Below are 56488 nucleotides of genomic sequence, written 5' to 3'. Positions count from 1 at the left end.
GTCTAGAGTCAACTCAAAGCCTTGCGAGCCGGCGGCTTCCGACTTCGATAATCGGCGGCGCACAGCGCCGACATTTCTTGCAATCCGCTCGGGGTCGGCGTGAAACGCATGCGCAACCGTGCGCAGGACGGTGACGAAAGCCGGCCGGCCATATTGCTCGTTTTTGGGAAAATAGGTTCCGCCCCAAAAGGGCTCGCCCTTTGGCGTCAGGAACATTGTCAGCGGCCAGCCGCCGCGTTCGCCAAAGGCCTGCAAAGCCTGCATATAGATGTGGTCTATATCGGGCCTTTCCTCGCGATCGACCTTGATATTCACGAAAAGTTCGTTCATCACCGCGGCTGTCGCCTCGTCCTCAAAGCTCTCATGCGCCATGACATGACACCAGTGGCAGGCGGCATAACCGACGGACAGCAATATCGGTTTATTCTCCGCCTGCGCCTCTCGCAGCGCCGTTTCAGTCCACATTTTCCAGTGCACGGGGTTTTCGGCATGCTGCAGCAGATAGGGGCTCGCGGCATTCGAGAGTTCGTTTGCTGACATGGCTAGCTGGTTTCTTTCGACAGAAGCGGAATTATGCGACAAAAGGCCTTTTAAAACAGACAAATATGACGCAAGGATCGAGGCCCGACAAATGTCCGCAAAAAGAGCGAAATCTGTGCCGGAATGAGTACGGACACGATTTACGCCGTCAGCTCCGGCACAGGACGCGCGGCGATCGCAGTCGTGCGCCTATCGGGCACGGCGACGCGGGCCATTGTCAAGTCGATCGTTCGCCGGCTGCCGCCGCCCCGTACGGCAATTCTCGCCACGCTAAGGGATCCCGCGACGCAGGCGGAGATCGATTCCGGGCTCGTTCTATTTTTCCCGGCGCCGCGCAGCTTCACCGGGGAAGACTGCGCCGAGTTCCACATTCACGGCGGCCGCGCCGTGGTCGCAGGGCTCCTCGGCGCGCTCGGCGGCATTGACGGAGCCCGCCCAGCGGAGCCCGGAGAATTTACACGCCGCGCTCTGTTAAATAGCAAGCTCGATCTGGCCCAGGTCGAGGCCATCGGCGATCTCATCGAAGCTGAAACCGAATGGCAACGCCGTCAGGCCGTGCGGCAAATGCAGGGGGGTCTCAGCCGCCAGACGGCGCAATGGCGATCCGCCCTGCTCGAAGCCTCCGCTCTCGTCGAAGCTGAAATCGACTTCTCCGACGAAGGAGACGTCCCAGAGGCCTTGAGCCGTCGCGTCAGCGGCGTCGTGGGGCCGGTACACGATGCCCTGCGCGCGGAACTCGCCGCCGCCAAATCAAGCGAACGCATTCGCGAGGGCGTCGTGATCGTGATTTCCGGACCGCCCAACGCCGGCAAGTCGACGCTTCTCAACGCGCTGGCGCGACGCGACGCCGCCATCGTCTCGCATGAGGCGGGCACGACCCGCGACGCTATCGAGGTCCAGCTCGATCTTGCTGGCTATGCCGTGACGTTGATCGACACAGCCGGGCTGCGCGAGAGCGCCGATATGGTTGAGCAGATCGGCGTCGCGAGAGCGCTCGAGAAAGCCCAAAACGCCGATCTCGTCCTTTGGCTCAGCGAAGCCGATCGGCCGGCGGCTCCGGACGAGAGGCTGGGCGCGGCTGAGGTCTGGCGGATCTTCACCAAAGCGGATCTTGTCGTAAACAAAGATGCTGAACGCGGTCTTTTTATCAGCGCCGAGACGGGCGAGAATATTGGTCTATTGCTCGATAGACTGACCAAGCGCGCCGCCCAATTGAGCGGCGAGGGCCATGCGGGGTTGATCACGCGAGAGCGGCACCGCAAAGCGTTCGCCGCCGCCGCGGACGCTTTGGCGCGGATCGACGCCGATCCGCAAGCGCCCGTCGAGTTTCTGGCTGAAGATCTTCGCGCCGCGCTCTTCGCGCTGGAGAGACTTATTGGGCGTGTTGATGTAGAAGATATCCTCGGTGATATATTTTCGCGCTTTTGCGTTGGGAAATAGGCGTCGATATGTTTCACGTGAAACAGTTTTCGGAGAAACGCTCGAATGAGCGATGCATTTGACGTCATCGTCGTCGGCGGCGGCCATGCCGGATGCGAGGCCGCCGCCGCATCAGCGCGCATGGGCGCAAAAACCGCCCTCCTGACACACGCTCAGGCGACCATAGGAACCATGTCCTGCAACCCCGCCATCGGCGGGCTTGGCAAGGGCCATCTGGTGCGCGAAATCGATGCGCTCGACGGACTGATGGGCAAAGTCGCGGACGCCGCCGGCATCCAGTTTCGCATGCTAAACCGCGCCAAGGGTCCCGCTGTGCGAGGCCCCCGCGCCCAAGCCGACCGCCGTCTCTACCGCAAAGCGATGCAGGAAGCGATTGCGGACATCGAGAATCTCTCTGTGGTCGAGGGTGAAGCGGCCGATCTCACCCTGCAAGATGGGCGCATCGCAGGCCTCATCACCAGCAACGGACGCGCCCTCGCCTGCCGGGCCCTTGTCATCACGACAGGAACCTTTCTTCGCGGGATCATTCATCGAGGCGCCACGACGGTTCCGGCTGGACGAATCGGCGAGACGCCAGCGATCCGCCTGGGCGAAACGCTTGAAAGCATGAACTTCCGCATGGGCAGGCTGAAGACGGGCACGCCGCCGCGGCTCGACGGAAATACCATAGATTGGGCAGATCTCGAGCGTCAGAGCGCGGATCCAGAACCGGAGCCCTTTTCGTTCCTCACCCAGACCATCACAAATCCTCAGATTGACTGCTTCATTACCCAAACGACCCGCGAAGGACATGCGGTCATCCTCGGCAATTTGCAACATTCTCCCGTTTATTCCGGCGCCATCAGCGGGCTTGGTCCACGCTATTGCCCCTCGATCGAAGACAAGGTGGTGCGCTTCAGCGAACGCGATTCGCATCAGATCTTTCTGGAGCCGGAAGGCCTCGACGACAGAACGATCTACCCCAACGGAATCTCGACAGCCTTGCCGGAGGACATTCAACGCCTTTTTCTGCGAACAATCCCCGGGCTCGCTCAGGTCGAGATCCTGCAGGCGGGATATGCGATCGAATATGATTTCATCGACCCACGAGGCCTGAAAGCGAGCCTCGAGACAAAAAGAGTTCCGGGCCTTTTCCTCGCGGGCCAAATCAATGGTACGACCGGTTATGAGGAGGCAGCGGCGCAAGGTGTCGTCGCGGGTTTGAACGCCGCCGCTCTGGCTGGCGGTCTGCCCGCGATCACCTTCGAGCGATCAGAGGCCTATATCGGCGTCATGATCGACGATCTCATCAATCGTGGCGTCACTGAGCCCTATCGAATGTTTACCTCCCGCGCCGAATATCGCTTGTCTTTGCGGGCTGATAATGCGGACCAGAGGCTCACGCATCGCGGCGCGGGGTTTGGCTGCATAGGCTTCGATCGGCGCCGCGCCTTCGCGGCAAAAAGCGCGGCCCTATGCGATGCGCGCGACATTTTGCTCAGTTTTACTCTCAGCCCGAATGAGGCAGCGCGGCATGGTCTAAAAATCAACCACGACGGTGTGCGGCGCACCGCATTCGACCTGCTGGCCCTGCCCGATGTTTCGATCGCGACGTTGCGAGGCGTCTGGCCGGAGCTTGGCGAGATCGACGCCAAGACCGCGCAGCAGATCGAGATCGACGCCAAATATGCCGTCTATCTCGATCGGCAGGCCCGCGATATTGAATCCGCGCGGCGCGATGAGGCGCTGCTGATCCCTGAGGATCTTGATTACTCTTTGCTGAAGGGGCTTTCTAACGAGATTCGCGCTCGGCTCGATCTGATCCGGCCCCGCACCATGGCGCAGGCGAGCCGCATCGAAGGCATGACGCCCGCCGCGATGACGCTTTTGGCCTCAAAGGTCCGCCGCGCCGGCGCGGTGGCAAGTTGAGGCAAGCGCAACCGCCAGGCGGCGAGGGCGCGGCAAAGCGGCGGGCCGCTCATTCGCACCCTCTTCTCGCCGGACTTTCGAGCAAGACGCTGGAGCGTCTGGCAATTTATGAGGCCTTGCTCAGAAAATGGCAGCGCGTCATCAACCTGGTCGGGGAGACAACGCTCGACGACATCTGGATCCGGCACTTTGCCGATTCGCTCCAGGTCGCGGCGGCGGCGCCCGACGCGCGGCGCTGGGTGGATCTCGGCTCCGGCGGCGGATTTCCTGGCCTTGTCACGGCCATCCGGCACGCCGACGATCCGCGCGCCAGCGTTCACCTCATCGAGTCGGATCATCGCAAATGCGCTTTCCTTCGCGAAGTTTCACGTGAAACAGGCGCTCCCACGGTCATTCATTGCGGACGGATCGAGGCGGTCGCGCCGCACATCGCGACGGTCGTCGACGCCGTCAGCGCGCGCGCGCTTGCTCCTCTGCCGACGCTCCTGAGCTACGCGGGAAAATTTATCGAAAATGGCGCGATTGGCGTATTTTCCAAGGGACAACAGGCCGAAGCAGAATTGACCGACTCAGGGGCCGCGGATACATATTTAATCACGACCCTGGCAAGCCAGACATCTTCGTCCGCTCGCATCATTATTGTCAAACGACGCCCTGAGCCATTGTCGTCGCCGCGCTAAGGATTTACGCGCAGAGGCGTTTCTTTGCGCAGGGTCATGGCGCGGCCGGAGCAGGCCCCGACTCGGCTGATTCTCTCTATGTGGTTGTTTTAACTCATGATTTTATCAGACAAGTCAGGCAGCTTCCTAAAGTCGCGCGCGCGGGTCGCTTCGCCCTCTGAGCCGCAGCCAGAAAAAACGCCGCTACCGGCGGAAATGAGAGTGCTGGTGATCGCCAATCAAAAGGGCGGCGTGGGCAAAACGACCACGGCGATCAATCTCGGCACGGCGCTCGCCGCCATCGGCGAAAATGTTTTGATCATCGACCTCGATCCGCAAGGAAACGCATCGACGGGCCTCGGCATTGAACGCCGCAACCGGCGGCTTTCCACCTATGACGTGATGCTTGGCGAAGAGTCGCTAAGGGCAGTCCTTCAGCCGACAGCCGTGCCGCGCCTCACTGTCGCGCCGTCGACGCTTGATCTCCTCGGCGTCGAGCTCGAAATCTCCGGGCGGAAAGATCGCGCCTATTATCTGAAAAATGCCGTTCAAACCCTGGCGGAAGACCAAAAACGCGGGCCCGAGGCTGAACGCTTCACCTATGTGCTGATCGATTGTCCGCCCTCTTTGAACCTTTTGACGATGAACGCCATGACAGCCGCGCATAGCGTCGTCGTGCCTCTGCAATGCGAATTTTTTGCGCTCGAGGGCCTCTCGCAGCTTCTCGCCACGGTCGATCAGGTGCGAACGACCCTCAATCCCGCCCTCAGCATCCACGGAATCGTTCTGACCATGTTCGATTCGCGCAATAGTCTTGCAGCGCAGGTCGTGGCGGATGTTCGCAGTTTCATGGGCGATAAGGTTTATGACACGGTCATTCCCCGCAATGTCCGCGTTTCCGAGGCTCCGTCGCATGGCAAGCCCGTGCTGCTCTACGATCTGAAATGCACTGGCAGTCAGGCCTATCTGAAACTTGCGTCAGAAGTCATCCAGCGCGAGCGCCTCTACCGCGCCGCCTGATTTTTAGGAACGAAGATGATGAAATCATCCAAATCGGCTGACGAACTCCGGCCCCGTCTCGGGCGCGGCCTTGCCGCCCTCATCGGCGACAGCGAGGATCAAGCCCACGCCCGCGCCCGCGGACAAAAGAAGGTTCCGATCGAATTTCTTCGCCCCAATCCACGCAATCCACGCAAGTCTTTTGATGAGGCCGAGCTCGACGATCTCGCAGCCTCGGTCAAGGAGAAGGGCATTATCCAGCCAATCCTCGCGCGCCCGGCGCCAGGACTCGTCGACGCCTATGAAATCATAGCCGGGGAGCGGCGCTGGCGAGCGGCGCAACGGGCTGGTCTGCACGAGGCGCCGATCATCGTGGTGGAAGCCGACGACCAGCAGGCGCTCGAACTCGCCATTATCGAAAATGTTCAACGCAGCGATCTGAACGCTCTCGAAGAAGCCTCAGGCTATGATCGCCTCAGCGCCGAATTCAACTATTCGCAAGGCGACCTCGCAAAAGTCATCGGCAAGAGCCGCAGCCATGTCGCCAATACGTTGCGGCTGCTGAAGCTCCCCGAAAAGTGCAAACGCCTGCTTGGAGAAGGTCTGATCACGGCAGGCCATGCGCGCGCCTTGCTTGGCGTCGCCGATCCCGACGCCCTCGCGGAACGGATTGTGGCGCAGGGTCTCTCGGTGCGCGACGTCGAGCGCATCGTGCAGGGGGCGGGCGACGCGGAGCGCCCCGCCCCGCGTAAACCCAAGGAAAAGGACGCCAACACACGATCGCTCGAAACCGCGCTCACGAGCGGACTTGGCCTCAAGGTCACGATCACCGGCAAAGGTGAGAAAGGCGAGCTTCGCATCGCTTATCGAACTCTTGAGCAACTCGATTTCCTCTGCCAGCGAATTCAGCCATCATCATGAGCGGCGACGCCTCACGCCGCAGTAGCCGGGCGCTTTAACCGGCCCGTCCGTGAGCTTTCCGCCAGGCGAAGCCAGGGATCAGTCGCCGACAGACGGCGGCTCGAGTCCCGGCGCGAAAAGCCCCATTCCAACCCTTTCAGCGCAAACTTATCGGGTCCCGGGCGGGGGGTCGGCTCAACGCTAGACCTTGATGCCGACAATTGCAGACATTTCGGATCCACATCATACGTTAAAACAAAGCCTTAAAGAGCGGAATGCGATGCCGCTCAGACCCATTGCCGAGCAAAGCCTTCACAAGCCCTTTAACCATCCCGAAAATAGGACCTGCGAAGGCCGGTTCATCGTTTTTCGGCGGCGGCGACGCTTTTTCGCCTTCAACCCAGCGTCCGCGCTGCATCGCTCCACGCACCCCTTCGCACCGCAGCCTTCCGACGCGTCGCACCGCAGCGTCCGAAGCATCATCGCGATAGCTGCCACGCTGCGCGGTTGACAGGGAGGCAAGGATACGGCTTCGCTCGATCACCACAATATGATGCAGCGGCAGAAATGAGAAAAGCGTAGGCGAGGCGGGACCGGAATGAAAAACGAGCGTCCCCGTCTCCGCTATGCCCCAAAGCGCTCGTCCCACCGCGACAATCGCGTCCGCTCCGATCGTGGGCCGAAGATTGAATGAGCGCCAATCGAGCTGCGCGAGAGCAGGATCCGGCTGCAAGGCGATGTCTGGCGGAAGGCCTTGCGCGTCGAGATAGCGGCGCACCGCCGCTGGGGCGTCCGCCAAATTCGTGATTTCGTCGGCGCTTGCGCCGATCTTGACGGAAGCAAGACGCGCGGCGAAGAGCGCGCCGAGATCGCCCTCCTCGAGCAAGGGTCTGCCCTTCTCCGGTTCGGCCAGCAGAGCTTTCGCGGACGCTGCGATCGAGACGGCGTCGGGCTCGCGGTCAAGAGCGTTTCTGATGCGGCCAAGAATGGCCTCGCGCATCGATCGGCGCGTTGCGCGGGCGCTCATATGTGGCGTCCTCGCTGTCTCGCGCTCAGCTCTTCCATGAAAGTGCGCGCGGCCGGCTTCGGAAAATCGCGATATTGCGTCCAGCCTTTGGCCAGTGGCAGCGACTTGATCCAGCCGTTCCTCGAGAAGCGGCGCATCGCCCGCACCGCGACCGCCGCCCCGATCCGATACAGAAACGGATGACGCGCGCCGAAAGCCCATAGCCCCAAGGCGCTTCGCGTGGTTCGCGGCTCAAGCCCTTCGCGCCAGCTTTTCTCGCGCCAGCCGCGCAGAAGGGTCGGCAGCGGAATGTCGACCGGGCAGACTTCCTGGCAGCTACCGTTCAAAGTGCAGGCATGGGCGAGGTCGCGCGCCTCCTTCAGTCCGTCCAATGCCGGTGTGAGGACGGCCCCCATGGGGCCCGGATAGACGCCGCCATAGGCATGACCGCCGATCTGGCGGAACACGACGCAGTGATTCATGCATGCGCCGCAGCGCAGACAGCGCAGCATGTCGGCGAGGCCGCCGGCCAGCATCTCTGTGCGGCCATTATCAATGAGGACGATGTGGAATTCTTCCGGTCCGTCGGGATCGCCCGGCCGCTTGGGCCCGCGATGGAAGGTCGTATATTGAGTGATGTCGGCGCCGGTGGCCGAGCGCACCAAAAGCCTTAGCAGGACCATCACATGCTGCATCGAAGGCGCAAGCTTCTCGATGCCCGCAGTGACGATGTGAACCCGGGGCAAGGTCGTCGTCAGCTCCGCGTTGCCCTCATTGGTCACGACGCACACGCCGCCCGTGTCCGCGATTAGAAAATTCGCCCCCGAAATCCCAACATCGGCGTCGAGAAACCGCTGCCGCAACTCGCGGCGCGCGCTTGCGACCATGGTCGCGACGTCATCATTGTTTGGCGGCCTTTGATGATGCGTGCGGAAGAGCGCGGAGACTTCCTCGCGCGTGCGATGCAATGCTGGCCAGATGATGTGCGAAGGGCGGTCCCCCGCGAGCTGCACGATATGTTCGGCAAGATCCGTCTCGACTCGCCTGATGCCCGATTCGTCGAGCGCCTGCGGAAGACCTATTTCCTCGCCGAGCATCGACTTCGACCAGGTAACGGATTTCGCCTCGCGCGCGCGGCAGATATCGAGCACGATCCGGCATGCTTCATTGGCGGACGTCGCCCAATGGACCTTCGCGCCCGAAGCCAGCGCGTTTCTTTCAAATTCGGTCAGGTAATAATCGAGGTTCTGGACAACATGATCCTTGATCCGCCGGCCGAGATCGCGCGCTTTGGCGAAATCCGGCCATTCGGCGACGGCCGCGGCGCGCTTCTCCCGCGCCGTCCCGGTGGTGCGTTCGATCGCCGTCTTCAAGGTCGGGTTTGCGAGCGCTTTTTCGACGCGGGCCTCGAAAAGGCCGAGAGCTTCATGGCTCATAGGATCAGGCCTCTTCGCCGATCGCCGGACCGTCCGCCATGCCGGCGATGACTTCAGCCGCGTGAAAAACGCGGGCGGGCGCGCCGCGCCGATGCAGCTTGCCAGCCATGTTCATAAGGCAGCCGAGATCGCCGCCGAGCAGAAGATCGGCCTTGACGCCTTCGACGGCGCGCGCTTAGTCATCGACGATCGCGTTGGAGATCGAAGGATATTTGAGGCAAAACGTCCCGCCGAAACCACAGCAGACGTCAGCCCGGGAAGCGGTATGAGGTTGAGGCCTTCAATTGCTTCGAGCAACAGCCGGGGCTGGGCTTTGACGCCGAGTTCGCGCAGGCCCGAGCAGCTGTCATGATAGGTCGCGCTCGCACGCAAAGATATGTCCCCAGGCCGGAAAGACCGCACGTCGACAAGGAAGCTCAGCAGCTCGAAGGTCCGCGCGGGGAGATCTTCGGCGCGTTTTCTCCACCCGGCGTCCTCGGCGAAAAGCTCCGGATAATGTACCTTGATCGTAGCGGCGCAGGAGCCGGACGGCGCGACGACATAGTCAAATTCTTCAAAAGTCTTGACGACAGTCTTGGCGATCGCGCGCGCATGACCGCGATCGCCCGAATTGAAGGCCGGCTGGCCGCAACAGGTCTGCGCTCTGGGAACGACGACCTTGCAGCCCGCGCGATGCAGCAGCTCGATCGCCGCAAAGCCAATGCGCGGGCGGATCATGTCAACGAGGCAGGTGACAAAGAGTCCAACTCCGGCGCGTCGGGCGCTCCGGAATGCATAGAATTGGACGGCATGGCGCATTGTTCTCTGATTATCGCCGCCTTCCGCAGTTTACGGCGCACAGAAGGAATGAGCACTCGCCGGCCGCCTTCGCGTTGACGAAGGCGAGAGGCTCAGTCCCCGCGACCGTTTTCTTGACGCGGCGCGTTATGCGGTGATCGATCTCGCGGGATCCAAGCCGGAATGGATAAGTTATTTTACCAATAAATACAATGGTACATATTTTGATGGACACCGCGCGCCAAAATGGCAAACTCGAGTGTTTTGAGGCCCAAAGAAACCGTTAACTCGAATGAGCCTTCGACCAAAAACAGGCGCTATTACATTTTATACAATATAATTTCTCACAAAAAGCTCTGCGGATCGATGTCGATCGTCACCCGTATGCCGCCCCGCTCCTTTGGTCCCGCGGCCAGCAGGGCGCGCAAAAAGCCCTGCAAATCGGCTGACCGCGGCGCGCGAACGAGAAGCCGGAATCTATGCCTTCCGCGAATAACCGCGATCGGCGCTTCCGCCGGACCGAGCAGCGAAATCTCGTTCTCGCCCGGCAGCCCACCCGCGGGCGCAAGGGTCCATGTCGGCGAGAGCGGCAGTTCGAATGCGGTGCGCGCGATTGCCCGGGCGAAATTCTCGGTCGATGCGCTGCCATCGCCCGAGATGATCAAAGCAGCGAGACGCCCGAATGGTGGCAGGCCGGCGCGGCGGCGCTGTTCCGTCTCCTCGGCATAGAATCGCTCGCTATCGCCGGAGAGGATCGCGCGCATGACGGGATGCTCCGGCTGAAAACTCTGCACGAGAGCTCTGCCGGCCGTCTCGAAGCGGCCGGCGCGGCCCGTCACTTGCTGCAACAGCTGAAATGTCCTCTCCGCTGCGCGCGGATCGCCCGAAGTCAGGCCAATATCGGCGTCGATCACGCCGACGAGCGACAGCAAGGGGAAATTATGCCCCTTCGCCACCATTTGCGTGCCGATGATGATGTCGCATTCCCCGGCCGCGACGGCTTCGAACTCCTGCCGCAGCCGCTCCGCGCCTCCTGGAAGATCGGAGGACAAAACCATGACGCGGGCGTCGGGCAGAAGCTCGCCGACTTCTTCAGCCAGCCTCTCGATGCCTGGGCCGCAGGCCATGAGTGAATCGGCGGCCTCGCAATTCGGGCAAAGGTCCGGCCTGCGCTCGATGTGGCCGCAATGGTGGCAGGCCAGCGCTTTTCGAAAACGATGTTCGACCAGCCAGGTGGTGCAATTTGGGCACTGGAATCTGTGTCCACAGCTGCGGCAGAGCGTTAAGGGCGCATAGCCGCGCCGGTTCAGGAATAAAAGCGACTGCTCGCGCCACAGCAGAGTTTCAGACAGGGCGGCGGCGAGACGGGGCGAAATCCATTTGCCCCGCGCGGGGGCCTTGAGGCGCATATCGACGGCCTCGATGACCGGCATGGCGCGGCCTTCGAAACGACCGTTCAATTTAACGTGCTGATAGCGCCCCTGCCCGGCGTTGACGCGCGATTCGATCGACGGCGTCGCCGAGGCCAGAATAACCGCCGCCCCCTCGATTCGCCCGCGCACCACCGCCATGTCGCGCGCGTGATAAATGACGCCATCCTCTTGCTTGTAGGCGCTGTCATGCTCTTCATCGACGATAATGAGGCCAAGCGCGTTGAAAGGCAGGAACAACGCGGATCTCGCTCCGATGACGATTTGCGCCTCACCCGCCGCGACAGCGGACCAGATGCGCGCGCGCCTTGCAGCGCTGACGCCTGAATGCCATTCCGCCGGCCGCGCTCCGAATCGCGCCTGAAAGCGATCGATGAATTGCGTCGTCAGCGCGATTTCCGGCATCAGAACGAGGATTTGGCGATCCATGTCCAGGGCGGCGGCGATCGCCTCGAAATAGACCTCGGTCTTGCCGGAACCGGTGACGCCTTCGAGCAGAGTGACTGAAAACGAGCCGCTCCGCACGCTGCTTTCAAGCTGAAGCGCAGCCTCCGATTGATCCGGCGAGAGACTGGGCGCGGCGAAATGGGGATCGCTCCGCGGCGCGACAGGCTCGGGCGGGAGCGTCAGCGTCTCAAGCACGCCTTCGTCAATGAGCCCGTCAATGACGGAAGCGGAACAGCCGGCCGCCTTTGCGAGCGCGGATTTGATGAAAACGCCCCTGCCCTCAGCCACGGCAAGAACCTTTTCGCGCGCAGGCGTCATGCGGCGGGGCGTCGGACCCGCCAGCCGCACCCCTACCCTCACCGGCTCGGGCGCCGCATGGAATGGCGCCCGTACGGCCATGCGCAATACCATGCCTCGCGGACTCATGCTCCAGCGCGCCACCCAATCGATAAGCTGGCGCAATGATTCATTCAACGGTGGAATGTCGAGCCGTGATCTGATGCTTTTAAGATTGCCGGGTGAGCCCGGACCCGGCCGCACCTCCCACACGACGCCGACCGCCAGGCGTGGGCCAAGCGGCGCCTCGACAAAGACCCCCGGCGCCAGCGCGAGGCCAGGCGGGACGGCATAGGAATAGGCAATATCGAGCGCGACGGGCATCAGCACATCGGCGACGAGTCCATGCGCCTTTGCCGGGTTGTCGCCGCTGCTCATCGACGGGCGCTACGGTATTTTGCCGTTTCGCGGCGCCCGGAAATGTATTGGCGCATGGCCTATCCGCACAGTCTGCCGTTGGCGAAACCCATGGCGCTATTTCTGCGCCATCCGCTTGCGCGCCATGATGTTGAGCCCTTCGACAAGGCCTGAAAACGCCATTGCCGTGTAGATGTAGCCTTTTGGAAAGTGGAAGCCCAAGCCTTCGGCGATCAGCGTCGCGCCGATGAGCAGCAAAAATCCCAGCGCCAGCATGACGATCGTCGGATTGCGATGAATGAAATTGGCGAGCGGATCGGCAGCGATCAACATGGCGAGAACGGCCGCGAGAACCGACACAATCATGATCGGTAAATGCTCGGTCATGCCGACCGCGGTGACGATGCTGTCGATGGAAAATATGAGATCCAGCGCCAGAATCTGGCCGATCGCAGTGAGGAATCTCGCCGGACGCTTTTCCTTGCCGTCCGTCTGCTCGAAAGGATCGACGGCGTGGTGGATTTCATTGGTCGCTTTCCAGACGAGGAACAGGCCGCCCCCCATCATGATCAGGTCGCGCCACGAAAATCCCTGCTCCAAAACAAAGAAAATCGGCGTCGTCAGCTTGATGATTGAACTGATCGTGAACAAAAGCGCGACGCGCAGGATCAGGGAAAGGCCGATGCCTATGCGGCGCGCCTTTGAGCGCTGATGCTCGGGCAGCTTGGATGAGACGATGGCGATGAAAACGAGATTGTCGATCCCAAGGACGATTTCCATGGCGATCAGCGTGGCGAGCGCCAGCCATGTTGAGGGTTCAACGGCCAGCGCCAGAAGATCATTCATTGATCAGGTCTTTTCCTCAAATATGGCGCGCCAACCGCGCCAGGATCCGCACCCGCGCGGCCTCTTTCCTGTCGGCGCGGCGCGCCTTTGCTGCGAGCGCGCCCGCTTACCGAGCAGCTAAGGCGCCGTGATGCTCGAGGCGTCAGTTTCGAGCGTATCAGGGCGGTGGTCAACCCGGCTGGCCCGCCAACTCAAGCCTATCCCAGACATGTGTCGGCGTTTTGACCAGGGATCTTCCTTGTAACAGCCCTTCGCCGCTATCCGGGGCGAGGCGCCGCGTTAAAAACCTCAGGTGTTCATCGCCTCGAAGAACATGGCGTTGCCTTTCGGCGTCTCGCGCAATTTGCCGAGCAGGAATTCGATCCCGTCGATCGTCCCCATCGGATTGAGAATACGGCGCAGCACATACATTTTCTTCAAAATGTCGGGCGGAACCAGTAATTCCTCCTTGCGGGTGCCGGAACGGGTGATGTCGATCGCCGGGAAGGTGCGCTTGTCCGCGACCTTGCGGTCGAGAATGATTTCCGAATTGCCGGTGCCTTTGAATTCCTCGAAAATCACCTCGTCCATGCGCGAGCCCGTATCGATCAAAGCCGTCGCGATGATGGTGAGCGAGCCGCCTTCCTCGATATTGCGCGCGGCGCCGAAGAAGCGCTTCGGCCGCTGCAGGGCGTTGGCGTCGACGCCGCCGGTCAGCACCTTGCCGGAAGACGGCACCACGGTGTTATAGGCGCGGCCGAGCCGCGTGATGGAATCGAGCAGGATGACCACGTCGCGGCCATGTTCGACGAGGCGCTTGGCCTTTTCGATGACCATTTCCGCGACCTGAACGTGACGCACCGCCGGCTCGTCAAAAGTCGAGGAAACGACCTCGCCATGCACTGAGCGCTGCATGTCGGTGACTTCTTCGGGACGCTCGTCGATCAGAAGAACGATCAGATAGCATTCCGGGTGATTGGCCGTGACCGATTGCGCGATATTCTGCAGGAGCACGGTCTTGCCGGTGCGCGGCGGGGCCACGATGAGCGCGCGCTGGCCCTTGCCGATCGGCGCGACAATGTCGATGACGCGCGAGGACAGATCCTTTTTGGTTGGATCGTCGACCTCGAGCTTCAGACGCTCGTCCGGATACAGCGGCGTCAGATTGTCGAAATGCACCTTATGCCGGATTTTCTCGGGATCTTCAAAGTTGATCGTATTGACTTTGAGCAGCGCGAAATAACGCTCGCCCTCTTTCGGGCTGCGAATCAGCCCTTCGACCGTATCGCCGGTGCGCAGGCCAAAGCGGCGAATCTGCGACGGCGACACGTAAATATCGTCCGGTCCGGCGAGATAATTCGCGTCCGGCGAGCGCAGGAACCCGAAACCATCCTGCAGCACCTCGATCACGCCTTCGCCGATGATCTCGATGTCGCGGCTGGCCAATTGTTTCAAAATCGCAAACATCAATTCTTGTTTGCGCATGATCGAAGCGTTTTCGACTTCGTGTTCTTCGGCGAAACCAAGCAACTCGGTGGGCGACTTGAGCTTCAAGTCTTGCAGCTTTATTTCCCGCATCGGGATGACGTCCTTGGAAGGTGGCGCGATCAATTTCACGCGAGGCAGGGAGGCTATGACGCAGCCAAGTCCTGAAGGATTAGGCGGGTTGACCCCAAAATTCAGGTGGGAAGCATTCGACGCCGCGCAGGAGCCGCTACTTACAGCCATTGACCTGCAGGAGGGAGCCTATTGGATAAATCACTTTCACCATTTTGACAAGCAATTGCGCGCCGATGAATTTCAGCCCCGCATTCAAACGGGCTTGAGAACGACCAGTATCACGATGCCTATCAGAAGGAGCGTCGGAACCTCGTTCATCACACGAAAATAACGAGCCTTTCGTTCATTTGTTCCGGCGACGAATTTTTTCCGCACGACGCTAAAATATCCATGCAGGGCGCTCATCAGAATAACCAGCGCCAGCTTTCCATGCAACCATCCAGCTTGAAAGAAACCACCCTCAACGGCAAGCGTCAGGCCCGTGATCCAGGTCACGATCATCGCGGGCAGCATGATGAAGCGCATGAGCCGGCGCTCCATGATTTCAAAAGTCATTGCCATTTCAGAGCCTTGCGCGGCGCCGGCATGATAGACGAAAAGCCGCGGCAGATAGAGCATCCCCGCCATCCACGAGATCACCGCGAGAATGTGCGCGGCTTTGATCCAGAGATAGGCTGTCATGACGAGGCTCCGCGCCGCACGAGGTCCATCAGCGCGGCGACATGCTCCACCGGCGTTTGCGGCAAAATGCCATGTCCGAGATTGAAAATATGCGGCCGCCCCTTGAAGGCGGCGAGAATGCGCTTGACGCTCGTCTCTAACGCGGCGCCGCCGGCGATAAGCGCCAGCGGATCGAGATTGCCTTGCAAAACCGCAGTCTTATCGATGCTGCGGGCGGCCCAGAAGGGATCGACCGCCGTGTCAAGGCCCAAGGCGTCAACGCCGGCCTGCGCCGCGAAGGTTTTGAGGCGCGGGCCTATTCCCCTCGGAAAACCTATGATTTTTGCATGGCTGTGGCGGCTTTTGACCTGGGCCGAGATCGCCTTGATCGGGGCAAGACACCAGCGCTCATATTCGCCCGCGGGAAGGACGCCGGCCCAGCTATCGAAAATCTGCACGGCTTCGACGCCGGCCTCGATCTGGCGCGAGAGATAATCGGTCGAGGCGTCAACGAGCCGGTCGATCAGGCGTTGAAACAGGTCGGGATCGCGGTAGGCGAAAAGCCGCGCGGGCGCCTGATCCGGCGTGCCGCGCCCGGCGATCATATAGCTCGCAACGGTCCAGGGCGCGCCGCAAAAGCCGATCAGCGCGGTCTCAGGAGGCAAAGCCGCCTTGATCCGCTGAATGGTCTCAAAAACCGGTTCAAGTCGTTTTTGATCGATTTCCGCGTTCAGCCTGCCGAGATCTTCACCTGTCACGATCGGATCGAGTCTTGGCCCTTCATTGGTTTCAAAACTCACCTTCTGGCCAAGGGCGTCAGGGATGACGAGGATATCACTGAACAGGATGGCGGCGTCGAAGCCAAAGCGGCGAATCGGCTGCAAGGTCGCTTCCGCGGCGATCTTCGGGGAATAGCAGAATTCGAGGAAGCTCGGAACCTTCGAGCGGATTTCGCGATACTCAGGCAGATAGCGCCCAGCCTGACGCATCAGCCAGACGGGCGGCGGATTGAGGACTTCGCCATTCAGAACGCGAAGAAAAGGCTTTGTAGAGGACGAAGCTGTCAAACCGCGAATTCCTTAAAGACTCAAAGACTCTCTAATTAACTTTTTCTTATTCATATTGGGGTACCGATTAGGCTGGCGCAGTGATTTCCACAATCACATTATTGCGGCGCGTGTTATTCCCGGAATTCACCGGGGCGATCAGGCTGTAAAAGCGGTTAAGATTCTCTTAACGATTCAGTCGGGCTAGCGGCCTTTCGCCGTGAAGGCGGACACAGGCTATTGCTGTTCGCCCATCCATCCACAGCTTCGGGACGCCGCCTGTCCAAAGGCCGGCGCCTGTTGAGCGTTTCGGCCGCTTTGCCGAGATTTTGATTGCATTTCGGGCTTGCGCGGCCTTTATCCACTCCTATCCTCAGCAATGCGCCCCGCCGAGAAATGAGGGCCAGGAAAGTTTGGGGAGGCAATGATGGCGCGGCACCATTTCAACCTGCATCTCGTCTCCGACGCGACCGGCGAGACTCTCATCGCGGCGAGCCGGGCCGTCTCGGCGCAATATCAGGGCATATGTTCGCTTGAACACGTCTATCCGATGGTGCGCAGCGTGGCGCAGCTCGACAAGGCGATCGCCGAGATCGAGGCGGCGCCCGGCATGGTCCTGTTCACGCTCGTTGATCCGCAGCACGCCCAGCGTCTCACCGAGGCTTGCGCGCGGATCGGGGCGCCCTGTCTTTCCGTGCTGGCGCCGATCATGACCCTCTTTGAGTCCTATATCGGGCCGGCGGTGAAGCCGCGCCCCGGCGCGCAGCACATGCTGAACGCGGATTATTTCCGGCGTATCGACGCCCTCAACTTCACCATGATGCATGACGATGGTCAGCAGTCCGAAAGTTATGAGGCCGCGGATGTGGTGCTGATGGGAGTCAGCCGTACGTCGAAGACGCCGACGAGCATTTATCTCGCCAATCGCGGCGTCAAAACCGCCAATTTGCCCTTCGTGCCGAATACGCCGTTGCCGAAGTCAATCGAAAAGCTTCGCAATCCGCTCGTTGTCGGGCTTTTGGCTTCGCCCGAGCGAATCGTCCAGATCAGGGCCAATCGGCTTTTGTCTCTCCACGCCGATCCCGAATCGCCCTATGTCGACCGCCGTCTCGTCGCCGAGGAGGTTGCGCAGTCCCGCAAGCTTTTCGAGGAACATGGCTGGCCGACGATCGACGTCACGCGGCGCTCGATCGAGGAGACCGCCGCGGCGATTATCGATCTGCACAAGCTGCACAAGCTGAAATTCATTTCCGCCGCATGAGTGCGCTATGGCGCGGCCCTGCGCCGCTTCTCCTTGCCTCCAGAAGCGCGGCGCGGCGGACGTTGTTGACGGCGACCGGAATTCCGTTCGAGAGCTGCGACGCTTCGATCGATGAGCGCGCCGTCGAGGCGCCGTTGCGCCAGGCGGGCGCCGGCGGCGCCACGATTGCGCTTCATCTTGCACGGAAAAAAGCTCTGTCAGCCGGCGCGCGTGCGCGGGGCCAGATGGTGATCGGCGCGGATCAGACGCTTTCTTGCGAAGGGCGCCTTTTCACCAAGCCGCAAGACCGCGCCGCCGCCAGCGTTCAGCTCGAGGCGCTCGCGGGAAAAACGCATGAGCTTCATTCGGCGATTTGCGTGGTCATGGAAGACAGGATCCTGTTTGAGGCGGTCCCCGTGGCAAGGCTCACGATGCGGCCGCTTTCGCCCGCCTTCATCGCGGCCTATCTCGATGAGGCGCGAGACGCCGTGCTCGGCAGCGTCGGCGCCTATCAGCTGGAAGGCCTGGGGGTTCATCTCTTCGAGAGGATCGAGGGGGATCATTTCGTCATTCTGGGGCTTCCGCTTCTGCCTCTTCTCGATTTTCTGCGCGCGGAGGGCAGCCTTCAGGCATGAGCATTGACCTTAAACCAAAAGCTTTTGTCGTCGGCTGGCCGATCGCGCATTCACGTTCGCCGATCATCCACGGGTTCTGGCTGAAACAGTTCGGGATTCAAGGGAGCTATGAGGCGATCGCGGTGGCGCCGCCGGATTTTTCGGATTTCATGCGCGACCTTCCGGTCAATGGCTTCGTCGGCGGAAACGTGACCTTGCCGCATAAGCAGAAAGCCTTTGAGCGCGTCGATCGCGCGACCGCGACCGCGGCAAAGCTCGAGGCGGTCAATACGCTTTGGCTGCAGGACGGCGCGCTCTATGGCGATAATACCGACGTCGAAGGTTTTCTGGCGGCCTTGGATCAGGACGCGCCCGGCTGGGATGCGGCCAGCGGCGATGCGGTCGTTCTCGGCGCCGGGGGCGCTGCCCGGGCGGTCGTCTATGGTCTTCTGCGGCGCTCCAGGAGGGTTATCCTCGCCAATCGGACAAGGGAGCGGGCGGAAGCTCTTGCGACGCATTTTTCCGCCGGCGTCGAGGTGGTCGACTGGGCGAGACTTCCTTCATCGCTCGAAGGCGCCGGGCTGCTCGTCAACACCACCTCGCTTGGCATGAAAGGGCAGCCGCCCCTCGAGATCGAGCTTGGTGGCCTGCCGGGCGACGCGGTCGTTAACGATATTGTCTATTTCCCGCTGGAGACCGCCCTCATTCGCCGGGCGCAAGCTAGGGGGCTGCGCACGGTCTCTGGAATTGGCATGCTTTTGCACCAGGCCGCGCCCGGCTTTGAGCGATGGTTCGGGACGAGGCCCGGCGTCACGGCGGACTTGCGGCGTCTCGTCGAGGCCGATGTGTTGAAGAGCATCTGATGTTTGTTCTCGGCCTGACCGGCTCGATCGGCATGGGAAAGACGACGACCGCGGCGATCTTTCGTAAGGAGGGAATCCCGGTCCATGATTCGGACGCCGCGGTGCACCGGCTCTATGAAGGAAAGGCCGCGCCGATCATTGAGCGCGCTTTTCCGGGCGTGACGCGCGACGGCGTCGTCGACCGGGCCCTGCTCGGCGCGCGCGTGCGGGATGATCCCGCGGCGATGGCGCGGCTGGAACAGCTCATTCACCCTCTCGTGCGCGAAGACCGCGCCGCTTTCGTGCGCGAGGCTGCGCGCGCCGGGGAAAGGCTCATCGTGCTCGACGTGCCTTTGCTGTTCGAGACCGGGGCCGACAGGGAGGTCGACGCGACCGTCGTCGTTTCGGCGCCGGAAGCTGTGCAAAAGCAGCGTGTCTGCCAGCGCCCGGGCATGACGGCCGAATGGCTTGCCGTCATAATGTCGAAACAGATGCCGGACGCCGAAAAACGGCGCCGGGCGCAATTCGTCATCGACACGTCGAAAGGCACGGCGGCAGCCGAAAATCAGGTGCGCGGCATCCTTCGCGCGCTTGGCGCGGCCGCCGGCGCGGACCGCTCTTGAGGAGTTCCGGTGCGAGAGATTGTTCTTGACACAGAGACGACCGGTCTTGATCCGGCGCAGGGACATCGCGTCGTTGAGATTGGCGGCATCGAGCTTCTGAACGCCATCCCAACGGGCCAGATTTTCCACGTCTATATCCATCCCGAACGCGACATGCCGGATGAAGCCTTCCGCGTGCACGGGATTTCGCTGGAATTTTTGAGCGGAAAGCCTCTTTTTGCCGAAATAAGCGCCGCTTTCCTGGATTTCGTTGGCGACGCCAAGATCGTCGCCCACAACGCCGAATTCGACATGCGCTTCCTCAACGCCGAGCTGGCGCGGCTCGACGTCGCGCCCATCGGCTCGGAGCGCGTCATCGATACTCTGGCTATCGCCCGGCGTAAATTTCCAGGCGCCTCGAACAGCCTCGACGCCCTCTGCGCGCGTTTTGGCGTTGACGCCTCGCGGCGCACCAGGCACGGCGCTTTGCTTGACGCCGAGATTCTGGCCGAAGTCTATGCCGAACTTTGCGGCGGGCGGCAGACGGCGCTGGTTTTCAGCGCGGGGCTGAGGGCGTCGGAGGACTCCGGCTTCGTCCTGCTGACGCAGCGGCCCGAACCTCTGGCGCCGAGGCTGACGCCCGGCGAACTCAGCGCGCATCAGGCTTTCGTCGACGGCCTTGGCGCAAAGGCGCTGTGGCTGGCTTACGCCCCGCCGCCGGCTGCGGCGGCGGAGTGATTTGCCGGCGCTGCGCCGCCGCAAACGGCGCGGCGATGACGGCCGCACCAACCCGATGGTCAATCCGGGAGCGATGGGCGCGACGCTTGCTGATGGCGGCGTCAATCCGCTCACCAAGGAGCGCGTCATCGACGCGGACAGCTGCAAATTCGCGCTCGCCGTGATGACCACGGCCCGACTCTATGAGACTTCGGGGGACTGGCTCTACGCCGGTTTTGCCTGCCGGCTCACCCAAGGGACGCCAGCCCGGCGGGCTTGGGGCCGCCATAGGCATAGTCCAGCAATTCGACGGTGTGCAGCACGGGAAGGCCAAGGCCGCGGCCGATTTGCGTGATGCAGCCGATATTGCCCGTTGCGACGGCGTCCGGCTCCGTTGTCAGGATATTGGCGATTTTTCTGTCGCGAAGCTGCGCCGCGATCTCCGGCTGCAGGATGTTGTAGGTGCCGGCCGATCCGCAGCAAAGATGCCCTTCCGGCACGTCGCGCACCTTGAAGCCGGCGGCGGTCAGAAGCTGCTTCGGCAGTGTCGTAATTTTCTGGCCATGCTGCATGGAGCAGGCCGAATGATAGGCGAGGGTAAGGCCCGGCCGGTTGACGGGCTCCGGCAGCTTCAGCGTTCCAAGAAACTCGGTGACGTCCTTGGTGATGGACGAGACCTTCGCGGCCTTGGCGGCGTAGGCGGGGTCATTGCGCAGGAGGAAGCCATAGTCCTTGATGACGGTGCCGCAGCCTGAGGCCGTGATGATGATGGCGTCAAGGCCGCCGCGCTCGATCTCGGCCGTCCACACGTCGACATTGTGACGCGCCTCGGCGAGGGCGTGCTCTTCCTGGCCGAGATGGTGCACCAGCGCGCCGCAGCACCCTTCGTTTTTCGGCAGCACGACCTCGACGCCGACGCGGGTCAGCAGCCGGATCGTGGCGTCATTGATGCCGGGCCGCAGCACTTTTTGGGCGCAGCCGCCGAGCAGGGCGACGCGGGCGAGCCTGCGGCCTGCGGGTTTGATCTCGCCGGCGTCCGGAAAGGTCGAACGCGGGGGCAGGCGCAGCGGCGCGAGCGCGATCATCGCGCCCATTCGATCGCCAAGCTGGCCAAAGCGGGACAGGATCGGCTTCAGCGGCGCGGCGAGCGCGGCTCCGCGCAGCGCGATGCGGAAGCGGAACGGATAAGGCAGAATAAAGCCGAGCAGGGCGCGAAGCGCGCGGTCGGGCAGGGGACGGGCATAGGTTTTTTCGATGCGGATGCGAGCCTCGTCGACGAGATGCATGTAATTGACGCCGGAGGGGCAGGTCGTCATGCAGGAGAGGCAGGAGAGGCAGCGATCGACATGCGTCACTGTCTCGACGTCGGCCGGCCGGTCATTTTCCAGCATCTGTTTGATGAGATAGATGCGGCCGCGCGGGCTGTCGAGTTCGTCGCCGAGGAGCACGAAGGTCGGACAGGTGGCCGTGCAGAAGCCGCAATGCACGCATTTGCGCAGAATCGTCTCCGATTCAGCGATACCCGGATCGGCCAGCTGGGCCAAAGAAAAATGCGTCTGCATGTCAAACCTCGGCCTGCATCCGTCCCGGCTCCAAGATGCCGAACGGGTCGAATTCTGCTTTCAATCTCTGCGACAAGGCTTTCAGCGCCGGGGGCTGGGGCTGAAACACCCGCGTCGCAGCCCGGACTTCGGCCGGCGCGCGCACGAGAGTCGCGTGGCCGCCGCCGTGAACGGCGATGGCGCCGCGGATCAGCTCCGCGCCCGAGTCGGGCCCGCAATCGGGCGTGAGCGCGAGCCACACGAGACCGCCCGACCAGTCGAACAGAGCCTCGCTTGGATAGACCTTGCCGATCGTCGCGGCGACCGGCGGCCCGGCCGTGGGAGCGACTGAAATCTTCCAGATGATTTTGTCACGCGGCTCGGCGAGCGGTGCGACGTCGCGGATTGCGCGCCACAAAGCGATGGAGGCGGCGCCGTCAAGGCGTTCGGCCTTGGCGAAGGGTTTGAGGCTCAAGCCCAGCCGATGGAAGCGTTCATCGACGGAGGGAGCGAAGCCTTCGAGCCGTAAAAGCGTGACGGGACCCGCAAAGCCAAGCGCGTTGGCGGCGAAAGACGGCAAATGCGCCGCGCCCGAAACGTCGACCGGCGCCCCCATCGCAAGGCAAAGCGCCTCGACCGCGCGTTTCGGGGCGAGGCCCGCCAGCGCCAGCGTAGCCGTGGTTTCCGCGCGGGGCAGCACCTTGAAGGTCAGTTCGGTGACGACCGCGAGCGTGCCGAAAGAGCCGGCAAGACCGCGCGAGAGATCATATCCCGTGACATTCTTGACGACGGTTCCTCCCGCTTTGAAGGCTTCGCCTCGGCCGTTGACCCCCTTGACGCCAAGCACGTGATCGCGCGCGGCGCCGGCCTTGATCCGGCGCGGACCGGACACATTCGCCATCAGGCAGCCGCCGAGGGAGCCTGGCCCCGTCCCATAGAGCGCGCCAAAGGACATCGGCTCGAAGGCGAGCTCCTGACCCTTGGCGGCGAGCATCGCCTCAATGTCCTCGATCGGGGTCGCCGCCAGCGCGGAAACGACAAGTTCCTCCGGCTCATACATGGTGACGCCCTTCAGCGCGGAAAGATCAAGCCGCCGCGCCGCGTTCCAGGGCGCGCCAAGCTGCGCCTTTGAGCCGAGACCGCTGATGGAGAGCGGCGTGCGCAGCTGGGCCGCTTCCGCGACGCTCGCCGCCACCTCGTCGGGAGTAGCCGGAACCAATAAACTCATGAGACGGTAATTCCTGGCGCGAAATCATTATCCCGCCACTTGCAAATGTTGGCAAAAGTCATCCGCAAGGTCGAAGATAAAGGTGGAATGAAGAGCGATGCGAGGCCGCGCCTAATCCTGGCGGCGCCTGCCCGGGGGCAGCGATGCACGCGCAATGATGATCCCTTCGCGGCGAACGGTCAGGGTTATGGCGAACTTTTCTGTGCCGCCGACGAGAGTTCTCATGCCATCCCTATTCCTTACCGCAGTATCCGTCCGGATCATCAACCGGAGGCGTCAGCCGCGTCGGCGTCCTTCGACGCCAGCGGGTGTCCGGCGAGCCGTTCCCGGAGCTTTGGTCTATAGAAATAACCCCGGCTCGCAACCATCGCTAGGGCTTTCAATCATGGTTTGGAAGAACGCCAACGCCTCAGGGCGCTGAAATTGCCCCGAGGCGCTCGCAAAATTCCGCCAGTTGTGGCGGGCGCGCCTATTTGACCTCGTCGGCGATGCCTTTCAAGCCCGCCTCGTAAACGCCGCCTATGGTTTCTTCGGCCTTGGCGTCGTCGGCGCCCTTGGCCTTGAACTCGCCCCACCATGTCACTTTGGAGCCTTCGCCGCTCGGCGTCACCTTGATCGTTGATTCATAGTCCGACACGGGGAGCGGGCTCTCGATGATTTTATACGTGTAGTTCATATTCGGGTCGTTTCGGGACACCTGTTCCTCGACGATCGAGCCGCCGCCCTTGAGGCTCAGCGTGCGGATCTGCGTTTCGCCCCTTGTCGAGAGCTCGCATTTCTCGATAACCGGATGCCAGTCGGCAATGCCGCAGAACTCGCCGATCGTCTCCCATACTTTTTCGGGCGGCGCGGCTATCTCGATAGATTTCGATACTTTGAGCGCCAGCGCGGGCGTGGCTGCGACGGCGGCCATGGCTGTGGCGTAAATCAGTGTCTTGAGCATTTTGCGTTTCCCCGGGGTTCAAGACCTCGTGCGCGGGTCTGTCGAACCGGGCGGACTCTGACGAGAGTTTTGCGAAGGTCAAGACCTTAACGCCGCGCAATCAGCCGCAAGGCGGGGCGGCGCGCCTTCGAACGCGCTCCGTTCAAAGCTTGCGCAGCTCGACTTCCTCGATTCGGTGGCTGGAGCCTTTGGTCAGGACAAGGCTTGCCCGCGCGCGGGTCGGCAGAAGGTTTTCGCGCAGATTGGCGAGGTTGATCCGGGTCCAGATGCCGCGCGCCGCCGCCTCGGCCTCGGCGCCGCTGAGATCGGCGTATTTCCTGAAATAGGATTGCGGATCGCGAAACGAGGTTTCCCGCAGCCGCATGAAGCGCCCCAGGAACCAGCGTTCGAGATCGCTCTCCGCGGCGTGCAGGTAGATCGAAAAATCGAAAAAGTCGGAAACGAAAGGCAGCCCTCTGCCGTCCTTCGCCGGCCGATTGGGCAGCAGGACGTTGAGCCCTTCCACAATGAGAATGTCGGGGCGATCGACGACGATGGTTTCACCCGGAACGACGTCATAGGTGAGATGCGAATAGACGGGCGCTTCGACATGGCGCCTGCCGGCCTTGACGTCCGAGAGAAAGCGCAGGAGCGCGGTGCCGTCATAGCTCTCCGGAAAGCCCTTTTTCTGCATCAGGCCTTCGCTCTCGAGCATGGCGTTCGGATGCAGAAATCCATCCGTGGTGACGAGATCAACCTTCGGCGTATTCGGCCAGCGCGAGAGCAGGGCCTGCATGACGCGGGCGAGGGTCGACTTGCCGACCGAAACGGAGCCTGCGATACCGATGATATAGGGCGTCTTGCCGCCATCGGCGCCGAGGAAGCGCTGCGTCGCCTTATAGAGGCCCTGCGTCGCGGCGACATAGAGCGCGAGCAGGCGCGACAGCGGCAGATAGATCGCGACGACTTCTTCGAGGGAGATCGGATCGTTCAGGGATCTCAGCCGCGTCAGATCGTCGATCGTCAAGGTGAGGGGCGTATCGGCCCGCAGCGCCGCCCATTCGGCGCGGCTGAAGCGATGATAGGGCGATAAAAGAACCTCGGCGGCTCCGGCGGCGGCGCGCTCATCCATCACCAGGCCCTCCGACAGTCCGGCGAACATATGCTCTTCAGATCCCGCCTGGGGCGGAAACTTCAAATCGACGGGAGGCGTCATCGCGAGGCGCTCTGGCGGGAAGCTTTTTCCTGATGTCCGGACTGGCTGGTTCGAAGCTCGAGTTCGCCCAGCACCTCGCTCAGGGAAACATCGCCGAGACGCAGCAAGACCAGGAGATGGTAGAGAACGTCGGCGCTTTCGCTGACGATCGCCTGTTTTTCGCCCTCAATCGCGGCGATGACGAGCTCCACCGCCTCTTCGCCGAATTTCTTGGCGGCGCGGGCTGGACCCGCGTCGAGAAGCGACTTGGTGTAGGACGCAGCCGAAGTGGCGTTTCCGCGCGCGGAAATGATGGCGGCTAGGTCATCAAGGCTGAACGGCTTCATCCATTTGTCCTGATATCGGAAGCGTTTACCCTAGTCCATCCAGCCGCATCCGCAATCCGGATTTCGCCATATAATGCTTTGCCTCGGCGATGGTGAATTCGCCGAAGTGAAAGATCGAGGCGGCGAGCACGGCCGTCGCCCCGCCCTCGCTGATGCCTTCGACCAGATGGCGCAGTTCGCCGACGCCGCCGGACGCTACGACGGGCACGTTGACGGCGTTGGTGACAGCGCGCGTCAGGGCGAGATCAAACCCGCTCTTCGAGCCGTCGCGGTCCATCGACGTCAGAAGAATTTCGCCGGCGCCAAGCGAGACGACTTCCCTCGCGTAGCCAATGGCGTCGAGGCCGGTCGGCTTGCGCCCGCCGTGGGTGAAAATCTCCCATTTTCCGGGCGCCGTCTGTTTGGCGTCGATCGCCACGACAATGCATTGGCTGCCGAATTTTTCCGCCGCCTCGCGCACGAAGCCGCGATTGGCGACCGCCGCCGTCATGATCGAGGCCTTGTCCGCGCCGGCAAGCAGAAGCGCGCGAATGTCGTCGAGGGTTCTGACGCCGCCGCCGACGGTCAGCGGCATGAAGCAGGCCTCAGCCGTGCGCCGCACGACGTCGAGCAGGATCGGGCGATCGTCGGAGCTCGCAGTGATGTCGAGAAAGCACAATTCGTCGGCGCCGGCGGCGTCATAGGCGATTGCGCATTCGACCGGATCGCCGGCGTCGCGCAGATCGACGAAATTAACGCCCTTGACGACGCGGCCGTCCTTGACGTCGAGGCAGGGGATGATACGGGATTTAAGCATCGGCGCCCGCCCGCGCGATCAGCGCCAGAGCCTCGGCCGGATCAAGCCTTCCGTCATAGAGCGCTCGCCCAGTGATTGCGCCGGCAAGTCTGGCGCAATCTGGCTGCAAAAGCCGCTCGACGTCGGCGAGCGAGGCGAGGCCCCCTGAAGCGATGACGGGAATGTCGACGGCGTCCGCCAGCGCCAGCGTCGCCTCCATATTGAGACCCTGCAAAATGCCGTCGCGGGCAATGTCGGTATAAATAATGGCGGAAACGCCCGCGTCCTCGAAGCGCCGGCCGAGTTCGAGCGCGTTCAGCTCCGAGCTCTTGGCCCAGCCTTCGACGGCGACCAATCCGTCGCGCGCGTCAATGCCCACCGCGACCCTGCCCGGATGAAGCCTTGCGGCCTCGCGCACAAGGTCAGGATCGCGCACCGCCGCGGTGCCGATGATGACGCGGGAAATTCCTTTTTGGAGCCAGGCTTCGATGGTCGCGAGATTGCGGATGCCGCCGCCGAGCTGCACCGGCGTCTTGACCCTCGCGAGAATGTCCTCGACGGCCTCGGCGTTCTTCGGCTCGCCGGCGAAGGCGCCGTCGAGATCGACGACATGAAGGTAGACAAAGCCCTGCCGTTCGAAGCTTTCAGCCTGCGCTCCCGGGTCGGCGGAAAATACCGTCGCCTTGGCCATGTCGCCCTGTTCGAGGCGCACGCAGCGTCCGCCCTTAAGATCGATGGCGGGGAAAAGGATCATGGCCGCCACCTCAAAAAATTGGCGATCAGCGCCAGCCCGAGGGCCTGGCTCTTCTCGGGATGAAACTGCGATCCGACGATATTGTCGCGCCCGATCAGGGCGCTGACGGCGCCGCCATAATCGGTCGCGGCGATGACGCTCTCCGGCCGCGCAGGCTTGAACGCATAGGAATGCACGAAATAGGCGTGCAGGCCCTTGGGGCCGGTCGGGATATGGCTCAGCACCGGGTGCTCGCGGGCAAGATCCAGCGTATTCCAGCCCATATGCGGGATGCGCAAGGCCGGGTCGTTCGGCTTGATCGCGTCGACGTCGCCCTCGATCCAGCCAAGGCCGGGCGTCTCGCCATGCTCCAGCCCGCGCGTCGCCAGCAGCTGCATGCCGACGCAAATGCCAAGAAACGGGCGGCCCTTTTTCAGCACGGCCTCGTTCAGCGCCTCGATCATGCCGGGAAGCGCCTCAAGCCCGCGCCGGCAATCGGCAAACGCGCCAACGCCCGGCAGGACAATATGGTCCGCCGCCGCGACCGTGGCCGGATCGGGCGTCACTTCGATGGCGGAGGCAAGCCCGGCCTCGCGTGCGGCGCGCTCGAAGGCTTTTTGGGCGGAATGCAGATTGCCCGAGCCATAATCGACGATCGCAACCTTCACCGGCGCGCCTCTGGCTCGGGCAGACTGCCGAGAACGGGCGAAGCCGGCGCAGAGGCATGGATCTGCGCCGGATGCGCGCTGCTCTGCGCGGGCGGCTCGTTCGCGCCAAACTGACGATAAAAAACCATCTCGGCCTGATCGAGAGCGGGCGCGGCGATGATTTCCGCCAGATTATACCCCTGGCTCCAGAGCCGTCCTTCAATGAGCCGGTTCGCCTCTAGTCCCAAAAGCAGCTGCAGCAGAAAGAGAAGCGTCAGAATGGCCAGGAAGGACAGGATGCCCGCCGCGCCGAGAACCACAAGGATAAGGAAGGCGGCGAACCACAGCCCGGTCCAAAGCCAGAGCCGGCGCCGCAGCAGCCACAACGGGCCAAAGACGAAGGCTTTCGCGCAAAAACCTTCGCGCACGAAGGCGGCCTCGCCAATGCGCGCGACGTCCTCACCCGGCAAATGGACCGAAAAGACGGCCATGTGTTCTTGGCTCCTTTAGTCTAGCGTAATCGCACCCTGAGGAAAGGGCGAAGCCCGCGTCCCGAAGAAGAGCCAACGCGCGTCCAGCGCCCGTCTGCTTCGAGGCGATCGCTTCGCGATCTCCCTGGCCTGAGGGCTTGAGCCGCATGGCTCCAAAAAACCGGCGCCAGCCTATCCCGCGAGCGTTCCCTTGGTGGAGGGAATGGCACCCTTCTGGCGTGGATCCTGTTCTATCGCAAGGCGCAAAGCGCGGGCGAGGCCCTTGAAACATGATTCCGAAATATGGTGCGCGTTCTCGCCATATAAAGTCTCGACGTGAACGGTCATGCCGGCGTTCATGACGAAGGCCTGGAAGAATTCGCGCACCAGCTCCGTGTCGAATTCGCCGATTTTTTCGCGCGGAAAGCTGGTCTTGAACACCAGAAAAGGACGTCCCGAGACGTCGATGGCGACGCGGGTCAGCGTCTCGTCCATCGGCAGAAGGGCGTCGGCGTAGCGGGTGATGCCGACGCGGTCCCCAAGCGCCTTGCGGATCGCCTGCCCCAGCGCGATGCCTGTATCCTCGACGGTGTGATGCTGGTCGATATGCAGATCGCCCTTCGCGGAAATCGCCATATCGATCAGCGAATGGCGCGCGAGCTGCTCCAGCATGTGATCGAAAAAGCCGATTCCCGTCTGAATTTTAGCCGCGCCCGTCCCGTCGAGATCGACGGACGCCTCGATTTCGGTCTCTTTGGTTTTACGTGAGACGGCGGCGGCGCGCATTTTTGGGACCCGGTGCGAAACATGCCGCTGCTCTAGCAAGTCGGGGACGGATTGGCTAGCTTTTGATATCTCTTGTCGAACTTTGGTTTCCGCCACATGCCGGGCGCGCCCGCGAGGATAACCTCCGACACGGCCCCTGGAGGTTTGTGCGGAAACCCTCCGGCTCCTGACCATCATGAGCGATCGGGCGGGAGCGCTTTCGTCGATACGCTGGCGCCCGTTTGCGTGTCGGACACCGCGCGCAGCTTTGGAGCGGTGCGGCCCGCAGTCGCCAAATCCCTCGTGTCGACTTCCTGCTCGTCGGCGGCCGAATTGCGCGCAAGCAAATCCAGAAGCTTCCGGTTTGAGGCTTCAAGGTTTCCAATATGGTCGAGATGGCTTCGCAGATCCTCGCGCAGGCGCTGATTTGTGCGAGTGAGAAAATCCACTTTGGAGTTTAAGGCTGACTGCTTGATCTCGGAATCATAGAATTGTTTTTCCTTTATCGAGAGAGCCTCCGCCGAAACTCTTTCGCGTTCTTCGATTTGTTCAATCTGCGCGGCGCTGTCCTTTCGAAATTGACTGAACTCGGCCTGCAGCGAGTTCAAAGCCGTCTTCGCCCTGCTGGCGCCCTCGAGCTCAACCGCATATTTGTCGGCGACAGACTTCGATTCCCGTTCCGCCCGCTCGAGATCGCTGGCAACGGAAACCGTCTCCGATTTAAGGACCGCGGTTTCGCGCAACAGCGATTGGATTGTGAAATCGTGCTCATTCAGCCTCTGAACCAGCGCAACATTCTCTTCGGCCGCGCGCTGACGCGCCAATTCGGCGGAAGCCATTTTCTGGAAAAGCTCGTTGGCGGCGCCCTGGGTCTTCGCGTAGTCGCTCTCGAGAGCCGCAAACTTTCGTTCCGTTTCCGTGAGATGATTGCGAGCTATGCGAAGGTCATCGTCCAGCTTCATCGCCAGAGGCCGGTAATAGCCAAGGTCACGCTCGGCTTCGGCCAGCTTGTGCCTGTACTCGTCATTTGAAGCCGTGAGGAGCGCAACGGAGGCTTCACTTTTGCCGGCCGCCTCCATCGCCTTGGCGAGAAGCGGTTCGATGGTCGCAAGACGATTCGTCAGCACGTCGAAACTCAACGACAAATTTGAAACGGTTTTTGCGTGCTCGCAACGCAGTTCGACGGCTTGATCCCGTACAGCCGACATGAGCGACTCGATATCTGCGCCATCCTCCATCGCCGCTGCTCCAGTTGTCGATAGCGTATTGTTCTGGCTAAATTCTTCCGCGGACGAACCTGCCGGTTTCGTGTCCCCCGATTGAAGAACCGCGGAACCGGCGGGGCTGGCGCCGGCGTTTTCCCGGGCGCGCTTTTGCAGCGGCCGGATGATCAGCAAATAGATGGCGCCGAGGGCCACGGCGAAAAGAATAAGGAAGATGAGATCCATCTTTCCGCCAATGCCGAGGGCCTGGACGAAAGCCGGCGTGAACACGTCTCTCTTTGCCTCAAGCGCGACAAGCACAAATATCTTAACACACAATTATCGCGTGTGGCGGCGGGAAAACGAAGGAACCTGCGAGCGGGCGGGCGCGGGGCAATCGGCCTCGCCTCGCGCCGTCGCAGCTTCCCCGGGGGCCGCTTGCCGCGTCGGGGCGCCCTTCAGTGCGCATGCCCCAAGAAATGCTCCTTGATGCGCTGGGCCAGCCCGGCGCGCTGGCGTCCGTATTGCAAAACCTTCGCCTTCTCCAGCGTGACGAGTCCGCTTTCCATCATTTCGTCGAGGACGGGAAGGAAGGCGTTGATCTTCTCCTCGGCGTCGACGATTTCGACGACGACCGGATAATCTTGGCGAAGCGGCGACAAATGAGGCTGGTGAAGCTTGGCCGAATGGCCAAAGCCGAGACAGCCTCGCAAGACAGTGGCGCCGGCAAGGTTCATCTCCCGCGCCTTGGTCACGATGGCGTCGTACAAGGGATCGAGGCCGGAACGGTCGGAGACGCTGGTGAAAATGCGCAGCAAAACGGCGTCGTGCGGAAGGTCCATGCAAGCGTCCCTTCTTTGTGTTCCCGCCTGCGCTAGAGTGCTTTCCGATCGGATGGAGTCATTCGGTCGATCAGAAATTGCTCCAGTTTCAAAAGCTTGAGCATAGTCTTGTCTAGCGCCCGGCAAGAGCTCCATCTGGCGAAAAGGAAATCGCCCGGACGATTTCCAGGGTCACGAGGCCGGTCTCGACCATTTCATCCACCTCGGGAAGGAATTGGTCGATTTTCTCCCTCGTATCGACGATCTCGACGATCAATGGCGAGCAGGGGGCCGCGTCGACGTTGATCTCCGAGTGAATGCGGCGCCCGTGACCAAAACCCTCGGGTCCTGGAAGCACGGTCGCGCCGGCCATTTTCCGCTCCAAAGCTTTCATGAAGATCGCATCCGCGAGCGGGCGGCCATGAAAATGGTCGTTCTCCGTAACGAACACTCTGAGCAAAACGGCTTCGACGGGCGAACGCATGCCGGCTCTCCCCCGAAAGGGCTGGTCGGAAACGGGCGCTGCGCCCTTTTTTATAAGTTCGAGGCGACGCATCCCGGCGCTCTTCAAGGATAGACCCGTTTTGGCGCTTCATCAATTGCGTGAATGGCGCTCGCAGCTTCGCCCGCGGCGGTAGTGGGTCAGTTTGAAGCGGGCTAGCGGGCTGTCTCTCGTGACGATATAATGCCTCATGGCTAAATCCATTATCACGCCCGAGGAAGGCGCAGAACTCCAGCGCCTCAATGAAGAGTTTGAGGTCGCAAGCGCACGCGCCGCTAAAGCCCTGCTCGTCGGCAATCGTCAGCTCGCCTCAGAGGAGGATGCGAAAGCAGCGGCGGCGATCCGTCGAATTAAGGAAATTCGAGGGGAGTGATGACCAAAACGCTCAAGTGCCCTCGCGATCCGAGCCAATTAGCAAAGTTCATCGTGGACGTGGCCAGCGGGCAGGTGTCCGAAATTCCAATTGCCGAGAGGCGGCCGTCGAAGAACGCCCACCAAGCAAAGTCCAAGACTATTTCGCGTCTGGCATCGGCAAAGAAAGGGTGAATTGGACCATTCTTCGCCCGTAGTGGCGAGCAACTTTCTCGCGCAATTGCCTCATGTCGGTACAATCTTTTGCCATCCCAACGACCTCGAAGCATCGAGAGACGAGCGCACGGACGCCGAGGTTTTCAGTTAGTTGGCGATGCCAGCGGACGCCGGGCGGCGGTTTGTTGCTTTTAAGATATTCTGCCACGTCGGGGTCCAACGTGTCGTAAATCATCTCAATAACAAGCTTACCCCACCATTTCGGCCGGCTTTTCAGACTGCCCTTCCAGCCCGTAAGCCTTCCAAACTCTGCCCATAACTCGTCAGGGAAAGTCTTTTCCCAAGCTCGCAACTCGTCAGCTATGAATGCGCGAAGCTTCACCTGAAGCGCGTCTTCCGCCCTGACGTATTGGTAGCCCGTTGCTTCATCAATAAGAGCCTCGAGGCCAATTTTAGCGCACGCTGACAAGAAAGCGCTGGCCTTCATTGCCATCTGCATCTGGCGGTCTGTCAGCTTTGGAAGCTTTGAGTTCGGGTCGAATGAGGACTGGAGAGCAGCAACGAACCCTTGGCAGACCTCAATCATCAGATCGGCAGGCAAGCCTTTGACGGCTTTCTCGAGCCCCTCGACCTCAAGTAGCCGAAACGGCACAAACCTCTCGAGCACTAAGTCCTTGTCTATAAATGGCTCTAGCGCTTTTACTGCTATGTATTTCTCGAGGGCGCCGCCCCCTTTAATTCCAGTCAGGAGCTCGGTTGCTGATGTGCGCCCGATGATTTTTTGTCCGTCGTCAAGGACATAGCACGGCACCTCGAGACCAACGATATTCAAGCTTCCGCGCCATCGCGCAATCGGCATCGCGGGAATCGGCTCGAGCAATTCTTCTGGTCCGAAGGCTTCCAATTCGGTGTCGTCGCCGTCGATTGTTGCAGGCAATTCGGGCTTCGCCCAACGCGCAGCGGCTGCCTTTCTTGCGCTCTCGCTCCGCTCTTCGGCGCTAAGTGAGGCGGCGCGCGCGTGGCCGCCCTTGGCCCGGCCTTCCTCGCGTTCTTCATCCGCAGGATCGGTCATATTCTTCTCCATGCGTGCGAAATGCACGCATGGACTATTGCACGCATACGAATTATGTGTCAATATGCGTGCATTGGAGCACGCATAAATGAACAAGCTGGCCGCCGAAGATCGTACCCGCATTCTTCACTTTCTTTGCGAAGGCCAGTCAATCCGCGCTGTGACTCGCCTTACGGGCGCGAGCAAAAACACGGTCACTAAGCGGTCGAAACAATTTCAAACTGACCCACTACCCCGCGGCCGCTCTCTCTTGCATCCGCTCCGGCGAACCCATAGATGGGAGTAGGCTTCCCGGCCAAACCGGCCCCTCCACAGAAAACCCAAAAATGCAGCAATTCCCGTCCGGTTCGGACTCATCTCGCGACTCCTGGCACGCGACGACGATCATCCTGGTCAAGAAAGACGGCCGCACGGTCATCGGCGGCGACGGTCAGGTCTCGATCGGGCAGACCATCGTCAAGGGCAACGCCAAAAAGGTGCGCCGGCTCGCCAAGGGCGAAGTCATCGGCGGTTTCGCAGGCGCGACCGCCGACGCCTTCACCCTGTTCGAGCGGCTTGAGGCCAAGCTGGAGCAGTACCCCGGCCAACTCATGCGCTCCTGCGTCGAACTCGCAAAAGACTGGCGCACCGATCGCTATCTGCGCCGGCTGGAGGCGATGATGCTCGTCGCCGACAAGCAGACGGCGCTGGTGCTCACCGGCAATGGCGACGTTCTGGAGCCGGAAGCGACCGAGCGCGGATCGGTGATGGGCATTGGTTCGGGAGGCAATTACGCGCTCGCCGCCGCGCGGGCCTTGCTCGCGACCGACCTCGAGGCCGAGGCGATCGCGCGGCGCTCGCTGGAGATCGCCTCGGAGATTTGCGTATACACCAACCGCAACCTCGTGATCGAATCGATTGCCTCAAACTGAGGTTCGGGCAGGATCGAGAAGCTTTGCCGATGATTGGGCTGTTATGACCGATTTTTCTCCTCGCGAGATCGTTTCCGAACTCGACCGTTTCATCGTCGGGCAGCACGACGCCAAGCGCGCGGTCGCCATCGCTTTGCGCAATCGCTGGCGCCGCCTGCGCCTCGAAGGTTCTATGCGCGATGAAGTTCTCCCCAAGAATATTTTGATGATCGGCCCCACGGGCTGCGGCAAGACGGAGATTTCGCGCCGCCTCGCCAAGCTCGCAGGGGCGCCCTTTTTAAAGGTCGAGGCGACGAAATTCACCGAAGTCGGCTATGTCGGCCGCGATGTCGAGCAGATCATCCGCGACCTCGTCGAGACGGCGATTGCGATGATCCGGGATGAAAAACGGAAGCTTGTCCGCGCCAAAGCCGAACTCGCGGCGGAAGACCGGCTTCTCGACGCGCTCGTCGGTCCTGGCTCCTCGCCCGCGACGCGCGACAGTTTTCGCAAAAAGCTGCGCGCCGGCGAACTCGACGACAAGGAAATCGAGATCGAACTCGCGCAAGGGGGCGGGTCGTCCCTGCCGATGTTTGAATTGCCCAACATGCCTGGCTCGCAGATCGGCGCCATCTCGATCGGCGATATCTTTGGCAAGGCGCTTGGCAAGGGCGCCAAGCCGCGCCGCACCACCGTGAAGGACGCCACGGCCCCCCTGATCACCGAGGAGAGCGACAAGCTCGTCGATCAGGACGCAGTGGTGCGTGAAGCGATCGAGGAGGTCGAGAACAACGGCATCGTCTTCCTCGACGAGATCGACAAGATCTGCGTGCGGGAGGGGCGTGGCGGCGCCGATGTTTCGCGCGAAGGCGTGCAGCGCGACCTGTTGCCGCTGATCGAGGGCGCGAGCGTTCCGACCAAGCATGGCGTGGTGAAAACCGACCATATCCTGTTCATCGCCTCTGGCGCCTTCCATGTGTCGAAACCTTCGGACCTTTTGCCGGAATTGCAGGGGCGTCTGCCGATCCGGGTCGAGCTTGCGCCGCTGACGGAGGATGATTTCCGCCGCATTCTGACCGAGACGGAGGTCAGCCTCATCAAGCAATATGAGGCGCTGCTGCGCACGGAAGGCGTCGAACTGGTTTTTACGCCGGACGCCGTCAATGCGCTGGCAAAGATCGCGGCGCAGGTCAATTCCTCCGTTGAGAATATCGGCGCGCGGCGGCTGCAGACGGTCATGGAGCGCGTGCTGGATGACGTCAGCTTCACGGCGGCGGACCGCTTCGGCGAGAAAATCATCATCGACGCGGCTTTTGTGGAGAAAAACATCGGCGATCTGGCGAAAAACGCGGATCTCAGCCGGTTTATTCTTTAATCAGCCGTTTCATCAAAGGGCGTCCGGCTCGGATTTGAGCGGCCTTTTTGCCGGGGCGCTTGCCTTGACGGCAAATCCTTGCGATAGCCCGGCGCCTTCGTGGAAAAATGTCAATCGCCGGGAGCCCTCGCACATGGCGCAATTCGCAGAACGGGTTTTTTCCGGCGTCCAGCCGACGGGCAACCTGCACCTTGGCAATTATCTCGGCGCGATCGTCAAATTCGTCGAATTGCAGCGCACGCATGACTGCATCTATTGCGTCGTCGATCTGCACGCCATCACCGTGCCGCAAAACCCTCTCGAGCTGAAGGCGAGCATAAGGGAGGTGACGGCGGCCTTCATCGCGTCCGGCGTCGATCCGAGGCAGCATATCATCTTCAACCAGAGCCAGGTCGCCGAGCACGCGGAGCTCGCCTGGGTGTTCAATTGCGTCGCGCGCATGGGCTGGCTGAACCGCATGACGCAGTTCAAGGAGAAGGCCGGCAAGGACCGCGAGAACGCCTCGGTCGGGCTTTACGCCTATCCGTGCCTGATGGCGGCCGACATCCTGCTCTACCGCGCAACCCATGTGCCGGTCGGCGAGGACCAGAAGCAGCACCTTGAGCTCGCGCGCGATATTGCGCAGAAGTTCAATCTCGACTACGCCGCCTCGATCGCGGCCAATGGTCATGGCGAGGCTTTTTTCCCGCTGCCTGAGCCTCTCATTCAAGGCCCGGCGACGCGTGTGATGAGCCTGCGCGACGGCGCGAAGAAAATGTCGAAATCGGACCCTTCCGACTATTCGCGCATAAATCTTTCGGACGACGCCGACGCCATCGCGCAGAAGGTGCGAAAGGCGAAGACCGATCCGGAGCCGTTGCCGTCGGATGTCGAGGGCCTCGCGAAACGCCCCGAGGCCGACAATCTCGTCGGCATCTATGCCGCCCTGAACGGCGAGACGAAGCCGGAGGTCTTGAAGACATTTGGCGGCGCCAATTTCTCGGCGTTCAAATCGGCGCTGGTCGATCTGGCGGTGGCGAAAATCGGCCCGATCGGCGCGGAGATGAAGCGGCTCAAGGATGACGCCGCCTATATCGACGGCGTGCTCACGGACGGCGCGGCGCGGGCCAAACTGATCGCACGGGAGAATATGGCGGCGGTGAAGGATATTTTGGGCTTCGTGCGGTAAGCGCGCGGCCGCGAGAGCGCGCGCCCGCGCCCTAATCCTTCGGGCAGAACAACCCGTAAAAAGCGTTCAGCACGGACAACACCTTCGGGTCGGCGACGGCGTAATAGATCCGCTTGCCTTCCCGTCGCGTCGTCACCAGTCCCTCCGTCCGCAGCACGCCCAATTGTTGCGACAGCGTCGGCTGGCGGATATCCAGCAGCGTCTCCAGCTCGCCGACTGATTTTTCGCCCTCTGTCATCTGGCACAACAACAAGAGCCGGTCCTCGTTGGCGAGGACGCGCAGCAAGGCCGTCGCGCCGTGGGCGGCGCCCCGCATTTTTGCGACGTCGATCGACGCCTTGCTCTCGTTCATGCCTTCTATCATTATACTATAAAATATTTTATTGCAATATATTATATCACAATATATTATATAAGAGGAAGATGGCGGCGTGGCCATCGTGTGATCCGATCTGAAAAGGCTGCGCCTTTTCGCAACCGCGCCTCAGGAGTTTATGCATCATGAGCCTTTCCGCCGCGACTTACCGGGAGCTGACCCAGGGGGTCTCCAAGAACCTTGCCACCTTGCGCGCCGATCTGCCCGAGGTGATGAAGGGCTTCAGCGATCTGGCGCGCACCGCAACTCAGGACGGCGCCCTTGACAAAAAAACGAAAGAGCTGATCGCGCTGGCTTTAGGGGTCGCGTCCCGCTGCGACGCCTGCATCGGCTTTCACGTCCAGGCTTTGGTGAAACTCGGCGTGACCAAGCTTGAGCTCGAAGAAATGCTGGGGATGGCGGTTTATATGGGCGGCGGCCCATCCTTGATGTACGCCGCCAATGCGATCGCCGCTTTCGAGGAATTTTCCGCCGCGGCGTGACGCATGGCAGGGCCGGACCCGGTTCGTACGTCCCCCGGATGAGCACCGTCTTCTCACTCTTCGAGACGCCGCTGTCGCGGCTTCTCGGGATGAGGGCGCCTGAACGGCAGTTCCAGCGCCGCTCAATACGTCAAGCCTTCCCCTCCAGCGCCTCCAGTTCGGCGATCAGCCCCTCGATCATGCCAAGGCCGATCTGCCAGAAGGCGGGATCGCGCGCGTCCAGGCCAAAAGGCGCCAGAAGCTCGTCATAGGGCTTCGCGCCGCCCGCCGACAGCAAAGCGAAATAGCGTTCGGCGAAACCTTCCTGCGCCTTCTGATAAACGCCATAGAGCGAATTGACGAGACAATCGCCGAACGCATAGGCGTAGACGTAGAAAGGCGAATGGATGAAATGCGGAATATAGGCCCAATAGGCTCTGTAATCCTCGGTGAATTCGATCGAAGGCCCAAGGCTCTCGGTCTGCTCGCTCATCCAGAAGTCGCAGATCTGCTCGGCCGTGAGCTCTCCGTTGCGGCGTTCGATATGCACCTTGCGCTCGAAGGAATAGAAAGCGATCTGCCGCACGACGGTATTCAGCATGTCCTCCACTTTTGAGGCCAGCATGGCGCGGCGCTCGGCGACCGTGTCAGCCCTCGCGAGCAGGGCGCGGAAGGTCAGCATCTCGCCGAAGACCGAGGCGGTTTCGGCCAGCGTCAGCGGCGTCGGCGCCATCAAGGCGCCATTGTGAGCCGCCAGCACCTGATGAACGCCGTGGCCGAGTTCATGGGCGAGCGTCATCACATCGCGCGGCTTGCCCTGATAGTTGAGCAGCACATAAGGGTGCGCCGAGGGCACGGTCGGATGGGCGAAAGCGCCGGGGCTTTTGCCCGGCCGCACGGGCGCGTCGATCCAGCGCTCGTCGAAAAAGCGTTTCGCGATGCCGGCCATCCTCGGAGAAAAATCGCCATAGGCGCCAAGCACAGCTTCACGCGCGGCGTCCCAGGGGTAGGTTTTGGCCGGAACATTGGGGAGCGGCGCGTTGCGGTCCCAGAATTTCAGCGCCGGCTTGCCGAACCACTTGGCCTTCAGCCTGTAATAGCGGTGGGAGAGGCGCGGATAGGCGGCGCGCACCGCGCTGACCAGTGCATCCACGACCTCACGCTCCACCCGGTTGGAGAGATGGCGTGAATCCGCGACGTCCTTGAAGCCGCGCCAACGATCGGAAATCTCCTTATCCTTGGCGAGCGTGTTGGTGATCAGCGTAAATGTGCGCACATTCTCCTTGAGAACGCCGCCAAGCGCCTTGGCGGCCTTTTCGCGCAGCTCTTCTTTTTGATCCTGAAGGAGATTGAGCACCGGCTCGATGCTCAGCGACTGCCCGTCGACATCGAAGCGCAGCGCCGTGATGGTCTCGTCGAACAGCCGGTTCCACGCGCCATAGGCGGTGACGGATTTTTCGTGGAACAATTGTTCGAGCTTGTCTTCGAGCTGATAGGGCTTGCCTTTGCGGATGTCCTCGATCCACGGCCGGTAATGCGCCAGCGGTCCCTCGGATAGAGCCTTGTCCAGCGCGCCTTCGTCGAGCCGGTTCAATTCGAGTTCGAAAAATAAAAGATGCGAGGAGGCGGCGGTCATTCTCTCCTGTGTGTCGCCATAGAATTTGGAGCGGACGGGGTCCGAGGTGTCGCCGGCATAGACGAGACCGGCATAGGACATGATGCGGCCGAGCAATTCTTCCAGCGCCTCATAGCGCTTCACCGCTTCCGCGAGCGCGACGCCGCTCTGATCCTTGGCGAGATCCTCGATCTTTCCGCGATAGGCCTCGCTGAAGGCTTTGCACTCGGCCTCGGCAGAGTTGAGATCGGCGGTGAAGGCGGGGGCGTCGGGAGCGGCGTAAAGATCGGCGAGATTCCATTCCGGCAAGGCGCCAAGGTCAACTGGCTCGCCGCTTTGGCGCGCGGCTTCCGCCGCGGCGCGGACGCTATCGATGGACCGGAAAAAGCGTATGGGGGACATGGGCGGACCTGATCTTTAACGAGGCGGCGGCTTTGCGCGCGGGAAGGATGGCCGCTGTCTTCATATCGGAGCGGACGCGGCAAGATCAACCGTGAGGCGCTCCCGTCCGGCGGCTCGCCAGCGCGGCCTTTGTAATATGCCCGACACAGAGCCAAGCCTAAGTGTCTCGCCCGATCTTGCAGAGCGCCGCAACCGGCGCCGCCGCGATTGCATTTCACAGGATAAATCCGGAGACGCCATGAAAACCCAGCTTAAGTCCCCCGTTCACGCAGCGCCTGGCGTATGGATGCGCCGCGGCGCGGCGGCGATCGCGCTGCTCGCCTTCAGCGCAGGCGGCGCATTTGCTCAATCCGTCGCCTTTGAAGGCGCGACCTTCGTCAACAAGGGACTCGTCGGCGCCGCCCGCGTCCCGTCGAACGCCCTCGACGAATATAATGAGACGCTCGGGGGCTTTGGCTCCGGCATGGCGCTCGACCTTTCGAGCTGGCAAAAGGACAGGGACGGCGGCTATAGCGGCGTGCTTTACATGCTGCCCGATCGCGGCTGGAACACCCAGGGAACGATCGATTTCCGCGGCCGGCTGCATCGGTTCGAGATCAAGCTCAATCCGTTCTACGGCGCCAGCACCGCCAGCCAGAATCAGCTGTCGCTGCGCTATCGCTCCTCGGTCCTGTTCAATGGCGGCGAGACGACCGGCCTCGACCCCGCCGCGGCGAAGCCCGCGACCCGGCGCTTCCCGGACCTGCCGATCGGCTCCGACGGGCACATCAGCGTCGACGATGAAGCCGTGGTTCACCCCGGTGACGGCACCGTCTGGGTCAGCGACGAATATGGCCCCTATGTCTATCACTATACGCTGGGCGGCAAGCTGCTCAACGTCATCCGGCCGCCGGAGGCCTTCATCCCGAAACGCAAGGACGCCTCGGGCAATCTCGTCGAGAGCTTTTCGGCCGACAGCCCGCCCATCGGCGTGACCTACAATCCCGATCCCGGCAAGCCCGTCGCCGGACGGCAGGACAATCAGGGCTTTGAGGGGCTGGCCATGAGCCCCGATCGCAAAAAGCTCTTCGTTCTGCTGCAAAGCGCGCTGACGCAGGATCTCGATCCGGCCAATGTCAAGACGACGCGTCACAATACGCGGTTGCTCGCCTATGATCTGCGGGACGAGAAGCCAAGGCTCGTTGGCGAATATGTCGTGCAGCTGCCGCTCTATCAGGATCAGACGACGACCAAGACGAAGCTTCTCACCGCCGCGCAAAGCGAGCTTCTGGCTTTGAACGATCATCAGTTCCTCGTCCTCGCCCGCGATAGCAGCGCCGGATTCACAGCTGCTTCGCCCGCCTCCGTCTATCGCAGCGTCGACCTCATCGACATCTCAAAGGCGACCAATATCGCCGGCGGCGTCTATGACCAGACAGGCGGATCGGTCGCGCCGCTCGGCGTGCTGAACAGCGCCATCACGCCGGCCGCCTATCAGAAGTTCCTCGACATCAACGACAATGCGCAGCTGAACAAATTCAACCTGCACAATGGCCTGCCGAACAATGCGAACGACCTTTACGAGAAATGGGAAAGTCTCGCCCTCGCGCCGGTCGGCGATCGCAAGGCCCCGAATGATTATTTCCTCTTCGTCGGCAGCGACAATGACTTCATCACGCAGCAGGGCCGCATGGTTGGTCAGCCCTATGCGGATGCGACGGGCGCCAATGTCGATACGCTCGTCCTCGTCTACCGCGTGACCTTGCCGACCTATGTGCAGCCGGAGCTGCGGGGCGGGCGCGAAGGCGGCCATGACGACGACCGCTTCACGCATTTTGGCGGCGGGGGCCGTTAGTCGCAGGCGCGCGCGCCGCGCCGCCGCCGGAGCATATTCCGATCAGATCGGTTCGATCTGATCGACAACGATATGCTCAGGTTTTTGAATCTGGAGCGATTTCTGATCGATCGATTGACTCCACTCGATCGGAACGCGCTCTGGAACCGATGGAAGGCGCAGGGCTTGAAACCGGATGATTGATCGGCCGGCCCCGCGCCTTCGCAGCGATGTTTGCGTAAGTCTTTTTTCGCTTCGTTAACATCGCGTTTACCCTGATCGGCCAGCATGGGCTGCGACGGGGCGTATCGCCTCACTCTTTGATTTGTGGACCGGCTTCTCCCGGCGCTTCTCCCCGAGGCGCCGGGGCCAGCCCGCGCGCGAGGCCTCATGTCCCCGAGAATTCTGATCGTCGACGACGATCCCGTTCAACGCCAGCTCCTTGAGGTTCTGGTTCATCGTTTCGGCTATGGCGCCGAGACGGCGCCGGGCGGCGAGGCGGCGCTCAAACGAATGGCGGCGGCGAACGAACCGCCGATCGACCTTCTGATTCTCGATCTTGTCATGCCGGACCTCGACGGCATGGGCGTTCTCGGGCGCCTGCGCGACAAGAATGCGTTGGTTCCGGTCGTCGTGCAGACGACGAACGGGTCGATCGAAGCGGTCATTTCAGCGATGCGCGCCGGCGCCGTCGATTTCGTCGTGAAGCCGGTCGGCCCCGAGCGTCTCCAGGTCGCGATCAAGAACGCCTTGCGCCTCGGCGCGCTCGAAGACGAAGTCCGCCGCCTCGGCGACAAGGCGCGCGGGGCCTTATCGTTCAGGGACATCGCTGGCGGGAGCGCCGAAATGGAGCGCGTCGTGCGGCTCGGCGAGCGGGCCGCCAAATCGACCCTTCCCGTGCTGCTCGAAGGCGAAACCGGGGTCGGCAAGGAATTGGTCGCGCGGGCGATTCATGGCGCTTCCGACCGGCGCGGACGCCCGTTCGTGATGGCGAAATGCGGCGCGCTTCCCGGCGATTTCATCGAGCCATTTTTGTTTGGGCACGAAAAGGGCGCCTTCGCGGGAGCGCAGGAGAAGCAGCCCGGCAAATTCGTCGAAGCGCATGGCGGCGCGCTGTTTCTCGACGATATCGGCGAACTGCCGCTGAGCGCGCAGGGCGGCCTTTTGCGTGCGCTGCGCGATGGCGAGGTCGATCCCGTCGGGTCAAAGCGCCCGGTCAAGGTCGATGTCCGCGTCATTTCGGCGACGAAGCAAGATCTGATCGAACTCGTCAAGGCGGGCCGTTTCCGCGAGGATCTTTATTATCGGTTGAACGTGCATCCGATCGGCGTTCCCACGCTGCGCCAGCGCCGCGACGACATCGGCGATCTCGCGCGCCGCCTTTGCGCCCGTTTTTCGGCGGAAGAGGGTAAACGGCTGCGCGGGCTCAGCGCGGAGACGCTGAATTTGCTGGCCGCCTATGATTGGCCGGGCAATATCCGGCAATTGGAGAACGCTGTCTTTCGCGCCGTGGTCCTTGCCGACGGCGATGAATTGACCGTCGCGGAATTTCCCCAGATCGCGGCGCAGGTTCAAGGCTTCGACGTGCGCATTCCCCCACTTCCGGAACTGGCGCCTCTTCCGGCGCGGCGCGAGCCCGAATTGGCGCACACCGGAATGCGCGACCAAAATGTTCTGGCGTTGCTCGATGAGGGCGGCGAGATGCGCCGGCTCGATCAGCTCGAGGCCGAGGCCATCCGTTTTGCGCTCGCCCATTACCGCGGCCGCATGACGACCATGGCGCGCAAGCTCGGCATCGGGCGCTCGACGCTCTACCGCAAGATGAAGGAATATGGCTTTGCGCTGACCGCGGAGGAGCCGGGCTCGACGGATGGCGACGCCGCGGCCGAGCCGCGCGATGAAGACGCCGCATGAGCGGGGGTGCGCCGCCGTACGGGAGAGCGTCACCGTATTTTGTAGAGACCTTTCTTGGCGATTGAGATGAAATACGTCAAACATCGCCCACATCCAGGGGAGAGGGCGATCGCCCGGCGCGCCGCTTCCTGCGCGCGGCAGATAATCTGATGAGGTCGTTTGCGACGATGCGCCGGCAAATCGGGACAGCCAGTTTGACAAGCGCATCGGCCTTGGCGCTGATGATCGCTCTTGTGGCTGCGCCAGCGCGCGCGGCGAATGCTGACGCCGCTGGCGGCGTGGCGGCGCCCGTCAATCTGCATGTCCAGGGCCAAAGCTCAGGCGAAGCCCTCTCACAGCCGAGCCGGCGGCGTGTGAAACCCGCTTTTTTGGCCAGGTCCGCCGCATGGCGCATCGCCAAAAAGCCCGCGCCCGAGGCCTTCGCCGCCCTGGCGCAAGTCAAGAGGCTGCCGCTGCCGGCCGTCGACTCGCCGCAGCCACCCGCCGCGCCGGAGTACGATGACCAGCCGGCGCCCGTCATCCCGGCCCTTCCCGAAAGCATGAACCCGGCGCAGGCCGCCCCGACTGAGGGGCTCGGCGACGCGCAAGGCGCGCCAGACGCGACGAAAATGACGGGTCCGCCGCCCGCGGCCGATGCCGCGCCCGTCGCCGCGGACACGCCGGCGCCGGGCGGGCCGGTCGCAGCGCCGCCGCTGGCGCCGCTCAATGCGGCGGTGAAGGCGGCTCTCGAAGCGCAGCTGAAACTTGATCGCGACCATTTCCCCGGCGCGTCGCGCCGCAGGGAGCATGAAGCCGTGGCGGCGTTTTACGCGGCGCGCGATTTCGCGCCGCTCTGGTCGCACGCGGGCGCAGCCGACGCCGAAGTGGCTTCGACGCTGCAGCGGCTCGACCGTGCAAGCGAGGACGCTTTGACGATCAAGAGCCTGCCGGTCCGTTACACGGCCAGCGGCTCCGACGAAGAAGTCGCCAACGCCGACATCGCCTTGAGCGAAGCCGTCGTCGCCTATGGCCGGCAGGCCAGCGGCTCGCGCGTCGATCCCCATGCGATTTCGCCGCTCATCGGGGCGCGGCCGGAGCTCGCCGACCCTTCGCTTATTCTGGCGATTGTTTCCTCCTCCGGCGCCGATGCTGGCGCCGCGCTCAAAAATTTCAATCCGCCACAAAAGGGCTATGCGGCGCTGCGCGCCAAACTGGCGGAACTGCGCGGTCAGCGCGCGCCCGTCGCGCGGCGCGCCATCATTCCGGCCGGGCCGACCCTCAAGGTCGGGATGCGCGATCCACGCGTGCCGCTGATCCGCGCAAGGCTCAGCCTTGACGGCGAGATGGAAGAGCCCGACGAAGAGCTCGTCTATGACACGAGGGTGGCGAGCGCCGTCGCGGATTTTCAGAAGGCCAATGGCCTGCCGGGCTCCGGCCGGTTGACCGCGCGCACCATCGCGCTGCTTTCAGGCGGCGAGCCGGCGCAGCTCGAGGCGGAGATCATCGCCAACATGGAGCGCTGGCGGTGGATGCCGCGCGACATGGGCGACAGCCGGATCGAGGTCAATATTCCTGATTTCGAGGTCACCGTCATCGAAAATGGCGAGGTGGTGTCGCGCAATCGCGTCGTCGTTGGCAAAGAAGCGACGCCGACGCCTGTCTTTTCCAACAAGATGCAGTTTCTGATCGTCAATCCCTATTGGAACGTGCCGCAGTCCATCATCAAAAAGGAGATGATGCCGAAGCTGGCGGCAAACCCCGGCTATCTGCATAGCCTTGGCTACGAGACCATCTGGAAGGGCGGCAGACTGACGGTGCGCCAGCCGCCGGGCGAGCGCAACGCGCTCGGGCGCATCAAATTCATGTTCCCGAATGATTACGCCGTCTATTTGCACGATACGCCTTCGCGGGCGCTCTTCGACACCGCCAAGCGGGCCTACAGCCATGGCTGCGTGCGGGTCGACGATCCGTTCCGCTTCGCCGAGGCGGTGCTCGGCAAGGGCTGGAGCGAGGATCACGTGAAAAAGCTCATCGGCGGCAAGGAGCGCTACGTCAATCTGGCGAAGCCGCTGCCGATTCACATCGAATATTTCACCGCCGAGGTCGACGAGTTCGGCCGGCTGCAATTGCGCGACGACGTTTATGGCTATTCGCATAAGGTCAAGGCGGCGCTGGGCCTTGAGGGATAGTTTTCGAGGCGCGACGCCGATGCGTCCCGCCAGAGGCTCCGTTGGACAAGTGAATGCGGAAGCGCGACACTCTTCGCGGCGGATGCGGCGGGAGAACGCAAATGCGTGAAGATGCGATGGCGGCGAACATCGTGGCGCCCAGAACGCCCGGCGGTCCATGAGCTCCGGGATGGCGGCCGTTCCCGTCATCGACGTCGGCGACGGCGGCCCCGCGCGTCACGCGGCCCTGTCGCCAGCCCGCGCGCGCGCTCTGCGCGATGATTGCCTTGGCTCATTCCCCCGCACGGCGGCGGCGTTAGCGCCCGCACTGGACGGAGCCGCGCGCCGCTGGATGACGCGATCACGCTCGCCCTATGTGGCGGAGATCGCGAAAATCGCGGCGACGCTGGGCTTTTCCGGCGTCTGGTTGCTCAACGGCTCGTATCAATGGGGCTGCACCGCGCTGGCGCGCGAAGAGCATGGAGCGCCCTGGCTCGCACGCACGCTCGATTGGCCTTTCCCCGGACTTGGGCGCTATGCGGATGTGGTCCGCTCCGAGGGGCCCACGGGGGAGTATTTCAACGTCACCTGGGCTGGCTATGCGGGCGTGCTGACGGCGATGGCGCCGCGCCGGTTCGCCGCCTGTATCAACCAGGCGCCCATGTGGCGCCGCACCCGGCATCCGTGGCTGCGCCCCTATGATATGGCGGCAAACGCTGTTCATACCTGGATCAATATCCGCTACATGCCGCCGGATCAGTTGCTGCGCCGGGCGTTCGAGGCGTGTGAAACATATGGGGCGGCGAGGCAGGTGCTGGAAAAAACGCCGGTGGCGCGGCCCGTCATTTACATGCTCATCGGCTGCGCCGAAGGCGAGCGCTGCGTGATCGAGCGAACCGAGACCGGCTTTACGACGCGCGAGGATGAGACGAGCGCGGCCAATGATTGGGCGCCGCCGCATCCGATGTGGGAGGCGCGCATCGCGGCCTCGCATTTTCTGACGTCCACCTTCGCGCAGGCCGCCGAGCGATGCGGCGCCCGCCGCGCCGCGCTCGCTGCCTGGAACGGGCTTTTGTCCGACGCTGGCCTCGATTGGGTGAAGCCGCCTGTGCTCAATCCCTACACAAGGCTCGCCGTGACGATGAGCCCTGCGCGCGGCGCCCTGCGCGTCGCGGGCTATGAGGCGATCGGCGGCGGCTTGCCGGAGCAGGTCACCCAATTGTGCGAGATTTAAGCGCGGCGGCGGGCAACTTCTCGGCGTTATGTTCCAAGCTTTTGACTCTGGAGCGATTTCTGATCGACCGAATGACCCCATTCGATCGGAAAGCGCTCTTTAAGCCTTTGTTTTACCGCATGATGTGGGCCCGAAAAGTCTGCAACTTTTCGGCGTCATGCTCTAGCGGAGCGCTGCGAGGCCGATGAGGCCCCCGGCGAGGATGAACAGCGATGGGTTGACGCGCTTGACGAAGGCGACGCCAAGGAAAACTCCCGCCGCGAGCGCGACCGTCGCCGCGCCGTCGATCGCCGTGCGCCCGATGGATATGACGCCGGCGGTCATCAGCCCGACGACGAGCGGCGCCATGCCGTCCTGAAGCGAGCGGCGCCATGGCGAACCCTCGAAATGATCCCAGATTCGCGACCCCGCAAAGGAAATGAGGCCCGCCGGCAAAAAGAAGCCGAGAAAAGCGAGGAACGCCCCGAAAAATCCGGTGACGTGATAGCCAATCACCATGACCATCAGCATGTTTGGGCCGGGCGCCATCTGGCCGAGGCCGTAGATGTCGCGGAACTGGTCGTCGGTCAGCCAGTGATGGCCATGCACCACCAGCGCCTTCATCTCCGGCAGCACCGCCGAGCCGCCGCCGACCGCCAGCACCGATAGAAGCGAGAAGACGGCAAAGACGCTGAGATTGGGACTTCCCATTGCGCTGTTACTCCGGCGCCGTTTTGCTGTCGTCGGCGCGGCGCGGCCGGTAGATGACGACGGCGAGCGGTCCGACGGTCAAAATGACGATCACAAGAGAAATATGGAACGCGCTCACCATGACCACGGTGAGGATGATGATGGCGAGGTCGATGGGGCGCCCGAGTTGCTTGCGTCCGATCTGCAGCGTCACCGCCGCGAGCATGCCGACGGCGGCGGCGCCGACGCCGATCAGGGCGGCGTTGACATAGGGGTTGCCCGCGTTCGACGCGTAGAGCACGCCGAGCGTCATCACCAGCGCCGCGCCTGGCAGCGTCATGCCGAGGAAGGCGAGAAGGGCGCCGGCGGGGCCGCGAAGCCGGTCGCCGACGATGATGCTCATATTGGTCGCGTTGAGGCCCGGCAGCGCCTGCGCGATCTCGAGCGCCGAAAGGAAGCGCTCCTCGTCGAGCCAGCCGCGCTGCGTCACCAGCGCCGCGCGCAGATAGGCGACGACTCCGCCGCCGAAACTCGTCGCGCCGATGATGAGGAAAGCGAAAAAGATCTCGTGCAGCGGCGCCGGAACCGTTGGGTTCGAGCGGTCGGCCAGCGTCTTTTTCATTCGTGGCCGCCCGGATCTTTCCGGCCGAGACCGTAGACCACGGCGGTCTTGGTCGTCCCGAGCGCCACCCAATCCGGCGCGTGCGTCTGGACGTCCTTGAAAAAATCCTCCGAGCGCGCCTTGGGCTTGGCGTGGAGGATGTCGTAATTGTCGAACTTTACCTGAAAGGCGAATTCTCCGATGAGCGACGTCTCGGTGGCGCGGTTGCGCCATATCGAGATGGTGGCTTTGGCGGTCATCTCATGGCCGAAATCGAAAGCGCCGACATTGACCTGAACCTCCTGCACCGGCAGGTTGTTGACGAGACTGACCCTGGCGTCGCCGGGCGAGCCCGCGAGCTTGCCTATGCAGGGAAACACCCCGGCGATGTGCTTCAGCCCCTGATCGAGTTCGAGCGCGGGCGTCATCAGCACGCAATTATGCGAATAGAGGCTGCGCATGCCGCCGATCTGATCCTTCAGCGGCAGGATCTCCTCCTTGAATTTGATGGCGGCGTTCGCCTCCATATAAGGCGTGACGTCGACCTCGCTTGCGACCTTGACGTCCGGGTGGCGGAACTTGAACGTCAGCTCATGGTCCGGATCCGGCCAGCCATCGGTGTAAAAGGTGCGTTTGCGCAGGATGAAGGCGTTTCGATAAAGGTCGGAGTTTTCCGTGTCGTAGAACAGAACTTCCCGGACGTGGCGATGGAAGGCGTCCTTGTAAGTCTCGACGCCGACCTTGTGCAGCTCGGCGACGGCGCAGATCTTCTTCCAGTAGACTTCGAATTGCGAGGGATTGAAGAAGCGCTCCGGGCGCAGCAGGATCTTGTATTCACGATAGTGGATATCGTCCATTTATCCCTCTCTGAAATCGTGCGGCCGGGGCTCGAATCCTGTGTCGCAGAATGATCCTCGCCAGATCAGCGCGCCTTGAACAGCAATTGCTTTCACTTTCAATGCAGCGTTCCCTACCCCTGAGCCAGCTTTTCAATTCGTCGATCGGGGATGAACCACATGGCGGCCACGGCGACATAAAGGGCAATGGCGATCCAGGGCGAGATGAAAGCCAGCGGAATGGCGAGAATATACAGCGCCAGCGACAGATGGCCTTTGCGATCCTCGCCTATGGCCGCGGCGAGCACCGAGTCGGGGCCGTTGCAGGCGATAACTTCGCGTTGCAGCCAGAAATAGCCGATCGCCGCCATCGCCAGCACGACGCCGTAGGCCGCCGTCGGCAAAGCGGTGAAATCGCTCTCGTCCATCCAGCGGATCACGAAAGGCACGAGCGACAGCCAGAACAGAAGGAACAGATTGGCCCAGAGGGCGCGGCCGTTCACGCGTTCGACCGCCTGCATCAGATGATGATGGTTGTTCCAGTAAAGACCGACATTGATGTAGCTGAGGACATAGGCGAGGAATACCGGCAGGCTCGCCGCGAGCGCCGCGAGATCATGGCCCGCCGGAACCTTCAGTTCCAGCACCATGATGGTGATGATGATGGCGATGACGCCATCGGTAAAGGCTTCCATCCGGCCCTTGGACATGCCGGGCCCCGGCATTTGCGTTTCCGGCATTCCGCCGCCTCCCTTGCTTCCGTTTTGCCGTCTCTGCTTTGCCCGATCAAACCCTATTCGGTCGAGCTCGAAGACCAGCTCGCATAAGAAACCAGCGGCGACTGCTCGAGGGCGCCCGCGACGGCGTCGAGTTCGACCGGATCGACGGCCGTGCTGACCAGCGTCGCGACAATCTCGCTGACCTCGGGCGAGCGCTCGAAAACCTCGATCTGACGCACGGGATAGCTCGCTCTTTCGAGCGCCTCCGCGACAAGGTCGCGGACCTCGCCGACGCCTTCGGGACTTGTCGCGACATGCACTTCATAGGTCGCCTCCGAAGTCAGCTCATCGAGCGGCGCGCGGTTTATAGCGTTGACGAGCGGGCGTAAGGCCGTGTTGCCGGCGAGGACCGCGAGCGTCAGGACGCCAGCCTCCGCCGCGAGCCCGACGCCGCAAAGGGCGCCCACGGCGGCCGAGCACCAGAGCGTCGCGGCGGTGTTCAGGCCGGAAATCTGCGCGCCGTCCTTCATAATGACGCCGGCGCCGAGAAAGCCGATGCCGGAGACGACATAAGCGGCGATCTGCGTCGCGCCGGACTGTCCGTTGATCCGCATGCCGAGCGTGACGAAGGCGGCGGCGCCAACCGCCACGAGCACATTGGTGCGCAGGCCCGCATTGCGCTGACGCCACTGGCGTTCGGCGCCGATCAGGGTCGCCAGCAGGAAGGCGATGACAAGGCTGAGGCAGAGGTCAAGCAGTCTGTCGGCGTCGAAGCCGCGGATGATGGACACGTCACAACCCTTGAAACGAACCGTCGCGGCCGGCGCAGGAAGCCCAAACTATAGCCTCAGTGTTATCAATTGCTAACCGGCGCGACGAATGGCGCGTTTTTTGTGGGTTGACAGACCGCGCCGCAGGCATCATTTCGCACCTATCGCCTGGACGTTGTTCCAGCTGATTCTCCACAACGATCGAAAGAGACATGGGCAGTAGAAGCTCGGGCAGTACGGCCGCGGCGTTGCGCTGTGATCCGTCGCCCAAAGGCATTGCGAACGTCTACGGGCCGGAGTCCCGTGTGAGCGCCAGGCGCCCTTAAGGCTCGGCGCGCTCGCGTGTCCGGTCCTGGATAAAAACCAAGGATTGGAGGCGAGCCATGAAAAAGCTCCCAAGCACAGTTTTGACCTTTGCTCCGCCGGCCGGAGCAGATTTGTCCGGGGCGCGCGGCGCCGCGCTATCCCCTCTGCGCCGCGTCTGGCGCTCCAAAGAGGTTGGGAGCGGCAGCGGCGAAGGCGCGCGATTATCCACCGCAGCATAGGAGTTCGACGTGAAAGACGGCCCCAGTAGGCCCGTCGCGTTCCTTGAGGCGTGCGGCGGGCGCTCCCATCAAAACCCTGACTTCATCGAATATCGCCGAAAGGCGCGCAGGAGCGTCATGGCCGCGTGAGCGGCTCGCCTCCGCGCCGGCCCGGCCAAGGAGGCTCCATGACGATCCACGTCGCCAACAACCCCGCGCGGTCCGCCGTGCTCGATGAGGCCCATGTCGGCCATATTCGCGGCGCGTTCGGAACAATTCTTCACCATGACACCGGCCCGCGGCGCGGTTGGAAGCGTCGACTTCAGACCTTGCTCGCGATCCTCGGTCCTGGCCTCATCGTGATGGTCGGAGACAATGACGCGGGCGCATTCGGCGTCTACACGCAGGCAGGCCAGAATTATGGCGTTTCGCTGCTCTGGACGCTGATTTTTCTGATCCCTGTGCTCTACGTCAATCAGGAGATGGTTCTGCGCCTTGGCGCGGTGACGGGAGTTGGCCACGCCCGTCTGATCTTCGAGCGGTTCGGTAAATTCTGGGGCGCTTTCAGCGTCATCGACCTTTTCATCCTCAACGCCTTGACGATCGTGACGGAATTCATCGGCGTCGCGCTGGGCCTTGGCTATCTCGGACTGCCGAAGGGGCTTGGGGTCGCGCTTTCGGCCGTCGCGGTGATGGGGGCGGTCGGGACCGGAGATTTCCGGCGGTTCGAGCGTTTCGCGCTGACGCTTGTCGCCGGCAGCCTCGTGCTCGTCCCGATTTTTTTCATGGCTCACCCGCCCTTTGGCGAAATCGCCTACGGTCTGTTCGTTCCTCAGCTGCCGGCAGGCGGCAAGCTCAGCGACGTCATGCTGCTGGTCATCGCCATCGTCGGAACGACCGTCGCGCCGTGGCAGCTCTTTTTCCAGCAGAGCTATGTCATCGACAAGCGCATCACGCCCCGCTTCATGCGCTATGAGCGCGTCGATCTTTGGCTCGGCATCGTCCTCGTCGTGATCGGCGCCGCGGCCATGATGGCCTTCACCGCCGCGGCCTTCGCCGGCCGGCCGGAATTTGGCAATTTCACCGACGCAGCCGGCGTGGCGGCGGGACTCAAAGCGCATGCGGGCAAAATCGCCGGTGTGCTCTTCGCCATCGGCCTCATCGATGCGAGCCTTATCGGCGCGGCGGCGGTGTCGCTTTCGACGGCTTACGCCATCGGGGATGTTTTTTCGATCCGCCATTCTCTGCATCGCAAAGTGAAGGATGCGAAAGGATTCTACGCCGTCTATTGCGGGCTGATCGCTATCGCCGCCGCGCTCGTCCTGTCCCCGAATGCGCCGCTTGGTCTCTTGACCAATGCGGTGCAGACGCTCGCCGGCGTGCTTCTGCCAAGCGCGACCGTGTTTCTCCTGCTGCTGTGCAACGACAGGCAGGTCGTTGGTCCGTGGGCCAATTCGCGCGGCCTCAACATCTTCACGGGCGCCGTCATCGTGGCGCTGGTGCTGCTATCGGTGATCCTGACCGCGTCTGTGTTGTTCCCCGAGAGGATCAATGAGACGGCGATCCTCGCCATCTTGGGGGGCGGGTCAGTTCTTGCTCTGATCGGGGCGGTTGCTTCAGGCGTCCTGAAGCGGCCGGCGGCGGCGACCGAAGACCCAAAGGTCTGGAACCGCGAGATGTGGCGGATGCCGCCGCTTTTGCAGCTTGGCCCGGCTCGGATGTCGCGGGCGAGTAAAATCTGGATGATTGTCTTGCGGGGTTATCTCGTCCTGGCGACGGCGCTCGTTCTCATCAGGATCGTCACGCTCGCCATCGCCAACTGAGCCTGATTGGCGCGCGTTCGGGCGCGTGCGGCAGCCTCCGGGAGGCCGCCGCCGCGATCGCTCGCGATCAGGCGGCTTTCTGTTTCAGCTGCACCTCGGCGGAATAATCGTCGATCAGCGTGCGCGAAATCGCCGCCGGGGTGAAGCGGTAAGGTCCAATTTCGGAAACCGGCGTCACTTCCGCGCCGGTGCCGCAGATAAAGCATTCCTGGAAGCCGGCGAGCTCCTCCGGCATGATGCGGCGCTCGATCACTTCGACGCCGCGCCTCCGCGCGAGCTCGATGACGGTCTGTCGCGTGATCCCGTCGAGGAAGCAGTCCGCAATCGGCGTGTGCAGCGCGCCATTCGAAACGAAGAAGATGTTCGCGCCGGTGCATTCGGCGACGCGGCCCTGCCAGTCAAGCATCATCGCGTCGGCATAGCCGCGCCGCTCCGCGCGATGCTTGGAGATCGTGCAGATCATATAAAGTCCGGCCGCTTTGGCGCGGCACGGCGCGGTCATGGGATCGGGGCGCCGATAATCGGCGATGTCGAGCTTGATGCCCTTCATCTTCGTCTCGATGTCGAACATGCTCGGCCAGTCCCAGGCGGCGACGGCGACATGAATCGTCGAATTCTGCGCCGCGACCGCCATCATTTCGCTGCCGCGCCAGGCGACGGGGCGAACATAGCAGCTGCTGAAATTATTTTTGGTGACCACCATCTGCTTGACGGCGTCGAGTTCGGCGACCGAATAGGGAATCTCGAAGTCGAGGGTCTGAGCCGAGGCTCTGAACCGCTCGGAATGTTCGGTCGATTTGAAGATGCGCCCGCCATAGGCGCGCTCGCCTTCGAAAACGGCGGAAGCGTAGTGCAGGCCATGCGAGAGTACGTGCAGCTTGGCGTCCGCCCAGGCGACGAGATTGCCGTCCAGCCAAATAAAGCCGTCGCGCTGATCGAAAGACAAAACCGACATTGATCGCTGTTCCTCTGCTGTGCGTTTCGCGCTCGTGGCCGGGGCCTGCTGGCCTCGCGCGCGCGTTTCCTCTCGGGAGCTTCGTTCATCGTGGCGGGCGATGTAAAGACCACATTATGAGAAAATGCAATTTAATGAAATTTATCGTGATGAGATGCTTTGTCGCGCGCGGCCGCGAAGCGGCGCCCCGGCGCGCCGGACGACAGCGCAGCAGGGGGCCGCGACGATCTGCTCTTTTACATCTATCATATTGACCTATAAGAATTTTGCTGGAATATGGCGAAGCAGATACTGAAGGTGTCAGTGTGGATTCGACGCTCCAGAAGAAGCCAGACTGTGAGAGCGAAGGTTCGCCTTCCGGCGCGTCGGACGCCGCGGCGGGAAACGAAGCTGAATTCGGCCTGATCGAATTGATGTTTTTCGCCTATCGCGATTTTGTCGGCGACGCCGACCATCTGCTCGAGAATTTCGGCCTCGGCCGGGCGCATCACCGCGTCCTGCATTTCGTCAATCGCCGGCCCGGCCTCACAATCGCCGAATTGCTTGACATATTAAAAATCACCAAGCAGAGCCTCAACCGCGTCCTGAAAGATCTGCTCGACCAGAATTATGTCGTTGCTTTCCCTGGCGAAAATGATCGCCGCCAGCGCCGGTTGTTTCCGACGCCGCGCGGCGAATCCCTGGCTTTCGAGGTGGTGCGTTTGCAATCGAAGCGCTTCGCCCGTATTTTCGCACAATTGCCCGAGGCCGCCCGCGCCGGCGCGCGCGAATTTCTTCTCGCCATGGTCGATCCGGACGAGCGGGAAAAAGTCGCGGCGCTCATCGCTTCTGATGGTCCGAAGCGGGTTTTAGGCTAGCGCATGATCCCGGAAAGTCTCGGACTTTTGGATGGAATTCGTGCTTTATGGCGTTAAGATTTGAGCGTGATCGATTCCGTGCCGAATCATCCCTCTCTCATCAATAAATGAGAGCATGATGCCGCCCAAAATCCGGTTTCCACTTTTCGGCATCATGCTCTGGCGTCTGCAAATTGGTCGCGAGATGAAACAGTGACTTCAGAGTCCAGCGCCGGATGCGGCGGCGCCCCTGCCGACGACGCCGCGCATCTGCTTGTCGTGGATGACGACCGCCGAATTCGCGCGCTCCTCTCGCGCTTTTTGACCGATCAGGGCTATCGCGTCACGACCGCGGGAGACGCGGCCGAGGCGATGGCCTGCCTCAAAAGCCTCGCTTTTGATCTGATTGTTCTCGACGTCATGATGCCCGGCGAAAATGGCTTTGATTTCGCAACGCGCCTGCGCCAGAACTCAACGGATCTGGGGCGCGTGCCGATTTTGATGCTGACCGCCCGCACCGAGACGCAAGATCGCGTGCAGGGATTTGAGACCGGCGTCGATGATTATCTCGGCAAGCCCTATGAGCCGCGCGAACTCGCCTTGCGCATCGCCTCGATATTGCGGCGGGCGCAGCCGCGCGCGGCGCCGGGGCCGGTGACGCAGGTTCGTTTCAGCGATTTCTCGTTTGATCTCGACCGCGGCGAATTGCGCCAGCGCGACGAAGTCATAAGACTGACGGACCGGGAGCGCGAGATGCTGCGCCTGCTCGCCGAACATGCCGGCGAGACCGTGCCGCGAGAGGCGCTGGCGGGGTCGGGCGCCGCCGGCAATGAACGCACCGTCGATGTGCAGGTCAACCGGCTGCGCCGCAAGATCGAGCGCGATCCGGCCAATCCGCTGCATCTGCAGACCGCGCGCGGCGCCGGCTACCGCCTGCTGGTCGATCGTTGAGCAGTCTCTCGAAAAAGAGATAGATTTGCGGCGATCGCCTCGTTCCGAGGCGATCCGGACCGCCGATTTTGAGGCCCGCGCTTTTGAGCATTTCCCTTGCCGGCGCCTTTGAGCGGCCCCGCTCCTGGTGGCGCGGGTTCTGGCGCAAGCTCATTCAGATCCTGCCGCAAGGCCTCTACGCCCGCTCCGCGCTGATTGTCATCGCGCCGATGGTGATCCTGCAATGCGTGCTGACCTATGTGTTCATGGAGCGCCACTGGCAGCAGGTCACCAACCGGCTTTCGACCGTGCTGACGCAGGACATTGCGGCGCTGATCGATCTCCATCAGACCTTTCCGGGGACCGACGACAATTTGATGCGGATCGCGCAGGAGCGCCTGCGCATCGACGCTGAATTTTTGCCGAAAGGACCGCTGCCCCCGGCGCTGCCGAAACCGTTTTTCTCGATCGTCGACGCCGCGCTGTCGAATGAAATCCGCCGCCAGATCCGGCGGCCGTTCTGGCTCGATACGGTCGGACGCTCCAATCTCATCGAAATCCGCATCCAGCTCGACGACGCCATTTTGCGCGTCGTCGCCTATCGCAGCGCCGCCTATGCCTCGAACTCCTATATTTTCCTGCTCTGGATGGTCGGCACCTCTTTCGTGCTGATCGTCGTCGCCACCTTGTTCCTGCGCAATCAGATCAAGCCCATTCTTTCGCTCGCCGGGGCCGCGGAGGAATTCGGCAAGGGCCGCGATCCGGAATTCCGCCCGCTCGGCGCGCGCGAGGTGCGGCGCGCGGGATTCGCCTTCATCGAAATGAAGCGACGCATCGAGCGCGCGATCGAGCAGCGCACCACCATGCTGAACGGCGTCAGCCATGATCTGCGCACGGTTCTGACGCGCTTCAAGCTTTCGCTCGCCCTGATGGGCGACGGCGAGGAAGCGCAGGAACTGCAAAAGGACGTCGCCGAAATGCAGCGCATGCTCGAGGCCTATCTCGCCTTCGCGCGCGGCGCCGCCGGCGAAAGCGCGGTGAAGATCGACATGATCGAATTTCTGGAGGAGCTGCGTTTCGACGCCGAGCGCGACGGCTTCGACGTTGCGATCGCCTACAGCGGTGATCCGATGGTGGCGCTGCGGCCCGACGCCTTCAAGCGCTGCCTCGCCAATCTCATCGGCAATGCGGAAAACCACGCCAAGCATGTCGCCGTCGAGGCGGTGCGGGAGAAGCGTTTCCTGACCATCCATGTCGATGACGACGGACCCGGCATCCCGGCGAAGTTTAGAGAGGACGTGTTCCGGCCGTTCTTTCGCATCGACGAGGCGCGCAATCAGG

54 protein-coding genes and 2 pseudogenes (2 of these 56 only partly in view) are annotated in these 56488 nt (G+C 62.2%); 25 read left to right on the top strand and 31 right to left on the bottom strand.

Going from position 1 to position 56488, the window contains the following annotated elements; all coding sequences use genetic code 11:
• On the bottom strand, positions 1-540 hold the beginning of the coding sequence (locus tag SIN04_RS15080; RefSeq protein WP_134490487.1) for a thioredoxin domain-containing protein. 1545 nt of this gene lie to the left of the window's left edge; only the first 540 of its 2085 coding nucleotides appear in the window; it begins with the start codon at positions 538-540; the stop codon falls past the left edge of the window.
• Positions 541-663: 123 nt separating this feature from the next.
• On the opposite strand from SIN04_RS15080, the gene mnmE reads away from it, so the two are divergent.
• From mnmE to SIN04_RS15055, 5 genes are all read left to right on the top strand, one after another.
• Positions 664-1980, top strand: a complete 1317-nt coding sequence (mnmE, locus tag SIN04_RS15075) for a tRNA uridine-5-carboxymethylaminomethyl(34) synthesis GTPase MnmE (RefSeq protein ID WP_134490485.1) — start codon at positions 664-666, stop codon at positions 1978-1980.
• 45 nt (positions 1981-2025) lie between these two features.
• Positions 2026-3888: a tRNA uridine-5-carboxymethylaminomethyl(34) synthesis enzyme MnmG gene (mnmG, locus tag SIN04_RS15070; protein ID WP_134490483.1), complete on the top strand. Its 1863-nt coding sequence runs from the start codon at positions 2026-2028 to the stop codon at positions 3886-3888.
• Complete coding sequence (gene rsmG, locus SIN04_RS15065; protein ID WP_134490481.1) at positions 3885-4568, top strand: 16S rRNA (guanine(527)-N(7))-methyltransferase RsmG; 684 nt, start codon at positions 3885-3887, stop codon at positions 4566-4568. Before mnmG ends, rsmG begins: the two co-directional genes overlap by 4 nt.
• Positions 4569-4763: 195 nt before the next feature.
• Entirely contained in the window at positions 4764-5567 is an 804-nt protein-coding gene (locus SIN04_RS15060) for a ParA family protein (protein ID WP_134490479.1), read from the top strand.
• Between the two features lie 15 nt (positions 5568-5582).
• Positions 5583-6467, top strand: a complete 885-nt coding sequence (locus SIN04_RS15055; protein ID WP_134490477.1) for a ParB/RepB/Spo0J family partition protein — start codon at positions 5583-5585, stop codon at positions 6465-6467.
• 229 nt (positions 6468-6696) lie between these two features.
• Here SIN04_RS15055 and SIN04_RS15050 read toward each other — a convergent pair whose 3' ends face one another.
• The 8 genes and pseudogenes from SIN04_RS15050 to hemE all read right to left on the bottom strand — a co-directional run bounded on the left by SIN04_RS15050 (position 6697) and on the right by hemE (position 16347).
• Positions 6697-7473, bottom strand: a complete 777-nt coding sequence (locus SIN04_RS15050) for a LutC/YkgG family protein (RefSeq protein WP_134490475.1) — start codon at positions 7471-7473, stop codon at positions 6697-6699.
• On the bottom strand, positions 7470-8888 hold the full coding sequence (locus SIN04_RS15045; RefSeq protein WP_341264021.1) for a LutB/LldF family L-lactate oxidation iron-sulfur protein: 1419 nt from the start codon (positions 8886-8888) through the stop codon (positions 7470-7472). Before SIN04_RS15045 ends, SIN04_RS15050 begins: the two co-directional genes overlap by 4 nt.
• 4 nt (positions 8889-8892) lie before the next feature.
• Positions 8893-9686, bottom strand: a pseudogene (locus SIN04_RS15040) ((Fe-S)-binding protein).
• Between the two features lie 323 nt (positions 9687-10009).
• On the bottom strand, positions 10010-12256 hold the full coding sequence (locus SIN04_RS15035; RefSeq protein ID WP_134490473.1) for a primosomal protein N': 2247 nt from the start codon (positions 12254-12256) through the stop codon (positions 10010-10012).
• A gap of 96 nt (positions 12257-12352) precedes the next feature.
• Positions 12353-13081 carry a TerC family protein gene (locus SIN04_RS15030; protein ID WP_134490471.1) on the bottom strand — a complete coding sequence of 243 codons (729 nt, stop codon included), beginning with the start codon at positions 13079-13081 and terminating at the stop codon, positions 12353-12355.
• A gap of 288 nt (positions 13082-13369) precedes the next feature.
• Positions 13370-14638 carry a transcription termination factor Rho gene (gene rho / locus SIN04_RS15025; protein ID WP_134490469.1) on the bottom strand — a complete coding sequence of 423 codons (1269 nt, stop codon included), beginning with the start codon at positions 14636-14638 and terminating at the stop codon, positions 13370-13372.
• Positions 14639-14872: 234 nt separating this feature from the next.
• On the bottom strand, positions 14873-15301 hold the full coding sequence (gene hemJ, locus SIN04_RS15020; protein WP_134490467.1) for a protoporphyrinogen oxidase HemJ: 429 nt from the start codon (positions 15299-15301) through the stop codon (positions 14873-14875).
• A complete protein-coding gene (gene hemE / locus SIN04_RS15015) occupies positions 15298-16347 on the bottom strand; it encodes a uroporphyrinogen decarboxylase (protein ID WP_134490465.1) in 1050 nt (349 codons plus the stop codon). Before hemE ends, hemJ begins: the two co-directional genes overlap by 4 nt.
• Before the next feature lie 406 nt (positions 16348-16753).
• Between hemE and SIN04_RS15010 the strand changes: the two genes are divergently transcribed.
• The 6 genes from SIN04_RS15010 to SIN04_RS14985 are packed head-to-tail and all read left to right on the top strand — an operon-like array spanning position 16754 to position 20696.
• Positions 16754-17587 carry a pyruvate, water dikinase regulatory protein gene (locus tag SIN04_RS15010; protein WP_134490463.1) on the top strand — a complete coding sequence of 278 codons (834 nt, stop codon included), beginning with the start codon at positions 16754-16756 and terminating at the stop codon, positions 17585-17587.
• The gene (locus SIN04_RS15005; protein ID WP_134490461.1) at positions 17584-18201 is read left to right on the top strand and encodes a Maf family protein; all 618 of its coding nucleotides are present in this window, start codon (positions 17584-17586) and stop codon (positions 18199-18201) included. Before SIN04_RS15010 ends, SIN04_RS15005 begins: the two co-directional genes overlap by 4 nt.
• A complete protein-coding gene (locus tag SIN04_RS15000; protein WP_134490459.1) occupies positions 18198-19043 on the top strand; it encodes a shikimate dehydrogenase in 846 nt (281 codons plus the stop codon). Before SIN04_RS15005 ends, SIN04_RS15000 begins: the two co-directional genes overlap by 4 nt.
• A complete protein-coding gene (gene coaE, locus SIN04_RS14995) occupies positions 19043-19645 on the top strand; it encodes a dephospho-CoA kinase (RefSeq protein WP_134490457.1) in 603 nt (200 codons plus the stop codon). Before SIN04_RS15000 ends, coaE begins: the two co-directional genes overlap by 1 nt.
• Positions 19646-19654: 9 nt before the next feature.
• On the top strand, positions 19655-20362 hold the full coding sequence (dnaQ, locus tag SIN04_RS14990) for a DNA polymerase III subunit epsilon (protein ID WP_134490454.1): 708 nt from the start codon (positions 19655-19657) through the stop codon (positions 20360-20362).
• Between the two features lie 55 nt (positions 20363-20417).
• Positions 20418-20696 carry a glutaminase gene (locus tag SIN04_RS14985; protein WP_341264475.1) on the top strand — a complete coding sequence of 93 codons (279 nt, stop codon included), beginning with the start codon at positions 20418-20420 and terminating at the stop codon, positions 20694-20696.
• On the opposite strand, the gene glcF is transcribed toward SIN04_RS14985, so the two are convergent.
• From glcF to SIN04_RS14920, 13 genes are all read right to left on the bottom strand, one after another.
• The gene (gene glcF / locus SIN04_RS14980; protein WP_134490452.1) at positions 20590-21903 is read right to left on the bottom strand and encodes a glycolate oxidase subunit GlcF; all 1314 of its coding nucleotides are present in this window, start codon (positions 21901-21903) and stop codon (positions 20590-20592) included. The genes SIN04_RS14985 and glcF overlap by 107 nt on opposite strands.
• A 1-nt stretch (position 21904) precedes the next feature.
• The gene (locus SIN04_RS14975; RefSeq protein ID WP_341264020.1) at positions 21905-23110 is read right to left on the bottom strand and encodes an FAD-binding protein; all 1206 of its coding nucleotides are present in this window, start codon (positions 23108-23110) and stop codon (positions 21905-21907) included.
• A gap of 469 nt (positions 23111-23579) precedes the next feature.
• Positions 23580-24053: an SRPBCC family protein gene (locus tag SIN04_RS14970; RefSeq protein WP_134490450.1), complete on the bottom strand. Its 474-nt coding sequence runs from the start codon at positions 24051-24053 to the stop codon at positions 23580-23582.
• Positions 24054-24195: 142 nt separating this feature from the next.
• Positions 24196-25164: a type I pantothenate kinase gene (gene coaA, locus SIN04_RS14965; RefSeq protein ID WP_244605987.1), complete on the bottom strand. Its 969-nt coding sequence runs from the start codon at positions 25162-25164 to the stop codon at positions 24196-24198.
• An 80-nt stretch (positions 25165-25244) separates the two neighbouring features.
• Positions 25245-25574: a phosphoribosyl-ATP diphosphatase gene (locus tag SIN04_RS14960; RefSeq protein WP_134490448.1), complete on the bottom strand. Its 330-nt coding sequence runs from the start codon at positions 25572-25574 to the stop codon at positions 25245-25247.
• A 25-nt stretch (positions 25575-25599) separates the two neighbouring features.
• Positions 25600-26370, bottom strand: a complete 771-nt coding sequence (gene hisF / locus SIN04_RS14955) for an imidazole glycerol phosphate synthase subunit HisF (protein WP_134490446.1) — start codon at positions 26368-26370, stop codon at positions 25600-25602.
• A complete protein-coding gene (gene hisA, locus SIN04_RS14950) occupies positions 26363-27103 on the bottom strand; it encodes a 1-(5-phosphoribosyl)-5-[(5-phosphoribosylamino)methylideneamino]imidazole-4-carboxamide isomerase (protein WP_134490444.1) in 741 nt (246 codons plus the stop codon). Before hisA ends, hisF begins: the two co-directional genes overlap by 8 nt.
• The gene (gene hisH / locus SIN04_RS14945; protein WP_134490442.1) at positions 27100-27750 is read right to left on the bottom strand and encodes an imidazole glycerol phosphate synthase subunit HisH; all 651 of its coding nucleotides are present in this window, start codon (positions 27748-27750) and stop codon (positions 27100-27102) included. Before hisH ends, hisA begins: the two co-directional genes overlap by 4 nt.
• Positions 27747-28220 carry a DUF2628 domain-containing protein gene (locus SIN04_RS14940; protein WP_134490440.1) on the bottom strand — a complete coding sequence of 158 codons (474 nt, stop codon included), beginning with the start codon at positions 28218-28220 and terminating at the stop codon, positions 27747-27749. The genes hisH and SIN04_RS14940 overlap by 4 nt, the downstream gene beginning before the upstream one ends.
• 171 nt (positions 28221-28391) lie before the next feature.
• Positions 28392-28985, bottom strand: a complete 594-nt coding sequence (gene hisB, locus SIN04_RS14935; protein WP_134490438.1) for an imidazoleglycerol-phosphate dehydratase HisB — start codon at positions 28983-28985, stop codon at positions 28392-28394.
• 173 nt (positions 28986-29158) lie between these two features.
• Positions 29159-30457 carry a hypothetical protein gene (locus SIN04_RS14930; RefSeq protein ID WP_134490436.1) on the bottom strand — a complete coding sequence of 433 codons (1299 nt, stop codon included), beginning with the start codon at positions 30455-30457 and terminating at the stop codon, positions 29159-29161.
• Positions 30458-30624: 167 nt separating this feature from the next.
• Positions 30625-31008: a DUF190 domain-containing protein gene (locus SIN04_RS14925; RefSeq protein ID WP_134490434.1), complete on the bottom strand. Its 384-nt coding sequence runs from the start codon at positions 31006-31008 to the stop codon at positions 30625-30627.
• Positions 31009-31120: 112 nt separating this feature from the next.
• Complete coding sequence (locus SIN04_RS14920; protein WP_134490432.1) at positions 31121-31471, bottom strand: DUF190 domain-containing protein; 351 nt, start codon at positions 31469-31471, stop codon at positions 31121-31123.
• 208 nt (positions 31472-31679) lie between these two features.
• On the opposite strand from SIN04_RS14920, the gene SIN04_RS14915 reads away from it, so the two are divergent.
• Positions 31680-31862 carry a hypothetical protein gene (locus SIN04_RS14915; RefSeq protein ID WP_134490430.1) on the top strand — a complete coding sequence of 61 codons (183 nt, stop codon included), beginning with the start codon at positions 31680-31682 and terminating at the stop codon, positions 31860-31862.
• A gap of 138 nt (positions 31863-32000) precedes the next feature.
• Here SIN04_RS14915 and SIN04_RS14910 read toward each other — a convergent pair whose 3' ends face one another.
• A complete protein-coding gene (locus SIN04_RS14910) occupies positions 32001-33089 on the bottom strand; it encodes a P63C domain-containing protein (RefSeq protein WP_341264019.1) in 1089 nt (362 codons plus the stop codon).
• An 88-nt stretch (positions 33090-33177) separates the two neighbouring features.
• On the opposite strand from SIN04_RS14910, the pseudogene SIN04_RS20280 reads away from it, so the two are divergent.
• The 4 genes and pseudogenes from SIN04_RS20280 to trpS all read left to right on the top strand — a co-directional run.
• Positions 33178-33291, top strand: a pseudogene (locus tag SIN04_RS20280) (IS1 family transposase); the annotation flags it as partial.
• Positions 33292-33415: 124 nt separating this feature from the next.
• The gene (gene hslV, locus SIN04_RS14905; RefSeq protein WP_134490428.1) at positions 33416-34000 is read left to right on the top strand and encodes an ATP-dependent protease subunit HslV; all 585 of its coding nucleotides are present in this window, start codon (positions 33416-33418) and stop codon (positions 33998-34000) included.
• A 43-nt stretch (positions 34001-34043) separates the two neighbouring features.
• Positions 34044-35354, top strand: a complete 1311-nt coding sequence (gene hslU / locus SIN04_RS14900; RefSeq protein WP_134490426.1) for an ATP-dependent protease ATPase subunit HslU — start codon at positions 34044-34046, stop codon at positions 35352-35354.
• Between the two features lie 133 nt (positions 35355-35487).
• Entirely contained in the window at positions 35488-36522 is a 1035-nt protein-coding gene (gene trpS / locus SIN04_RS14895) for a tryptophan--tRNA ligase (RefSeq protein WP_134490424.1), read from the top strand.
• 31 nt (positions 36523-36553) lie between these two features.
• Here trpS and SIN04_RS14890 read toward each other — a convergent pair whose 3' ends face one another.
• Positions 36554-36874, bottom strand: coding sequence for an ArsR/SmtB family transcription factor (locus SIN04_RS14890; RefSeq protein ID WP_134490422.1), 321 nt, complete (start codon positions 36872-36874; stop codon positions 36554-36556).
• A gap of 149 nt (positions 36875-37023) precedes the next feature.
• On the opposite strand from SIN04_RS14890, the gene SIN04_RS14885 reads away from it, so the two are divergent.
• Positions 37024-37380, top strand: a complete 357-nt coding sequence (locus SIN04_RS14885) for a carboxymuconolactone decarboxylase family protein (RefSeq protein WP_174514163.1) — start codon at positions 37024-37026, stop codon at positions 37378-37380.
• 130 nt (positions 37381-37510) lie between these two features.
• On the opposite strand, the gene SIN04_RS14880 is transcribed toward SIN04_RS14885, so the two are convergent.
• The gene (locus SIN04_RS14880) at positions 37511-39376 is read right to left on the bottom strand and encodes a M3 family oligoendopeptidase (RefSeq protein WP_341264018.1); all 1866 of its coding nucleotides are present in this window, start codon (positions 39374-39376) and stop codon (positions 37511-37513) included.
• A gap of 238 nt (positions 39377-39614) precedes the next feature.
• On the opposite strand from SIN04_RS14880, the gene SIN04_RS14875 reads away from it, so the two are divergent.
• The 4 genes from SIN04_RS14875 to SIN04_RS14860 all read left to right on the top strand — a co-directional run bounded on the left by SIN04_RS14875 (position 39615) and on the right by SIN04_RS14860 (position 46484).
• On the top strand, positions 39615-41210 hold the full coding sequence (locus tag SIN04_RS14875; RefSeq protein ID WP_341264017.1) for an esterase-like activity of phytase family protein: 1596 nt from the start codon (positions 39615-39617) through the stop codon (positions 41208-41210).
• 369 nt (positions 41211-41579) lie between these two features.
• A complete protein-coding gene (locus tag SIN04_RS14870; protein ID WP_134490418.1) occupies positions 41580-43103 on the top strand; it encodes a sigma-54-dependent transcriptional regulator in 1524 nt (507 codons plus the stop codon).
• Positions 43104-43324: 221 nt separating this feature from the next.
• Positions 43325-45271, top strand: coding sequence for a L,D-transpeptidase family protein (locus SIN04_RS14865; protein WP_166795948.1), 1947 nt, complete (start codon positions 43325-43327; stop codon positions 45269-45271).
• 169 nt (positions 45272-45440) lie between these two features.
• Positions 45441-46484, top strand: a complete 1044-nt coding sequence (locus tag SIN04_RS14860; RefSeq protein ID WP_134490414.1) for a hypothetical protein — start codon at positions 45441-45443, stop codon at positions 46482-46484.
• 162 nt (positions 46485-46646) lie between these two features.
• On the opposite strand, the gene SIN04_RS14855 is transcribed toward SIN04_RS14860, so the two are convergent.
• The 5 genes from SIN04_RS14855 to SIN04_RS14835 all read right to left on the bottom strand — a co-directional run bounded on the left by SIN04_RS14855 (position 46647) and on the right by SIN04_RS14835 (position 50100).
• Entirely contained in the window at positions 46647-47174 is a 528-nt protein-coding gene (locus SIN04_RS14855) for a chromate transporter (protein WP_134490412.1), read from the bottom strand.
• A 7-nt stretch (positions 47175-47181) separates the two neighbouring features.
• The gene (locus SIN04_RS14850) at positions 47182-47775 is read right to left on the bottom strand and encodes a chromate transporter (RefSeq protein WP_134490410.1); all 594 of its coding nucleotides are present in this window, start codon (positions 47773-47775) and stop codon (positions 47182-47184) included.
• Positions 47772-48611, bottom strand: coding sequence for a hypothetical protein (locus SIN04_RS14845; protein WP_341264016.1), 840 nt, complete (start codon positions 48609-48611; stop codon positions 47772-47774). Before SIN04_RS14845 ends, SIN04_RS14850 begins: the two co-directional genes overlap by 4 nt.
• Before the next feature lie 113 nt (positions 48612-48724).
• Positions 48725-49330 carry a TMEM175 family protein gene (locus SIN04_RS14840; RefSeq protein WP_244605825.1) on the bottom strand — a complete coding sequence of 202 codons (606 nt, stop codon included), beginning with the start codon at positions 49328-49330 and terminating at the stop codon, positions 48725-48727.
• A 53-nt stretch (positions 49331-49383) separates the two neighbouring features.
• Positions 49384-50100, bottom strand: coding sequence for an MgtC/SapB family protein (locus SIN04_RS14835; RefSeq protein WP_134490406.1), 717 nt, complete (start codon positions 50098-50100; stop codon positions 49384-49386).
• Positions 50101-50791: 691 nt separating this feature from the next.
• Here SIN04_RS14835 and SIN04_RS14830 point away from each other — a divergent pair.
• On the top strand, positions 50792-52426 hold the full coding sequence (locus SIN04_RS14830; protein ID WP_134490404.1) for an NRAMP family divalent metal transporter: 1635 nt from the start codon (positions 50792-50794) through the stop codon (positions 52424-52426).
• Positions 52427-52493: 67 nt separating this feature from the next.
• On the opposite strand, the gene SIN04_RS14825 is transcribed toward SIN04_RS14830, so the two are convergent.
• A complete protein-coding gene (locus tag SIN04_RS14825; protein ID WP_134490402.1) occupies positions 52494-53381 on the bottom strand; it encodes a branched-chain amino acid aminotransferase in 888 nt (295 codons plus the stop codon).
• Positions 53382-53686: 305 nt separating this feature from the next.
• Here SIN04_RS14825 and SIN04_RS14820 point away from each other — a divergent pair, with 305 nt between their 5' ends.
• The 3 genes from SIN04_RS14820 to SIN04_RS14810 form a co-directional block, all read left to right on the top strand.
• Positions 53687-54238, top strand: coding sequence for a MarR family winged helix-turn-helix transcriptional regulator (locus SIN04_RS14820; protein ID WP_423135981.1), 552 nt, complete (start codon positions 53687-53689; stop codon positions 54236-54238).
• 192 nt (positions 54239-54430) lie between these two features.
• Positions 54431-55168: a response regulator gene (locus tag SIN04_RS14815; RefSeq protein WP_134490400.1), complete on the top strand. Its 738-nt coding sequence runs from the start codon at positions 54431-54433 to the stop codon at positions 55166-55168.
• Between the two features lie 83 nt (positions 55169-55251).
• Positions 55252-56488, top strand: partial view of a sensor histidine kinase gene (locus SIN04_RS14810; protein WP_134490398.1) — the 5' portion only. 125 nt of this gene lie beyond the right edge of the window; 1237 of the gene's 1362 nt are visible here — the first part of the coding sequence; the start codon lies at positions 55252-55254; the stop codon falls past the right edge of the window.

The organism is Methylocella tundrae (assembly GCF_038024855.1).
Lineage (GTDB): Bacteria > Pseudomonadota > Alphaproteobacteria > Rhizobiales > Beijerinckiaceae > Methylocapsa > Methylocapsa tundrae.
This window is presented reverse-complemented; position numbering and strand designations above follow the sequence as displayed.

Excerpts from the sequence above, each read along its gene's own strand:
- SIN04_RS14850 (WP_134490410.1), bottom strand. The coding sequence starts at position 47,775 with ATGAAAAAGACGCTGGCCGACCGCTCGAACCCAACGGTTCCGGCGCCG.
- hisA (WP_134490444.1), bottom strand. The coding sequence starts at position 27,103 with ATGATCCTTTTCCCCGCCATCGATCTTAAGGGCGGACGCTGCGTGCGC.
- SIN04_RS14840 (WP_244605825.1), bottom strand. The coding sequence starts at position 49,330 with ATGCCGGAAACGCAAATGCCGGGGCCCGGCATGTCCAAGGGCCGGATG.
- SIN04_RS14880 (WP_341264018.1), bottom strand. The coding sequence starts at position 39,376 with ATGTCCCCCATACGCTTTTTCCGGTCCATCGATAGCGTCCGCGCCGCG.
- SIN04_RS15030 (WP_134490471.1), bottom strand. The coding sequence starts at position 13,081 with ATGAATGATCTTCTGGCGCTGGCCGTTGAACCCTCAACATGGCTGGCG.
- hisF (WP_134490446.1), bottom strand. The coding sequence starts at position 26,370 with ATGCTTAAATCCCGTATCATCCCCTGCCTCGACGTCAAGGACGGCCGC.
- coaE (WP_134490457.1), top strand. The coding sequence starts at position 19,043 with ATGTTTGTTCTCGGCCTGACCGGCTCGATCGGCATGGGAAAGACGACG.
- SIN04_RS15035 (WP_134490473.1), bottom strand. The coding sequence starts at position 12,256 with ATGAGCAGCGGCGACAACCCGGCAAAGGCGCATGGACTCGTCGCCGAT.
- SIN04_RS15060 (WP_134490479.1), top strand. The coding sequence starts at position 4,764 with ATGAGAGTGCTGGTGATCGCCAATCAAAAGGGCGGCGTGGGCAAAACG.
- SIN04_RS14865 (WP_166795948.1), top strand. The coding sequence starts at position 43,325 with ATGATCGCTCTTGTGGCTGCGCCAGCGCGCGCGGCGAATGCTGACGCC.
- SIN04_RS15005 (WP_134490461.1), top strand. The coding sequence starts at position 17,584 with ATGAGTGCGCTATGGCGCGGCCCTGCGCCGCTTCTCCTTGCCTCCAGA.
- hslU (WP_134490426.1), top strand. The coding sequence starts at position 34,044 with ATGACCGATTTTTCTCCTCGCGAGATCGTTTCCGAACTCGACCGTTTC.
- SIN04_RS15045 (WP_341264021.1), bottom strand. The coding sequence starts at position 8,888 with ATGAGCCATGAAGCTCTCGGCCTTTTCGAGGCCCGCGTCGAAAAAGCG.
- coaA (WP_244605987.1), bottom strand. The coding sequence starts at position 25,164 with ATGGATGAGCGCGCCGCCGCCGGAGCCGCCGAGGTTCTTTTATCGCCC.
- SIN04_RS15050 (WP_134490475.1), bottom strand. The coding sequence starts at position 7,473 with ATGAGCGCCCGCGCAACGCGCCGATCGATGCGCGAGGCCATTCTTGGC.
- hemJ (WP_134490467.1), bottom strand. The coding sequence starts at position 15,301 with ATGACAGCCTATCTCTGGATCAAAGCCGCGCACATTCTCGCGGTGATC.
- mnmG (WP_134490483.1), top strand. The coding sequence starts at position 2,026 with ATGAGCGATGCATTTGACGTCATCGTCGTCGGCGGCGGCCATGCCGGA.
- hslV (WP_134490428.1), top strand. The coding sequence starts at position 33,416 with ATGCAGCAATTCCCGTCCGGTTCGGACTCATCTCGCGACTCCTGGCAC.
- SIN04_RS14860 (WP_134490414.1), top strand. The coding sequence starts at position 45,441 with ATGGCGGCCGTTCCCGTCATCGACGTCGGCGACGGCGGCCCCGCGCGT.
- trpS (WP_134490424.1), top strand. The coding sequence starts at position 35,488 with ATGGCGCAATTCGCAGAACGGGTTTTTTCCGGCGTCCAGCCGACGGGC.
- SIN04_RS14885 (WP_174514163.1), top strand. The coding sequence starts at position 37,024 with ATGAGCCTTTCCGCCGCGACTTACCGGGAGCTGACCCAGGGGGTCTCC.
- SIN04_RS15010 (WP_134490463.1), top strand. The coding sequence starts at position 16,754 with ATGGCGCGGCACCATTTCAACCTGCATCTCGTCTCCGACGCGACCGGC.
- SIN04_RS15000 (WP_134490459.1), top strand. The coding sequence starts at position 18,198 with ATGAGCATTGACCTTAAACCAAAAGCTTTTGTCGTCGGCTGGCCGATC.
- SIN04_RS14920 (WP_134490432.1), bottom strand. The coding sequence starts at position 31,471 with ATGCGTTCGCCCGTCGAAGCCGTTTTGCTCAGAGTGTTCGTTACGGAG.
- SIN04_RS14845 (WP_341264016.1), bottom strand. The coding sequence starts at position 48,611 with ATGGACGATATCCACTATCGTGAATACAAGATCCTGCTGCGCCCGGAG.
- SIN04_RS14855 (WP_134490412.1), bottom strand. The coding sequence starts at position 47,174 with ATGGGAAGTCCCAATCTCAGCGTCTTTGCCGTCTTCTCGCTTCTATCG.
- SIN04_RS14985 (WP_341264475.1), top strand. The coding sequence starts at position 20,418 with ATGGTCAATCCGGGAGCGATGGGCGCGACGCTTGCTGATGGCGGCGTC.
- SIN04_RS14870 (WP_134490418.1), top strand. The coding sequence starts at position 41,580 with ATGTCCCCGAGAATTCTGATCGTCGACGACGATCCCGTTCAACGCCAG.
- SIN04_RS14940 (WP_134490440.1), bottom strand. The coding sequence starts at position 28,220 with ATGGCCGTCTTTTCGGTCCATTTGCCGGGTGAGGACGTCGCGCGCATT.
- SIN04_RS14890 (WP_134490422.1), bottom strand. The coding sequence starts at position 36,874 with ATGAACGAGAGCAAGGCGTCGATCGACGTCGCAAAAATGCGGGGCGCC.
- SIN04_RS14915 (WP_134490430.1), top strand. The coding sequence starts at position 31,680 with ATGGCTAAATCCATTATCACGCCCGAGGAAGGCGCAGAACTCCAGCGC.
- glcF (WP_134490452.1), bottom strand. The coding sequence starts at position 21,903 with ATGCAGACGCATTTTTCTTTGGCCCAGCTGGCCGATCCGGGTATCGCT.
- SIN04_RS14825 (WP_134490402.1), bottom strand. The coding sequence starts at position 53,381 with ATGTCGGTTTTGTCTTTCGATCAGCGCGACGGCTTTATTTGGCTGGAC.
- SIN04_RS14910 (WP_341264019.1), bottom strand. The coding sequence starts at position 33,089 with ATGACCGATCCTGCGGATGAAGAACGCGAGGAAGGCCGGGCCAAGGGC.
- SIN04_RS14960 (WP_134490448.1), bottom strand. The coding sequence starts at position 25,574 with ATGAAGCCGTTCAGCCTTGATGACCTAGCCGCCATCATTTCCGCGCGC.
- mnmE (WP_134490485.1), top strand. The coding sequence starts at position 664 with ATGAGTACGGACACGATTTACGCCGTCAGCTCCGGCACAGGACGCGCG.
- SIN04_RS14925 (WP_134490434.1), bottom strand. The coding sequence starts at position 31,008 with ATGGACCTTCCGCACGACGCCGTTTTGCTGCGCATTTTCACCAGCGTC.
- hisB (WP_134490438.1), bottom strand. The coding sequence starts at position 28,985 with ATGCGCGCCGCCGCCGTCTCACGTAAAACCAAAGAGACCGAAATCGAG.
- rho (WP_134490469.1), bottom strand. The coding sequence starts at position 14,638 with ATGCGGGAAATAAAGCTGCAAGACTTGAAGCTCAAGTCGCCCACCGAG.
- SIN04_RS14975 (WP_341264020.1), bottom strand. The coding sequence starts at position 23,110 with ATGAGTTTATTGGTTCCGGCTACTCCCGACGAGGTGGCGGCGAGCGTC.
- SIN04_RS14875 (WP_341264017.1), top strand. The coding sequence starts at position 39,615 with ATGAAAACCCAGCTTAAGTCCCCCGTTCACGCAGCGCCTGGCGTATGG.
- SIN04_RS15055 (WP_134490477.1), top strand. The coding sequence starts at position 5,583 with ATGATGAAATCATCCAAATCGGCTGACGAACTCCGGCCCCGTCTCGGG.
- SIN04_RS14970 (WP_134490450.1), bottom strand. The coding sequence starts at position 24,053 with ATGCTCAAGACACTGATTTACGCCACAGCCATGGCCGCCGTCGCAGCC.
- SIN04_RS14830 (WP_134490404.1), top strand. The coding sequence starts at position 50,792 with ATGACGATCCACGTCGCCAACAACCCCGCGCGGTCCGCCGTGCTCGAT.